The sequence below is a fragment of the Planococcus circulans genome (genome assembly GCF_020023385.1).
Lineage (GTDB): Bacteria > Bacillota > Bacilli > Bacillales_A > Planococcaceae > Planococcus.
This window is the reverse complement of sequence record NZ_JAIQCL010000015.1, coordinates 1-51,273: the sequence shown is the minus strand read 5'-3', so window position 1 is coordinate 51,273 and position 51,273 is coordinate 1. Positions and strand designations below refer to the sequence as shown.

46 protein-coding genes, 1 tRNA gene and 2 rRNA genes are annotated in these 51,273 nt (G+C 46.2%); 44 read left to right on the top strand and 5 right to left on the bottom strand.

From position 1 onward, the window contains the following. Positions 1–103 precede the first annotated feature (103 nt). The 13 genes from rrf (K8U60_RS17985) to rsmI all read left to right on the top strand — a co-directional run bounded on the left by rrf (K8U60_RS17985) (position 104) and on the right by rsmI (position 11,404). A 5S ribosomal RNA gene (gene rrf / locus K8U60_RS17985) occupies positions 104–219 on the top strand. A gap of 60 nt (positions 220–279) precedes the next feature. Next, positions 280–395: ribosomal RNA gene (rrf, locus tag K8U60_RS17980) — 5S ribosomal RNA — on the top strand. Positions 396–556: 161 nt separating this feature from the next. Continuing rightward, a complete protein-coding gene (locus tag K8U60_RS17975; RefSeq protein WP_223643308.1) occupies positions 557–1,984 on the top strand; it encodes an aminotransferase class I/II-fold pyridoxal phosphate-dependent enzyme in 1,428 nt (475 codons plus the stop codon). A gap of 66 nt (positions 1,985–2,050) precedes the next feature. Continuing rightward, positions 2,051–3,577: an exopolyphosphatase gene (ppx, locus tag K8U60_RS17970; RefSeq protein WP_223643306.1), complete on the top strand. Its 1,527-nt coding sequence runs from the start codon at positions 2,051–2,053 to the stop codon at positions 3,575–3,577. Positions 3,578–3,668: 91 nt separating this feature from the next. After that, positions 3,669–5,780: an RNA degradosome polyphosphate kinase gene (locus tag K8U60_RS17965; protein WP_223643304.1), complete on the top strand. Its 2,112-nt coding sequence runs from the start codon at positions 3,669–3,671 to the stop codon at positions 5,778–5,780. A 138-nt stretch (positions 5,781–5,918) separates the two neighbouring features. Further along, positions 5,919–6,569: a dTMP kinase gene (tmk, locus tag K8U60_RS17960; protein WP_223643302.1), complete on the top strand. Its 651-nt coding sequence runs from the start codon at positions 5,919–5,921 to the stop codon at positions 6,567–6,569. A gap of 116 nt (positions 6,570–6,685) precedes the next feature. Beyond that, positions 6,686–7,015: a cyclic-di-AMP receptor gene (locus K8U60_RS17955; protein WP_146559492.1), complete on the top strand. Its 330-nt coding sequence runs from the start codon at positions 6,686–6,688 to the stop codon at positions 7,013–7,015. A gap of 125 nt (positions 7,016–7,140) precedes the next feature. Then, positions 7,141–8,133 (top strand): DNA polymerase III subunit delta', encoded by a 993-nt coding sequence (holB, locus tag K8U60_RS17950; RefSeq protein WP_223643300.1) that lies wholly within the window; start codon positions 7,141–7,143, stop codon positions 8,131–8,133. A 3-nt stretch (positions 8,134–8,136) separates the two neighbouring features. Beyond that, a complete protein-coding gene (locus K8U60_RS17945) occupies positions 8,137–8,949 on the top strand; it encodes a PSP1 domain-containing protein (RefSeq protein WP_223643298.1) in 813 nt (270 codons plus the stop codon). 10 nt (positions 8,950–8,959) lie between these two features. After that, positions 8,960–9,319 (top strand): DNA replication initiation control protein YabA, encoded by a 360-nt coding sequence (gene yabA, locus K8U60_RS17940; RefSeq protein WP_223643296.1) that lies wholly within the window; start codon positions 8,960–8,962, stop codon positions 9,317–9,319. 225 nt (positions 9,320–9,544) lie between these two features. Further along, the gene (locus tag K8U60_RS17935) at positions 9,545–10,282 is read left to right on the top strand and encodes a tRNA1(Val) (adenine(37)-N6)-methyltransferase (RefSeq protein ID WP_223643294.1); all 738 of its coding nucleotides are present in this window, start codon (positions 9,545–9,547) and stop codon (positions 10,280–10,282) included. Further along, positions 10,269–10,538, top strand: a complete 270-nt coding sequence (locus tag K8U60_RS17930; protein WP_223643292.1) for a GIY-YIG nuclease family protein — start codon at positions 10,269–10,271, stop codon at positions 10,536–10,538. Before K8U60_RS17935 ends, K8U60_RS17930 begins: the two co-directional genes overlap by 14 nt. After that, positions 10,535–11,404: a 16S rRNA (cytidine(1402)-2'-O)-methyltransferase gene (gene rsmI, locus K8U60_RS17925; RefSeq protein WP_223643290.1), complete on the top strand. Its 870-nt coding sequence runs from the start codon at positions 10,535–10,537 to the stop codon at positions 11,402–11,404. The genes K8U60_RS17930 and rsmI overlap by 4 nt, the downstream gene beginning before the upstream one ends. Before the next feature lie 330 nt (positions 11,405–11,734). Here rsmI and K8U60_RS17920 read toward each other — a convergent pair whose 3' ends face one another. Then, positions 11,735–12,013 carry an AbrB/MazE/SpoVT family DNA-binding domain-containing protein gene (locus tag K8U60_RS17920; RefSeq protein WP_142830607.1) on the bottom strand — a complete coding sequence of 93 codons (279 nt, stop codon included), beginning with the start codon at positions 12,011–12,013 and terminating at the stop codon, positions 11,735–11,737. A gap of 335 nt (positions 12,014–12,348) precedes the next feature. Here K8U60_RS17920 and metG point away from each other — a divergent pair, with 335 nt between their 5' ends. The 18 genes from metG to K8U60_RS17830 all read left to right on the top strand — a co-directional run bounded on the left by metG (position 12,349) and on the right by K8U60_RS17830 (position 32,517). Continuing rightward, positions 12,349–14,307, top strand: coding sequence for a methionine--tRNA ligase (metG, locus tag K8U60_RS17915; protein ID WP_223643288.1), 1,959 nt, complete (start codon positions 12,349–12,351; stop codon positions 14,305–14,307). Between the two features lie 201 nt (positions 14,308–14,508). Further along, entirely contained in the window at positions 14,509–15,291 is a 783-nt protein-coding gene (locus K8U60_RS17910) for a TatD family hydrolase (RefSeq protein WP_223643286.1), read from the top strand. Positions 15,292–15,362: 71 nt separating this feature from the next. Continuing rightward, entirely contained in the window at positions 15,363–16,697 is a 1,335-nt protein-coding gene (locus K8U60_RS17905; protein ID WP_223643284.1) for a G5 and 3D domain-containing protein, read from the top strand. A gap of 114 nt (positions 16,698–16,811) precedes the next feature. Next, positions 16,812–17,372, top strand: a complete 561-nt coding sequence (gene rnmV / locus K8U60_RS17900) for a ribonuclease M5 (RefSeq protein ID WP_223643282.1) — start codon at positions 16,812–16,814, stop codon at positions 17,370–17,372. Continuing rightward, positions 17,369–18,247 (top strand): 16S rRNA (adenine(1518)-N(6)/adenine(1519)-N(6))-dimethyltransferase RsmA, encoded by an 879-nt coding sequence (rsmA, locus tag K8U60_RS17895; RefSeq protein ID WP_223643279.1) that lies wholly within the window; start codon positions 17,369–17,371, stop codon positions 18,245–18,247. The genes rnmV and rsmA overlap by 4 nt, the downstream gene beginning before the upstream one ends. 163 nt (positions 18,248–18,410) lie before the next feature. Beyond that, positions 18,411–18,674, top strand: a complete 264-nt coding sequence (veg, locus tag K8U60_RS17890) for a biofilm formation stimulator Veg (RefSeq protein ID WP_006830753.1) — start codon at positions 18,411–18,413, stop codon at positions 18,672–18,674. A 147-nt stretch (positions 18,675–18,821) separates the two neighbouring features. Next, positions 18,822–19,685 carry a 4-(cytidine 5'-diphospho)-2-C-methyl-D-erythritol kinase gene (gene ispE, locus K8U60_RS17885; protein WP_223643277.1) on the top strand — a complete coding sequence of 288 codons (864 nt, stop codon included), beginning with the start codon at positions 18,822–18,824 and terminating at the stop codon, positions 19,683–19,685. 57 nt (positions 19,686–19,742) lie between these two features. Next, complete coding sequence (gene purR, locus K8U60_RS17880) at positions 19,743–20,570, top strand: pur operon repressor (protein WP_223643275.1); 828 nt, start codon at positions 19,743–19,745, stop codon at positions 20,568–20,570. Between the two features lies 1 nt (position 20,571). Next, positions 20,572–20,949, top strand: coding sequence for a RidA family protein (locus K8U60_RS17875; RefSeq protein WP_223643273.1), 378 nt, complete (start codon positions 20,572–20,574; stop codon positions 20,947–20,949). A gap of 248 nt (positions 20,950–21,197) precedes the next feature. Next, complete coding sequence (gene spoVG, locus K8U60_RS17870) at positions 21,198–21,482, top strand: septation regulator SpoVG (protein WP_223643271.1); 285 nt, start codon at positions 21,198–21,200, stop codon at positions 21,480–21,482. A 248-nt stretch (positions 21,483–21,730) separates the two neighbouring features. Next, a complete protein-coding gene (gene glmU, locus K8U60_RS17865; protein WP_223643268.1) occupies positions 21,731–23,104 on the top strand; it encodes a bifunctional UDP-N-acetylglucosamine diphosphorylase/glucosamine-1-phosphate N-acetyltransferase GlmU in 1,374 nt (457 codons plus the stop codon). A 15-nt stretch (positions 23,105–23,119) separates the two neighbouring features. After that, a complete protein-coding gene (locus tag K8U60_RS17860) occupies positions 23,120–24,082 on the top strand; it encodes a ribose-phosphate diphosphokinase (protein ID WP_223643266.1) in 963 nt (320 codons plus the stop codon). Positions 24,083–24,197: 115 nt separating this feature from the next. Further along, on the top strand, positions 24,198–24,848 hold the full coding sequence (locus K8U60_RS17855; RefSeq protein ID WP_223643264.1) for a 50S ribosomal protein L25/general stress protein Ctc: 651 nt from the start codon (positions 24,198–24,200) through the stop codon (positions 24,846–24,848). A 105-nt stretch (positions 24,849–24,953) separates the two neighbouring features. Continuing rightward, positions 24,954–25,517: an aminoacyl-tRNA hydrolase gene (gene pth / locus K8U60_RS17850; protein WP_223643262.1), complete on the top strand. Its 564-nt coding sequence runs from the start codon at positions 24,954–24,956 to the stop codon at positions 25,515–25,517. A gap of 69 nt (positions 25,518–25,586) precedes the next feature. Next, positions 25,587–29,120, top strand: coding sequence for a transcription-repair coupling factor (gene mfd, locus K8U60_RS17845; protein ID WP_223643260.1), 3,534 nt, complete (start codon positions 25,587–25,589; stop codon positions 29,118–29,120). A gap of 39 nt (positions 29,121–29,159) precedes the next feature. Next, the gene (locus K8U60_RS17840; RefSeq protein ID WP_223643258.1) at positions 29,160–30,764 is read left to right on the top strand and encodes a putative polysaccharide biosynthesis protein; all 1,605 of its coding nucleotides are present in this window, start codon (positions 29,160–29,162) and stop codon (positions 30,762–30,764) included. Further along, positions 30,761–32,224, top strand: a complete 1,464-nt coding sequence (gene yabN, locus K8U60_RS17835) for a bifunctional methyltransferase/pyrophosphohydrolase YabN (RefSeq protein WP_223643256.1) — start codon at positions 30,761–30,763, stop codon at positions 32,222–32,224. Before K8U60_RS17840 ends, yabN begins: the two co-directional genes overlap by 4 nt. 2 nt (positions 32,225–32,226) lie before the next feature. After that, positions 32,227–32,517, top strand: coding sequence for an RNA-binding S4 domain-containing protein (locus tag K8U60_RS17830; RefSeq protein ID WP_223643254.1), 291 nt, complete (start codon positions 32,227–32,229; stop codon positions 32,515–32,517). 456 nt (positions 32,518–32,973) lie between these two features. On the opposite strand, the gene argF is transcribed toward K8U60_RS17830, so the two are convergent. From argF to K8U60_RS17815, 3 genes are read right to left on the bottom strand one after another with little or no spacing between them, the layout of a single operon-like run. Beyond that, the gene (argF, locus tag K8U60_RS17825) at positions 32,974–33,927 is read right to left on the bottom strand and encodes an ornithine carbamoyltransferase (protein WP_223643252.1); all 954 of its coding nucleotides are present in this window, start codon (positions 33,925–33,927) and stop codon (positions 32,974–32,976) included. Further along, positions 33,924–37,022, bottom strand: a complete 3,099-nt coding sequence (locus tag K8U60_RS17820; RefSeq protein WP_223643250.1) for a carbamoyl phosphate synthase large subunit — start codon at positions 37,020–37,022, stop codon at positions 33,924–33,926. Before K8U60_RS17820 ends, argF begins: the two co-directional genes overlap by 4 nt. Further along, positions 37,015–38,085: a carbamoyl phosphate synthase small subunit gene (locus tag K8U60_RS17815; protein ID WP_223643248.1), complete on the bottom strand. Its 1,071-nt coding sequence runs from the start codon at positions 38,083–38,085 to the stop codon at positions 37,015–37,017. The genes K8U60_RS17820 and K8U60_RS17815 overlap by 8 nt, the downstream gene beginning before the upstream one ends. Positions 38,086–38,365: 280 nt before the next feature. Here K8U60_RS17815 and K8U60_RS17810 point away from each other — a divergent pair, with 280 nt between their 5' ends. Both K8U60_RS17810 and K8U60_RS17805 read left to right on the top strand, forming a co-directional pair. Next, positions 38,366–38,788 carry an FtsB family cell division protein gene (locus K8U60_RS17810; RefSeq protein WP_223643246.1) on the top strand — a complete coding sequence of 141 codons (423 nt, stop codon included), beginning with the start codon at positions 38,366–38,368 and terminating at the stop codon, positions 38,786–38,788. Positions 38,789–38,904: 116 nt separating this feature from the next. Continuing rightward, positions 38,905–39,327 carry a S1 domain-containing RNA-binding protein gene (locus K8U60_RS17805; protein ID WP_223643244.1) on the top strand — a complete coding sequence of 141 codons (423 nt, stop codon included), beginning with the start codon at positions 38,905–38,907 and terminating at the stop codon, positions 39,325–39,327. A 192-nt stretch (positions 39,328–39,519) separates the two neighbouring features. Here K8U60_RS17805 and K8U60_RS17800 read toward each other — a convergent pair. Beyond that, a tRNA-Met gene (locus K8U60_RS17800) sits at positions 39,520–39,593 on the bottom strand. A 127-nt stretch (positions 39,594–39,720) separates the two neighbouring features. Here K8U60_RS17800 and tilS point away from each other — a divergent pair. From tilS to lysS, 11 genes are all read left to right on the top strand, one after another. Further along, entirely contained in the window at positions 39,721–41,112 is a 1,392-nt protein-coding gene (tilS, locus tag K8U60_RS17795; RefSeq protein ID WP_223643242.1) for a tRNA lysidine(34) synthetase TilS, read from the top strand. Between the two features lie 32 nt (positions 41,113–41,144). Beyond that, the gene (gene hpt / locus K8U60_RS17790; protein WP_223643240.1) at positions 41,145–41,696 is read left to right on the top strand and encodes a hypoxanthine phosphoribosyltransferase; all 552 of its coding nucleotides are present in this window, start codon (positions 41,145–41,147) and stop codon (positions 41,694–41,696) included. Between the two features lie 121 nt (positions 41,697–41,817). Next, the gene (gene ftsH, locus K8U60_RS17785) at positions 41,818–43,833 is read left to right on the top strand and encodes an ATP-dependent zinc metalloprotease FtsH (RefSeq protein WP_223643238.1); all 2,016 of its coding nucleotides are present in this window, start codon (positions 41,818–41,820) and stop codon (positions 43,831–43,833) included. A gap of 119 nt (positions 43,834–43,952) precedes the next feature. Beyond that, the gene (locus K8U60_RS17780; protein ID WP_223643236.1) at positions 43,953–44,720 is read left to right on the top strand and encodes a type III pantothenate kinase; all 768 of its coding nucleotides are present in this window, start codon (positions 43,953–43,955) and stop codon (positions 44,718–44,720) included. Between the two features lie 17 nt (positions 44,721–44,737). Further along, on the top strand, positions 44,738–45,619 hold the full coding sequence (gene hslO / locus K8U60_RS17775) for an Hsp33 family molecular chaperone HslO (RefSeq protein ID WP_223643234.1): 882 nt from the start codon (positions 44,738–44,740) through the stop codon (positions 45,617–45,619). Then, complete coding sequence (locus K8U60_RS17770) at positions 45,603–46,544, top strand: peptidyl-prolyl cis-trans isomerase (protein ID WP_223643232.1); 942 nt, start codon at positions 45,603–45,605, stop codon at positions 46,542–46,544. Before hslO ends, K8U60_RS17770 begins: the two co-directional genes overlap by 17 nt. Positions 46,545–46,677: 133 nt before the next feature. Continuing rightward, positions 46,678–47,619, top strand: coding sequence for a cysteine synthase A (gene cysK, locus K8U60_RS17765; protein WP_223643230.1), 942 nt, complete (start codon positions 46,678–46,680; stop codon positions 47,617–47,619). Between the two features lie 138 nt (positions 47,620–47,757). Beyond that, positions 47,758–48,570 carry a dihydropteroate synthase gene (gene folP / locus K8U60_RS17760; RefSeq protein WP_223643228.1) on the top strand — a complete coding sequence of 271 codons (813 nt, stop codon included), beginning with the start codon at positions 47,758–47,760 and terminating at the stop codon, positions 48,568–48,570. Continuing rightward, a complete protein-coding gene (gene folB / locus K8U60_RS17755; protein WP_223643226.1) occupies positions 48,570–48,935 on the top strand; it encodes a dihydroneopterin aldolase in 366 nt (121 codons plus the stop codon). The genes folP and folB overlap by 1 nt, the downstream gene beginning before the upstream one ends. Next, positions 48,932–49,426: a 2-amino-4-hydroxy-6-hydroxymethyldihydropteridine diphosphokinase gene (gene folK / locus K8U60_RS17750; RefSeq protein WP_223643224.1), complete on the top strand. Its 495-nt coding sequence runs from the start codon at positions 48,932–48,934 to the stop codon at positions 49,424–49,426. Before folB ends, folK begins: the two co-directional genes overlap by 4 nt. A gap of 113 nt (positions 49,427–49,539) precedes the next feature. After that, positions 49,540–51,024, top strand: coding sequence for a lysine--tRNA ligase (gene lysS, locus K8U60_RS17745; protein WP_223643222.1), 1,485 nt, complete (start codon positions 49,540–49,542; stop codon positions 51,022–51,024). Positions 51,025–51,273: the final 249 nt, after the last annotated feature.

The window sequence follows — 51,273 nt, the reverse complement described above, 5'->3', positions numbered from 1 at the left end:
GTAGTTGGGGGTCTCCCCCTGTGAGAGTAGGACGTCGCTGGTCTGTTTTTTATTTTTTATATCTTAATAATCTTATTGATTCAACAAGCAATCAACCAAATAGTCCAGTGATGATGGCAAAGAGGCCACACCCGTTCCCATCCCGAACACGGCAGTTAAGCTCTTTTGCGCCGATGGTAGTTGGGGGTCTCCCCCTGTGAGAGTAGGACGTCGCTGGTCTGTTTTTTATTTTTTATATCTTAATAATCTTATTGATTCAACAAGCAATCAACCAAATAGTCCAGTGATGATGGCAAAGAGGCCACACCCGTTCCCATCCCGAACACGGCAGTTAAGCTCTTTTGCGCTGATGGTAGTTGGGGGTTTCCCCCTGTGAGAGTAAGACGTCGCTGGGCAGTTGAAAGAAGTCGTTACCGATTCCGGTAGCGGCTTTTTTGTTTGGGAAAAATCTGCAGCATGGCAACACAGGATTTTTTCAGCTTTCAAGTTCGTTTCCGCCTCGCTCTGCCGAACTTGTTATAATGAAGTTAATCAATCAATGTGAGGATGGAAATTTATGACGCAACGACGTCCGATTGTGGATGCATTAATACAATTTCAAAACAGACAGCCCATCTCTTTTCATGTACCTGGGCATAAGCATGGTATTTTGTCAGGATTGCCGAAAGAAATCCAATCGGCACTCCATTATGATTTGACGGAACTGACAGGTCTGGACGATCTTCATTATCCGGAAGAAGCGATTAAAGATGCACAGCTTTTATTGGCGGAGGCTTACGGTGCGAAAGAAAGTTTTCTATTGGTCAATGGTTCGACTGTAGGGAATCTGGCGATGGTTCATGCCGCTTGCAGAGAAGGGGAGACGGTCATTGTTCAGCGGAATTCCCATAAATCGATTTTCCATGCGCTGGAACTTGCACATGTGCGCCCTGTTTACGTTTCACCGCAATGGGATGAGGAATCCATGACAGCCGCGGCTGTATCTCTCAAGGCAATAGAAGAGGCAATAGAGGCATATCCTGAAGCTAAAGCAGTGATACTGACTTATCCCAATTATTATGGCATGGCTTCCCGGGAACTTGCTGACATCATTTCTTTGTGCCATGACAATGAGATGGCGGTTTTGGTGGATGAAGCGCATGGAGCTCATTTCCAGGTAGGGTCTCCGTTCCCTGTGTCGTCTTTGGCTTTGGGTGCGGATGTCGTGGTGCAGTCAGCGCATAAGACCTTGCCAGCGATGACGATGGGATCGTTTCTCCATATCGGCAGTAGTCGCGTGAACGTGGCAAAAATCCGGAAATACTTGCAGATGTTCCAATCGAGCAGTCCGTCTTATCTGATATTGGCTTCTTTGGATGATGCACGTTCGTATCTTCAAAACTATTCCCAGCCTGATGTCCGGATGTTCATGGAAAAGCGGGAACGTTTTCTCAGCAGCCTGCGGATGATTCCCCGTTTGGCTGTGATGGAATCCGATGATCCGCTGAAAATCATGTTGAGGGTCGACCATCATAGTGGGTATCAGCTTAAGGAGAAGCTAGAGCAAGTAGGGATTGAAGTTGAATTGGCTGATTTTTTTCAAGTGCTGTTGATCTTGCCTCTATTGAAGCAATGGCATGCGTATCCGTTTGCCGAAATCCGCAGCCGCTTGAAAGAAGCGGTAGCGATGCTTGAAGGGGAAACAAGAAAAGACATGAAGCTTCAAATAAAAAAAACATCAGAGGTGACGGTACCCGAATTGTCTTTTGAAGAAATCGATCTGTCGGATCACGAATGGATTTCTCATACCCAGGTTATTGGACGGATCGCGGCTGGGATGGTGATTCCGTATCCGCCCGGCATTCCGCTTGTGGTGGCTGGTGAAAAATGGACATTGGCTAAAGTGGAAGAGTTGATGAATTACATTGCCTCAGATACGCAAATACAAGGGGACCATCAGCTGGAGTCCAAACAGTTGCCGGTACTTCAACAGGTGACAACGTAGAATAAGTAATGCGTAATGAGGGTATACTGTAACATCATTAAATGGAACAGAATGTGGGGGATTTTCATGGATCAGGAAAAATACGCAATCATTGATATCGGTTCGAATACCATCCGGCTGGTCATCTATACACGGGATAAAAGTGGGCGTTTTACTGAAAGTGAAAACGTCAAGGCCGTAGCCCGTCTCCGGAATTACTTGAATGAAGATAATGTGCTGGAGCAGGACGGCATCGATATACTCGTCAAGACGTTGAAGAGTTTCCAGGAAGTCACCCGGCACCATCAATTGAAGGATATTCAATGCGTCGCCACAGCTGCTGTACGCCAAGCAGTAAATCAGGATGATATTATGGCAGCGGTAGAGAAAGAGACGGACTTTACCATCCGGATCCTTACCGAATTTGAAGAAGCGAATTATGGATACTTGGCGGTCGTCAATTCGACTCCATTCGCCAGCGGCATCACAGTCGATATCGGTGGGGGTAGTACAGAGCTTACGTATTTCAACGATCGTCAGCTGATTTTCTTCTATAGTTTCCCGTTCGGTGCTTTATCTTTAAAACAGCAGTTTATCGAGGGAGATATACCGACCAAAGGAGAATTGCGTGAGCTGCGGTCATTTTTGAAAGAGCAGTTCAATCAGCTGGAATGGCTGGCCGATAAACGTCTGCCGTTGATCGGCATCGGGGGAAGTGCGCGGAACATGGCCCAGGTTCATCAGGAGCATATCGAATATCCGTTGTCGGGAATCCATCAATACATGATGAGCAGAAATGATGTAGAAGAAATCAATGATTTGTTGAAATCCCTGGATTTTTCGGAGCTTCAACGGCTTGAAGGCTTGTCGAAGGACCGAGCGGATATCATCATTCCTGCTGTGGAAGTGTTTCACTATTTGATGGAATTGATTGATACGAAGGAATTTGCACTCAGCCGAAAAGGCTTGAGAGATGGCTTTTTTTATGAAGAGACGACCAAGGATTTTGATTTAGCGGTATTTCCTAATGTCGTGGAAGAGAGTTTCCATGAACTGGCCATCGACTATGACATCAATTTGACCCACGCGTTTCATGTCACTAACAGCGCAATGCTGATTTCAAAAAAACTAGAAGAGATCGGATTACTGTCCTTGGAAGAGCTGGATACTAAACGCCTGAAACTGAGCAGCGCCCTATATAACTTAGGGAGCTATATCGATTCGGAATCGAGCCACCAGCATACCTTCTATCTATTAGGCAATCGGACGATTGATGGCCTATTGCATAAAGAGCGGATTATTGTCGCGTTGATGGCTTCATTTAAAAACAAGGAAGTGTTCAAACGGAACGTCAATCTTTATGAAGATTGGTTCACTAAAGATGAGCTGTCAAAATTCAGCCTGCTAGGAGCCGTTATTAAGCTGTCGTATAGTTTAAATGCTACGAAGCGTGACATTGTCGAGAATATCGAATTGGAAGAGAAGGATGATAAACTTGTGTTTTCTGTCCAATGCCGTGAAGACTGGGAGCCGGAACAATACCAGGTGGAAAAGCAGAAGAAGCATTTGGAGAAACAGCTGAAGAAAACGATTGATTTTAAGTTTTACAAATAATTTACATTGCGAAGGCTATCTCCTGCTTTTTAAAAAGATGGAGAATGGTACGATAAAGAGAATGGATTATAAGTAAAAGGTGGAGTCGAAATTGGAGACAGTGAAAAAGAAGAACATAGAACTCAGGGATCCCGCATATTACAATAACCGTGAATTGAGTTGGCTTGCTTTTAATGAACGTGTTCTTCAGGAAGCACTTGATAAACGAAATCCTCTGTTGGAGCGGTTTAAGTTTTTGGCGATTTTTAGCTCCAATTTGGACGAATTTTTTATGGTCCGTGTAGCAGGGTTGCAAGATCAAGTGAAAGTCGGGTTTACCAAACCCGAAAACAAAGCTGGGATGACCCCGAAGCAGCAGTTGAATGAAATTGCCATGAAGACCCATCGATTGGTGGATCTGCAGTATGAGACGCTGCAGAAGAATTTGTTGCCGAAGCTCCAAAAGGAAAATGTGGAGTTTGTAAAGATGGCAGACTTGAGTGCGGATCAATTGGATGTTATGGAGCAGCATTTTGAAGACCATATTTTTCCGGTACTGACGCCGATGGCTATCGATGCGTATCGGCCTTTTCCGATGCTGCTGAATAAAAGCATCAATTTAGCAGTGGTGCTGGAAGACCAAGAGGATCAAGTGGAAGAAGGGCAGAAAATTGCGATTGTCCAGGTTCCGTCTGTGCTTGATCGCTTTGTCCGTCTGGAATCGAAAAAAGGCAGCCACAAGCTGATTTTACTGGAAGACGTCATCAGCTTCTTCATTCGTAAGCTTTTCCATGGCTTCAAGGTGATTTCAACATCGGTTTTCCGGATTACCCGCAATGCCGACATGACGATCCATGAAGAAGGCGCGCGTGATTTGCTGAAGGAAATCGAAGAAGAGCTCCGCAAGCGGAAGTGGGGAGCGGCTGTGCGCCTGGAAATCCAGCAGCCCGGGTTTGATCCGACTATTTTGGATTACTTGACTGAAGAGCTGGAGGTTCACAAGAAAGATGTCTATGCGATCGAAGGGTTTTTGGATCTGACAGTCTTTTTCAACTTTTATAAAAAGATGGCGCCGGTTTGGGAGCATTTGGTCTTTGAAGGGAAAGTATCGCAATTGCCGGTCGGTATGGAGACGGGCAAGCAGATTTTTCAGAAAGTCAGCGAACAGGACGTCTTCCTTCATCATCCCTACGAGTCATTTGAGCCGGTTGTCCAGTTCATTTCAGAAGCAGCGGATGATCCTGATGTGCTTGCCATCAAGCAGACCCTCTATCGGGTCAGTGGCGATTCTCCGGTGATTAAAGCATTGAAAAGAGCCGCTGAAAACGGCAAACAAGTAACGGTGCTGGTTGAACTGAAGGCCCGATTCGATGAAGAAAACAATGTCCAATGGGCAAAAGAGCTGGAGAAGGCTGGATGCCATGTTATTTATGGGATGACCCATCTGAAGACGCACAGCAAAATCACTTTGGTGGTGCGGAAAAAAGAGGATAAGATCGAACGTTTTGTGCATTTGGGAACGGGCAATTACAATGACCAGACAGCTAAAATCTATACGGATATGAGCTTATTCACTTCGAAAAGGCAGTTTGGCATTGATGCGACCAACTTTTTCAATTACTTGAGCGGCTATACTGAAAAGCCGAAGTTCCATTACCTGTCGGTGGCACCTTTTACCATCCGTACTGATATCATTGACCTGATTGATACCGAAATCCGTTTTCAGAAAAAGCATGGCAATGGCCGAATCGTTGCAAAGATGAACTCGTTGACGGATAAAATCATTATCATGAAATTATATGAGGCATCGAATGCAGGAGTGAAAGTGGACTTGATTGTCAGAGGCATCTGTTGTCTGCGGCCAGGAATTTCAGAGGTGAGTGAAAACATCCGGGTACGGAGCATCGTTGGCAGTCTGCTGGAGCATAGCCGGGTTTACTTCTTCAACCATAACGGAAAAGGAAAGACTTTCCTGTCATCAGCGGATATGATGACCCGGAATTTGAATAACCGCATTGAAATCCTATTTCCGATTGTTGACGAAGCTATCAAAGAACAGGTTAAGAGCATATTGGAGCTGGGTCTTGCCGATAATGTGAAAGCCAGAGAGCAGGATGCAGATGGCGTTTACCACTACGTGCCACGGAAAAATGACGAGCTGGCAATAGATAGCCAAATGGAATTGTTTCGGCGGGCTTATCAAGTAGCAGAAGACGAGGAATAAGCAGGAGCCGTTCATTTTCACAGGGGGAGGAACGGTTTTTTTACAGGTCACTGTAAAATATGAGCCATTTCGTGTATAGTATAAAGAGTTTGAAACAGTAGAATATGATTAATTTCATGGAATAAGGTGAGCAGTAAAATGAGTTATTTGATCAATCTGGAAGGCGGAGAAGGATCGGGCAAGTCGACGGTTCTGAAGATGCTGGCAGATGCGTTAGAGGAAAAAGGATTTTCTGTTGTCTGCACGAGAGAGCCAGGCGGTATCGATATCGCGGAACAAATCCGCGGCGTGATCTTGAACCGGGAAAACACAGCAATGGATGCCCGAACAGAAGCGTTGTTGTATGCTGCAGCAAGAAGACAGCATTTGGTTGAAAAGATCATTCCGGCACTCGAAGCTGGAAGCATCGTCTTATGCGATCGTTACATCGACTCCAGCTTGGCTTATCAAGGATACGCGCGCGGGCTGGGGATGGAAGAGATTTTCGCCATCAATAAATTCGCCATCGACGATTATATGCCGGACCTGACCCTTTATTTTGATGTTAATCCGAAAGTGGGATTGGCACGGATTGAAAAGGATGCAGATCGGGAAATCAATCGGTTGGATGTGGAATCAATGAAGTTCCACTATAAAGTAAGAGAAGGGTATCTCTTGCTGTTGAGCCAAAACCCAGAACGAATTCGCCTGATCAATGCAGAGAATGAGCTGGATACTGTTTTCGCAGACGCGTTGGAAACAGCCGCACGATTCATAGAAGAACGGCAAGCAGCAGTTGATCCTTCCTAAGGTCAGCTGTTTTTTTTAGCCGTTTCTTTTTTGGCATTGAGCTGGAAAGATATGCAGCGTATATCTTTCTTCATGTTATACTTATATAGAAGAAAGATAAAAAGGAGTGAGTGCTGATGAAACTCGTAGTAGCAGTTGTACAGGACCAAGACAGTAACCGATTATCCAACGCGTTAACGAAAAATGATTTCCGGGCTACAAAGCTTGCCAGTACAGGAGGGTTTTTGCGCTCAGGGAACACGACCTTTTTAATCGGTGTAGAAGATGAACTTGTACCGAAGTTATTGGACCTGATTCGTGAAAATTGCCGATCTCGTGAACAGATGGTGGCACCTGTATCACCGATGGGTGGCAATGCTGACTCGTATATTCCCTATCCTGTTGAAGTTGAAGTGGGCGGAGCGACTATTTTTGTCCTGCCGATTGAACAGTTCCATCATTTCTAAACAATAGGAGAGCCCAATGGATTTCCCACGATAAATTATACGGCCGCATATCGGCCAGTACCATAAATAATACCCGTGCTCCAATCGGAACACGGGATTTTTTACAAAGTCTGAAGGTGAAACTTATGCAAAAAACGACGGATGAATTTTTGGAAATGCAGCCAGTGGTGATGAAGCGGCTGCAGGGTGCCTATGCGAAAGACCGGTTGGCACATGCTTACCTGTTTGAAGGCCCTGCAGGCTCGGGGAAAAAGGAAATCACTCATTTCTTCGTCAAGCTGCTGCTATGTGAATCACCCCTAGAAAATGTTCCATGTGAAACATGTCGAAGCTGTCAGCTTTATAATTCCGGCAATCATACAAATGTTTTGTTCATCGAACCGGATGGCCAAAACATTAAAATTGATCAAATCCGTGAATTGATTTTCAAGTTGAATAAAACCGGGCTGAATACAGGCCGTAAAATATACGTGATTGAGCAGGCGGACCGCATGAATAATTCTTCTGCCAATGCTTTGCTGAAGTTTTTGGAAGAGCCGGAGTTTAACGTGACAGCCATCCTGTTGACTGAGCGGCTTAATGCACTGATGAGCACAATCCGTTCCCGCTGCCAATTGGTGTCGTTCCGACCTTTATCACGACCGAAGCTGATGGAGAAGTTGACAGCTGATGGAATGACAGAATCGATGGCTGCAACCGTCAGTATGCTGACACAAAGCGAAGAAGAAGCAATTGCTTTGAGTCAGGATGAACAATTTGCCCAAGCCAGAAAAACAGTGCTGAAACTGGTGGAAGTGGCTGACAGCAATGTTCACGAGGCGCTTTTGATGCTCCAGGCGGAATGGCTGCCATTATTTAAAGAAAAAGAAGATGCCGAAAGAGGTCTGGACATGTTATTATTTGCATATCGGGACATTGCTTCGGTAAAAGCAGGTCTTGAAACTGCACGAACATATCCAGACATGGAAGAAACTTGGAAGCAGATGGCTCTCCGGCGTTCCTTTACGGTATTGTCCAAGCAGTTGCAGGCCGTTTTACAGGCCAAACAACAATTGCCGCGCAATATGAACCGGACGCTGTTGATGGAGCAGTTAATGCTGAATCTGCAGGAGGGGTAGCAATTGTATAATGTGATAGGTGTCCGCTTCAAGAAAGCGGGTAAAATATATTATTTTGATCCAGGTGAATTAGGGATTGAAAAAGACGATTATGTCATTGTGGAAACGGCACGAGGCATAGAATACGGAAAAGTGGTCGTACCGACGAAAACCGTTGGAGAAAACGACGTGGTCTTGCCTTTAAAACAGGTGGTAAGAGTAGCTTCTGACCGCGATCGTCACCAGGTGGAAGAAAACCGTCTGGAAGCAAGCCGTGCTTTTGAACTGGGCACCGGCAAAATTGAAGAGCATCGATTGGACATGAAACTGGTTGATGTTGAATACACTTTCGACCGCAATAAAGTCATTTTTTACTTTACAGCGGAAGGCCGTGTGGATTTCCGGAACTTGGTCAAAGACTTGGCTTCCATTTTCCGTACACGCATTGAACTTCGCCAAATAGGTGTTCGTGATGAAGCTAAAATGCTCGGTGGTATCGGTCCTTGTGGCCGGATGCTCTGTTGTTCGACATTTTTGGGTGATTTTGAGCCGGTTTCGATCAAAATGGCAAAAGATCAAAACCTATCGTTGAATCCTTCGAAAATTTCAGGTTTATGCGGCCGGTTGATGTGCTGCTTAAAATATGAGAATGACGAATACGAAACAGCGAAAAAGGAAATGCCGGATATTGGAACACGCGTAACGACGCCGGACGGTGACGGCCGCGTAGTAGGCATGAATATTTTAGAGCGGGTGTTGAAAGTTCGCTTATCTGAGCAGGAACAGACACTTGAATATACATTAGATGAGATAATGGGCCAAGGAACGAGAGCGTGAGGTGGTTTAGGTGAAGGAAAAGAATTTTTTGGACACGGTCATGGAGTTTGAACAGCAACTCCAATCCATGCAGGAACAATTCAGCGAACTAAAAGCTGTAGTGGCCCGGACAATGGAAGAACACCATGCGCTGCAACTGGAGAATCATCATTTGCGTTCGCGCTTGGATGAATTCCATCAAGCAGTGCCGGAAGTGGCAGCTGTGGATCCGGTGAAATTGAAAAAAGCTGTGATGGATATCGGCGAAGGCTACGATAATTTAGCCCGTCTGTATCATGAAGGCTATCATGTGTGCAATGTACATTTCGGCAGTTCCCGAAAAGGTGACGATTGCCTGTTCTGTTTGTCATTCCTGAATAAGCAGAATTGAAAAGCGGAAGCGGCCGCACTGCTCCGACCGGCGTAAGACGATTTGGCGAAGCGGCGTTTTTGCAGCCGCATAGCCAGAGTGGCTTACGACCCGAGGAGCAGGCCGCTGGAGCTGGACAAGAAAAGCGTAAGCGGCGGCAGTGCTGCCCGCTGGTAAAATGATAAAGAGAAAGGCTTCCGACACTCCGTGTGGCGGCAGCCTTTTGTTATGCTGGGAGTTGAACAGATGTTAGTGGATGACGAAAGACTTGATTATTTATTGGCGGAAGACCTGCGGATCATTCAAAGTCCATCGGTGTTTTCCTTTTCATTGGATGCGGTGCTGTTGGCCCGCTTTGCCTATGTTCCGCTGAAGCGGGGAACAATTGTAGACCTATGCACAGGCAACGGAGCGATTCCGCTGTTTTTAAGTGCCCGTACGGAGTCGCAGATCATTGGGGTAGAGTTGCAGGAACGTCTTGCACATATGGCACGGCGCAGCGTGGAATACAACGGCCTTGAGCAGCAGATCGACATCATCGAAGGCGATGTCAAAAACATGCCGGCACAGCTGGGGTTTGAAAAATACGATGTGGTGACCTGCAACCCACCTTATTTTCCGGCGCATGAGATGAGCGACAAAAACATCAGTGAACACATGGCTATCGCGCGGCACGAGCTGCATCTGACATTGGATGAGGCGGTCTTATCGGCTAGCCAACTATTGAAGCAAGGCGGAAAGGCAGCGTTTGTCCATCGTTCCGGCCGCTTGATCGATTTGATTGCAGCGATGCGTGCCAACCGTCTGGAACCGAAACGGATTCGCCTGGTTTATCCGAAAGCTGGAAAAGAAGCGAATACCTTATTGGTTGAGGGCATCAAAGACGGGAAACCGGATTTGAAGATCCTGCCGCCATTGATTGTCTATGGAGAAGATGGGGAATATACCGAAGAAGTGCGGGAGTTATTATATGGCAGCCAGTGACCATTATTTTTATGTCTTGGAATGCGCTGACGAGTCATATTATGCGGGTTATACCAACGATCTTGAAAAGCGGCTGGCTGCACATAACGCCGGAAAAGGCGCAAAATACACACGCGCTAAAGGGCCGTCCAAGCTCATTCATCATGAATGCTATGATACGAAACCGGCAGCGATGAAAGCGGAATATGCCTTCAAGCAATTAACGAAGGCTCAAAAAATCCGTTATATTGCTGAAGGAAAGGAGAACGGCAAATGAAATCCCAAAAAAGTTTCCAGCATAAGCAAGCCACCTTGTACCTGGTGGCCACACCCATCGGCAACCTGGAAGATATGACGATTCGCGCGTTGCGTATTTTAAAAGAAGTGGATATTATTGCCGCAGAAGATACACGCAACACGAAAAACCTCTGCAATTATTTTGATATCCAGACCAAATTGGTCAGTTACCATGAACACAATCAGGAAAGTGGGGGCTTTAAGATTTTGTCCTACCTGGAGGAGGGCAAGTCTGTCGCTCTGGTCAGCGACGCCGGCATGCCATGTATTTCCGATCCCGGTGAAGACATCGTTAAACGGGCAGTTGCGGAAAACTTTCCGGTTGTCCCGATTCCTGGCGCTAATGCGGCACTCAGTGCGCTGATCGCTTCTGGAATTTCACCACAGCCGTTCCTATTTTACGGATTCCTGTCCCGTAATAAAAAAGATCGCCTCGCAGAGCTTGAAATTTTGGGGCAGAAAGAAGAAACGCTTATCTTTTACGAAGCGCCCCACCGGCTGAAAGAAAGCTTGAAGAGCATTCAAAAAGCGGTCGGAGATGAGCGGAGAATTACCTTGGCACGGGAAGTGACAAAGAAATTCGAAGAGTTTCTGAGAGGGACGGTTGAAGAAGCTGTGGTCTGGGCCGAAGAAAATGAAATCCGTGGAGAATTTTGTCTGGTGCTGGAAGGCAATGCCAATCCGGAACCCGTCGGAAATGTAAAGTGGTGGGAACAGCTGTCCATCGAAGAACATGTAGATCAGCTCATGGAAACCAAAAACCTGACATCCAAAGAAGCCATCAAAGAAGCCGCAATCGAACGCCAGTTGTCCAAGAGAGAAGTCTATCAGGCTTATCATACTTAGGAAAAGCGGAAGCAGCCGTTAAGCCTCGACAAGCGCTGGAAGCCTTGCCGGTAATGGCGTACTTTGCCATTGCAGGTAAGGCTGAAGCGACTCGAGAGGCTGGCTGCTGAAGCTGGACAATAAGAAAAGCGGAAGCGCCCATGTAGCTCTGCCGGGCATAAGACAGATCGGCGAAGCGGCATGTTTCAGCCGCACAGCTGAGTCGGCTTAGGACCTAAAGAGCTGGGCGCTGAAGCTAGACAATGAAAAAAAGTGGAGACGTCCCAAACGAAAAACTATATCAGTAGACATTAAAAAACCAGGAAGCCTCGGCATCCTGGTTTTTCTACATTACTTCTTTAAGTTGTTTTGGATTTCTTTTACCAGCATTTCTGCGCCTTCAGAGCTCAAGATCAATTTGCCGCCAACCAATTGCATGTTGTCGTCTGATACTTCGCCTGTAACTGCACATGTCATATTCGGTAAATATTTTTTCAAAATAATTTTATCGTCATCCACGTAAATTTCCAATGCGTCTTTTTCTGCGATTCCCAAAGTCCGTCGCAATTCAATTGGAATTACCACACGTCCTAATTCATCCACTTTCCGAACAATACCTGTCGATTTCATAATGATAGTCCTCCTTTTATTTTATCGGGTGTATTCGCCAAAATTCGACATTTACCACTTCCTGTCATAAATCATACCAACTACTGGCAATTTGGTCAATAAAAAACTATCGAAATCATAATGAAATTTTATAACTAGTGGTAATTTTCTTTGATTTTGAATAAAGAATGCCATTGGATTGACAAATTTTAAATAAAAGTAAAAAAAATCCATTTTAAATATGCTTAAATAATGTCGAATCGTTATTTTAAATGTCATTGTCGAATTGAAAGATTGTACAAAATAGGGGACTTCGTTAAAATAAGAACTATACAAAAAAACTGGAGGAATTTTTCGTGACTGCTAAAAAAGAAACGTTTTATTTAACCACACCGATTTACTATCCAAGCGGAAAATTCCATATTGGAACGGCTTATACAACAGTTGCTTCTGATGCGATGGTCCGCTATAAGCGTTTGCGTGGATTTGATGTCCGGTTTTTGACTGGAATGGATGAACATGGCCAAAAAATTGAAGAAAAAGCGAAAGAAGCTGGAAAAGCACCACAGGAATTTGTGGATGAGATGGCTTTAGCAGCTAAACAAGTATGGTCAACAATGGATATTACTTACGATGACTTCATTCGCACCACAGAAAAGCGTCATAAAGAAGGTGTGGAACGGATTTTCAAAACCTTCCTCGACAATGGCGATATCTATAAAGGCGAATATGAAGGCTGGTATTGCACGCCTTGTGAATCATTCTTTACGGAAAACCAATTGGATGACGGCAATTGCCCGGATTGCGGACGTCCAGTCCATAAAGTGAAAGAAGAATCGTATTTCTTCAATATGAAAAAATACGCAGGCCGCCTGTTGGAGTATTACGAAAATAATGTAGAGTTTATTGAGCCTGAGTCGCGTAAAAACGAAATGATCAATAATTTCATCAAACCCGGATTAGAGGACCTGTCGGTTTCACGGACTTCTTTTGACTGGGGAATTCCGGTTCCTGGAGATCCGAAGCATGTCATCTATGTATGGGTCGATGCTTTGTCGAATTACATTACTTCACTTGGCTACGGTTCAAATGATGACAGCTTGTTCAATAAATACTGGCCGGCGGATGTCCACGTGGTCGGCAAAGACATTGTCCGTTTCCACACGATCTACTGGCCGATTTTCCTGATGGCTTTGGATCTGCCATTGCCGAAGAAAGTTTTTGCCCACGGCTTCATCATGATGAAAGATGGCAAAATGTCGAAATCAAAAGGCAATGTTGTTTATCCGGAAATGCTGGTTGAGCGATACGGATTGGATGCAACCCGTTATTTCCTGTTACGTGAATTGCCATTTGGATCTGACGGCGTCTTTTCACCGGAATCATTTGTCGAACGCACCAATTTTGATTTGGCCAATGATCTCGGAAACTTATTGAATCGTACAGTCTCAATGATCAATAAATACTTCGACGGCGCAGTTCCGCAAATCAATGGATTGCTGACTGCATTCGACGGTCCGCTTCAGCGGGTAGCTGCCCAAACAGTGGAAGTCTATGAGCAGCATATGGAGAGAATGCAATTCAGCATTGTCTTAAGCGAAGTATGGGCATTGATTTCAAGAACCAATAAATATATCGACGAAACACAGCCATGGGTACTGGCGAAAGATGAAGCTGAGAAAGAGCAATTGGCTTCTGTCATGGCCCATTTGGCGGAAAGTCTTCGTATGACTGCGGTTATGCTGCAACCATTCCTGCCGAACGCTCCAAAACAGATTGTTGAACAACTGGGTCTCTCAGAAGACTTTCTTGCTTGGGATACGTTGCAAGGCTTCGGTAAAATTCCGGCAGGCACTCAAGTAGTGTCCAAAGGGACGCCGATCTTCCCGCGCCTCGAAGTAGAACCGGAAGTAGCATATATCCGTGATCAAATGCGTGGCACTGCAGCTCCGGCTGTAGAAGAGCCTACGGTCGTAGAAGTTCCGGATGTGCCGGAAATTGCGATTGAAGACTTTTCGAAAGTGGATTTGCGTGTAGCGACAGTAACAGAATGTGAAGCAGTGCCGAAAACCTCAAAACTGTTGAAACTGCAGTTGGATATGGGCTACGAAAAGCGCCAGGTGGTATCTGGAATTGCGGAACATTACAAACCGGCGGAACTGGTCGGCAAAAAAGTGGTCGTAGTAGCAAACCTGAAACCCGTGAAATTGCGTGGCGAGCTTTCTCAGGGAATGATTCTGGCCGGCGAAAAAGACGGTTACCTAACATTGGCATCAGTCGCCGAAAAGCTTCCAAACGGCTCAAAAATAAAATAAGACTACTGGAAAAGACCTGTTTTGACCCACTTTAATTAGTGGGTCTTTTTTTATTTTGGTAGGTTTTATGGCCCAATATTACAGAGGAATGAATGGTTTTGACGCCGAATCAACATGTTTTGTTACCCAATTGTAATGTTGCTGTGAAGAATGATACAGGTAGAACCATTAGAATAAAGCTTAATGTGAGGAGAATGATTGATGTTTATCGATACCCATGTACATTTAAATGCAGACCAATATGATGAGGACCTGTCACAAGTCATTGAGCGCGCACGAGAAAACCATGTGGAGAAAATGGTAGTCATCGGCTTCGACCGAAAAACGATCGAACGGGCCATCGAATTGGCTGAAACCTATGAATTCATCTTCGCAGTAGTTGGTTGGCATCCCGTTGATGCCATCGATTGTACTGAAGAAGACTTGAAGTGGATTGAAGAGCTCGCAGCTCATCCGAAGGTAGTGGGAATCGGGGAAACCGGATTGGATTACTACTGGGACAAATCACCAAAAGAGGTACAGCAGGAAGTTTTCCGCAAGCAGATCCGATTGGCTAAAAAAGTAAAGCTGCCAATCATCATCCATAACCGGGAAGCTACAGAAGACGTACTGAAAATCCTCAAGGAAGAAAACGCGAAAGAAATAGGCGGTGTCATGCATTGCTTCAGTGGCAGTGTAGAGACAGCCCGTGAAAGTATAGAAATGAACTTCATGATTTCTCTTGGGGGACCGGTAACATTCAAAAATGCCAAAAAGCCGAAAGAAGTTGCTGAGTTGATTTCGCTTGATCACCTGATGATCGAAACGGATGCCCCATACTTAGCCCCACATCCTTATCGTGGGAAACGAAATGAACCATCCTATGTTCCATTGGTTGCGGAAGAGATTGCGCGGCTGAAAGGAATTTCGGTGGAAGAAGTAGCAGAAGCGACCACGCGAAACGCTGAAAAGTTTTACAAGCTTTCTCAAATAAAGGGAAATTAAGAAATTCGTATTGATTGACAGTTCAAACATGAGACCATATAATCACTCAGGTGAAGAAGGAGGAGATATTTTTGTCAAATGAAGCAAATAATACCAAATCATCAAAATTATTCAAAGGTAAATCATTGGCGGTCACAATCGCAACCGTATTGTTGTTCGCGGCGGTTTTAACTTTTGCTATATATGAAGGTACAAAAAACACAGTATCTGTAACAGCTAATGGGGAGCAGGAAGAAGTAAGAACGCATGCAGAAACGGTCGGAGCGTTTTTGGAGGAACAGGAAATCGAAGCAGGGGAGCATGATTTTCTGAGCCATTCGAAAGAAACGGTGATCGATAAAGACCTGGCTCTTGAATGGGATGCAGCAGAACAATATAACGTAACAGTTGACGGAGAAGCAACTTCTGCCTGGACAACTGAAAATACAGTAGCAGAGATTTTAGCTAAAGCGAATATCGAGCTTACAAAATATGATAAAGTATCACCTGCGCTAGAGGAACAAGTGGACGAAGAGACAACGATTTCAGTTGAGAAAGCCTACGAAGTTACGATCCAGGATGGTCTTAAAGAAAAGAAAGTATGGTCTACTTCAACTACGGTCGCTGACTTTTTAAAACAGCACAAAGTTTCTGTGGGCAAACTTGACAGAGTGGAAAGCGAAATGGACGAATTGGTCCTTCCAAATTCAAAAGTTAAAGTGGTCCGCGTTGAAAAGGTCACCGATGTAGTTGAGGATTCTGTGAAATACGCAGTAGAGACAAAAAAAGACAATTCCTTGCTTAAAGGCAATGAAAAAGTCGTTCAAAAAGGTGCAAATGGCGTAGTCAAGAAAACCTACGAAGTCATCAAAGAAAATGGCAAAGAAGTAAAACGAGATCTTAAAAATGAAAAAGTCGTAAAAGAACCAACAAAACAAGTAACGGCAGTCGGCACGAAAACAGTTGTAGCAACTGTTTCACGTGGAGCTCAAGCGAAAGCTGCACCCGTAGCTGCTCAGGAAGAAAAGAAGGCAGCACCGCAAAAGGAAAAAGCGGTAGTCAAAACAGCTTCAGCTGAAACAGCGGCAACACCAGCTAAAGCCAAAGCGGCACCAGCAGAAGCAGAACCGACTGGCGGCAAAGAATTCTATGTGTCAGCAACAGCTTATACAGCAAGCTGCACAGGCTGTTCAGGAATTACTGCGACAGGCATCAATTTGCATGCCAATCCAGGCCTTAAAGTAATTGCGGTAGACCCTAGTGTTATTCCGTTAGGTTCTAAAGTATGGGTTGAAGGATACGGTAATGCGATTGCTGGCGATACTGGCGGAGCAATCAAAGGAAACAAAATTGATTTGTTTATGGCCAATAAATCCGATGCTTTGTCATTCGGACGCAAACAAGTAAAAGTTAGAATCCTTAACTAGTTCTAGCGTAAGTTCTATTGAAGGCTTTCCCGGGATATTTCCTGGGAAAGCTTTTTACATGTGTACCCATAAGCGTGTAGAATAAACAAGAAGCTTGAAAAGAGGAACCAATATATGAAGATAAATGAAATTATCGTGGTTGAAGGAAAAGACGATACAGTAGCGATTAAACGTGCAGTCAACGCGGATACGATAGAAACGAACGGTTCAGCCATTACAGCAGAGACGCTTCAGCGGATCGCTCATGCACAACAGAAGCGGGGCATCATTGTTTTTACGGATCCCGATTATCCTGGGCGGCGTATCCGTGCTATTATTGAAGAACATGTGCCTCAGGCTAAACATGCATTTTTACCCAAAGAAAAAACCATTGCAAAAAACGGCAAAGGGTTAGGCATTGAACATGCCCGTGATGAAGATATCCGTGAAGCCTTGCAGGCGGTCTACACGCCGCTGCAGGAAGAGCGCCTGATAGAGATCACAATGGAAGATTTGATCGACGCAGGGCTCGTTGCCCATCCAAAAGCCAAACAGCGTCGAATACAAATCGGCAACGATCTGCAGATCGGCTATACCAATGGCAAGCAGCTTCAAAAGCGGCTTCATATGTTCGGTATATCCAAAGACCAGTTCATCAAAGCGGTACAAGCGTTAATTCAGGAGGAAAAACAATGACCAAAGATATTGCCACGCCTATTCGGACGCAACAGATTATGGCGAAATACAATTTAAAAGTGAAAAAGAGCCTCGGACAGAACTTTTTGATAGATCCCAATATTTTACGTAAAATTGTCGGCCAAGCAAAATTGACTAAAAAATCTGCGGCCATTGAAATCGGACCAGGAATCGGTGCGTTGACAGAACATCTGGCAAGAGAAGCGGGAAAAGTACTGGCTTTTGAAATCGACCAGCGCCTATTGCCGGTGCTTGATGACACGCTTTCTCCATACGATAATATTTCCATTGTCCATGCTGATATTCTGAAAACCGATGTCCAGGCAGCCATCGACAATGAATTGGCTGATTACGACGATATCGTGGTTGTAGCGAATCTGCCCTATTATGTCACAACGCCCATTATCTTAAAGCTTTTGTTGGAAAAACTGCCGATTCGCGGCATGGTCGTTATGCTGCAAAAAGAGGTAGCTGAACGCATTACAGCTAAACCTGGTACAAAAGCTTATGGATCACTATCTATTGCCATCCAGTACTATACACAGGCTGAAATGGCATTGACTGTTCCTAAATCGGTCTTCCTGCCACAGCCGAATGTCGATTCCGCTGTTATTCTCATGACCAAACGGGAAGTTCCTGAAGTGGAAGTGATTGATGAAGACTTCTTCTTTAGCGTTACGAGAGGGTCGTTTGTTCAGCGGAGAAAAACTATTTTGAACAACCTTCAAGTTGCGATGCCTTTAGGAAAAGAGAAAAAAGAGCTGATTTTGAAAGCTCTGGCAGAAGCTGAAATCGATCCAACGCGGCGTGGAGAGACTTTGTCGATCAAAGAATTTGGTCTGTTGGCTGATAAATTATACGCTTATTTCCAGTAAAACCGGCATTCTGTTACAATTTCGGCACAACTTATTTCGACCTAAAGATATTTCGGATAAATAAATATTGACAGCAGCTAATAGTCGCTGATAAAATTATAAATTTGCTTGACTATTCCATCATATTATGGTAGAATTTTGTCTATAGTGAGGTGTAGACAAAATGCCCAAAACTTTGGCGGATATTAAAAAGTCGTTAGACCTACATTTAGGAAAACGATTGCTTTTGAAGGCAAACGGAGGTCGCAAGAAAACGGTTGAACGTGCCGGAATCCTGCGCGAAACGTATCACTCCGTGTTCGTGATTGAGCTAGATCAAGAAGAGCATGCATTTGAACGCGTGTCTTACAGCTACGCAGACATCTTAACTGAAGCAGTAGAAATTACTGTGTACGAAGGAACTGAAGATGCACTTGTTGTGAAATAATTGAATTATATTTATATGTTACTTCAAAACTTGCTCCTGCTTATTCAAGCGGAAGGCGAGTTTTTTTGTTTCTGCCGGCACATTCCTTTCCATTGTCCCGCGGTATGTTAAAATAGTCTTCATCAGAATATAAAAGGAGGCAGTGGGATGCTCTACGTAAAAGCGCCTGCCAAGATTAATTTAACATTAGATGTTTTACATAAACGTCCAGATAACTACCATGAAATAGAAATGATTATGACAACGGTGGATTTATCGGACCGTATTGGGCTGATGGGGACAGCTAAAGGCATACATATCCAGTCTGCTGACCGCTTCGTGCCGAGTGATTCCCGCAACCTTGCCTATCAGGCGGCGCAATTGATCAAAGACACTTTCAATATCAAGACCGGAGTCATCATCTCGCTTGACAAAAAAATTCCGGTTGCTGCCGGCTTGGCTGGAGGCAGCAGTGATGCAGCGGCGACATTAAAAGGACTGAACAAACTTTGGCAACTAAACCTGTCACTTGATGAACTAGCTGAGCTGGGCGCTAAAATTGGTTCCGATGTTTCTTTTTGCGTTTATGGCGGAACAGCATTAGCGAAAGGACGTGGAGAAATCATCCAGGAATTGCCCACTCCGCCAAATTGCTGGGTCATTCTAGCGAAGCCGACTTTAGGAGTTTCTACAGCTGATGTCTACGGGGCATTCGATGTTCAGACAGCCCAACATCCGAATACGGAAGAAATGATTCAAGCGCTCAACGATGGCGACTATGAAGCCATGTGTGCCAATTTGGGCAACGCTCTCGAAAGCGTGACGCTGAAATTGTATCCGGAAGTGGAACAGATTAAAGAACAGATGAAGAAATTTGGAGCAGATGCTGTGTTGATGAGCGGCAGCGGACCGACAGTTTTTGGATTGGTGCATCAGGAAGCACGTATTCCGCGGATCTATAACGGCTTGCGTGGTTTTTGTTCAGAAGTTTATGCTGTAAGGTTGATCGGCGAACGGGAGCCACTTGCTTAAATACGGACATTTATGGTAAGTTTTCTATAAATCATTCGTGTTTAGGAGAGGGTAGTTTTGAAGTGGAAGCGCAGTGAACGGCTTGTCGATATGACGCATTTTTTATTGGAACATCCGCATAAATTGATTCCGCTGACTTATTTTTCGGATCTGTACCAATCAGCTAAGTCATCCATCAGTGAAGACTTAGGGATTGTCAAAGAAACGTTCGAAGAAAAAGGAATTGGTTTGCTGATGACAGTTCCAGGAGCTGCGGGTGGCGTTAAATACATACCCAAGCTTCAATCTCATGAAATAAAAGCCATCATGGCAGACTTGATGGAAGAGTTAAGCCATTCTGACCGGCTGTTGCCGGGAGGTTATTTGTATATGACCGATGTGCTTGGCAATCCGGAAATGATGAATCGTGTCGGTAAAGTATTTGCTACGGCATTTGCCAAGGAAAAAATTGATGTGATCATGACGGTAGCAACAAAAGGCATCCCGATTGCCCATGCCATCGCCCGTCATTTAAATGTGCCGGTGGTCATCGTTCGCAGAGACAGTAAAGTTACAGAAGGTTCTACAGTCAGCATCAATTATGTATCTGGATCTTCACGCCGCATCCAGACGATGGTATTGTCGAAACGCAGCATGAAGAGCGGACAACGCGTGCTCATCACCGATGACTTCATGAAAGTCGGCGGGACGATGAATGGCATGAAGAACCTGCTGGAAGAATTCGAATGTACATTGGCAGGGGTCGCGGTACTGGTAGAAGCTGAACATTCAGATGAACGGCTTGTCGAGAAATACCTGTCCCTCGTCAAATTGCATGAAGTCAGCGAGAAAGAACGCACGATTGCATTAGAAGAAGGAAACTACTTTGAAAATGGAGGAGTTTAATATGAATTACGTAGCAACAGACAAAGCGGCAGCAGCGATCGGCCCTTATTCACAAGGCGTGGTGTCAGGAGGAATCCTCTACAGTTCAGGTCAAATTCCATTGACAGCTTCGGGAGAATTGGTTGAAGGGACCATTGCCGAACAGACGCATCAAGTATTTTCGAATCTGAAAGCGGTGCTGGCAGAGGCCGGTTCTTCTCTTGGAGAAGTCATCAAGACAACAGTCTTCATTAAAGATATGAACGATTTCGCAGAATTGAACGAGATTTACGCTGCTTATTTCGGCGACCATAAACCGGCGCGTTCGACCGTTGAAGTGGCACGTTTGCCAAAAGACGTAAAAGTGGAAATCGAAGTCATTGCAAAAGTGAACAAGTAAACCTATATAAGGTGAATTAAAGAAGCAGGTAGACTCATTAAATTGAGTTTGCCTGCTTCTTTTTACGGAAGAGAAGAATCCCGGATAGAGAGCAAAGAAGGACATTTTTTTCAAAGTAGATAGTTATTTCAGTTTATTAAGCAAATTTTCAAATTAGTTTTGTAATTTATGAAGGAGATTAGTCCTTTATAGCGAATACCCATAATTAGGGTTTAAAAATAGCAGCTGAGAGAAGGGGGGATGAGAGAATGGAAGTAACAGATGTGAGACTACGACGTGTACAAACCGATGGCCGAATGAGAGCGATCGCTTCCATCACGCTGGATAACGAATTCGTCATCCATGACATTAGAGTAATTGATGGGAACGAAGGATTGTTTGTTGCAATGCCAAGTAAAAGAACACCCGATGGAGAGTTTCGGGACATTGCACATCCAATCAATTCAAGTGCGCGAACAAAGCTTCAAGAAGCTGTCTTAACTGCATATGAGCAAAGTGAAAGCGAATCGGTCTTGGAAAATGCCGGCGTTTAATGGAGCTGAATCGAGGGGCCTTGTATAGTAAATGGGCTCTTTTTTTATTTGACTCTTTTTGTCATGTTATTGTCATGCCTTGAAACCTTGAAAAATCAAGGTTTTTCCGCTATAGTCAATAAGGAAAAGCTAAATTTTCAGTTGATATAGCCAGGATAAAACTGGGTTTATCAACTGATAGAATAAATAAATGAATAGATAGGATCGGTAAAAGGAATCTTATCAGATCAGGAGCGGAGGGGTAAGGAATGGCGAATACATATGCAGTAATTTTAGCAGCCGGTCAGGGCACCCGTATGAAGTCGAAATTGTATAAAGTGCTTCATCCAGTCTGCGGCATGCCGATGGTTGAGCATGTAACAGGCAATGTCGAGCAGCTCGGTGTTGAAAAAATCGTCACTGTCGTCGGCCATGGTGCTGAAAAAGTTCAGCAGCAACTAGGTGACAAAAGTGAATATGCGCTGCAGGCGGAACAACTTGGGACCGCTCATGCAGTTCAACAGACAGCCTCATTGATTGAAGGTCTGGCAGGAACAACTTTAGTCGTTTGTGGAGACACTCCATTGATCCGACCGGAAACGATGCAGGCATTACTCGATCAGCATGCTGAAACACAGGCAAAGGCGACCATCCTGACAGCGATAGCTGATAATCCGACAGGCTACGGACGGATTCTTCGCAACAGCGCTGGCATCGTCGAGAAGATCGTCGAGCAAAAAGACGCTTCCCCAGAAGAGCAGCAAGTGAAAGAAATCAATACAGGCACTTATTGCTTTGACAATGAAGCCTTGTTTGAAGCGTTAAAACTGGTTTCCAACGATAATGTCCAAGGTGAATATTATTTGCCTGACGTCATCGAGATCCTCCAAAAACAAGGTGAAATCGTTGCTGCTTATGCTACAGACAGCTTTGATGAGACATTGGGTGTAAATGACCGTGTTGCATTGAGTCAGGCTGAAGGCATCATGCGCAAACGGATTGCTGAAAAACATATGAGAGCCGGTGTTTCGATCATCGATCCGGCTACTGCCTATATCAGTGCACAAGCTGAAATAGGAGCGGATACGATTATCCATCCGAATGTCACGATTGAAGGCCATACAAAAATCGGAGAAGACTGCGTCATTTCTTCAAACAGTCAAATCGTCAACAGCGTAATCGGCGACCGTACGGCAATCCGCAGCTCGGAAATCCATGACAGCAGCATTGGCACAGATACTGCTGTTGGGCCATTTGCACACATCCGTCCACAAACCGTTTTGGGCAATGATGTGAAAATCGGCAACTTTGTCGAAGTGAAAAAATCAGAAGTCGGAAACGACAGTAAAGTTTCTCATTTAAGCTATATTGGCGATGCCCATGTCGGGACAGGCGTCAATATCGGCTGTGGCACCATTACAGTAAATTACGATGGCAAAAATAAATTCCAGACCATCATTGAAGACGATACGTTTATCGGCTGCAACTCAAATCTGATTGCGCCGGTCACTGTAGGAAAAGGTTCTTATGTGGCTGCTGGTTCTACCATTTCAAAAGATGTACCCGTGGATTCATTGGCGATTGCTCGCGCGCGCCAAGAAAATAAAGAAGGCTATGCAAACAAATTGAACGGTAAAAAATAGGAGGGTTCACACCTAATGGGCTATCAAAATGCAAACTCGAAATTGAAAATCTTTTCATTGAATTCGAACCAGGAGCTGGCTGAAGAAATTTCGAAACACGCAGGCATTCCACTTGGAAAAAGTTCAGTTACACATTTCAGCGATGGGGAAATCCAGATTAATATAGAAGAAAGTATTCGCGGTTATGATGTATTTATCGTGCAATCAACTTCTCAGCCAGTCAACGAGAACTTGATGGAGCTATTGATCATGATTGATGCCGTTAAACGTGCTTCTGCCCGGACCGTCAATGTCGTAATTCCATATTATGGTTATGCACGACAAGACCGTAAAGCACGTTCACGTGAGCCGATTACAGCGAAATTAGTAGCGAACTTACTGGAAACTGCAGGAGCTACACGCGTGATCGTTCTTGATCTGCATGCTCCTCAAATCCAAGGATTCTTTGATATTTTGATTGACCATTTGGTGGCTGTACCATTGCTTTCTGATTACTTCCTGAATGAAAGCGGCGTTGACCTTGAAAATGTCATTATTGTTTCACCGGATCACGGTGGAGTGACACGTGCACGTAAAATGGCAGACCGCTTGAAAGCACCGATTGCAATCATCGATAAACGCCGTCCGCGTCCGAATGTCTCGGAAGTCATGAACATTGTCGGAAATGTAGAAGGCAAAACAGCCATTATCATCGATGACATCATTGACACAGCAGGAACGATCTCGATCGCTGCGAGTGCTTTAATCGAAAGCGGTGCGAAAGAAGTTTATGCCTGCTGTACACACCCGGTGCTATCCGGTCCTGCTGTACAACGCATCAATGATTCGGTTATCAAGGAATTGATCATCACCAATTCGATTGCATTGCCTGAAGAAAAGAAATCTCCTAAGATCAAACAGCTGTCTGTAGCACGTTTATTGGCCGAAACAATTGTTCGTGTTCATGAGCAAAAGTCCGTCAGCACGCTCTTTGATTGATCGGCACTAATAACTTTCCATGCTCTAGGTTTCATTAATATAAGAAATGGGTATATACTAGTCATGTACCTATCGTGAATTATGTACTTTTTAATATAACTGGAGGCTGAAAGTAATGACTGTAAAAATGACCGCACAAAAAAGAGAAAGCAGCAACAAGAATTCTGCGTTGACTGAAATTCGTTCGAAAGGCAATGTACCAGGCGTAGTTTACGGTTTTAAAACTGAAACGACACCGGTAACTGTATCTGAAATTGATTTGATTAAAACTTTGCGTGAATCTGGACGTAACGGCGTAATCAGCCTTGAAATCGATGGCACAACTACAAACGTTGTATTGAGCGATTATCAAATGGACGCTTTAAAAGGCAGCTTCAAGCATGTTGACTTTTTAGCGATCAATATGTCAGATGAGCTAGAAGTGGCAGTAACTGTTCACTTGACAGGCGAATCAGTAGGCGAAAAAGAAGGCGGCTTTATCACACAGCCTAACCGTGAAGTAAATGTTCGCGTTAAACCTTCTGATATTCCGGATGCTTTGGAAGTAGATACTACTGAACTTGCAATCGGTGAAACCATCACAGTCGGCGATATCCGCGGAACTGTATCTTACGAAATCTTGGACGAAGACGACTTTATCCTTGTTTCGGCAACAGCTCCTCGTACACAAGAAGAATTGGACGAGCTTGAAACTGTATCTGACGAAGATGCAGAACCAGAAGTGGTTGGCAGCGACGATTCTGAAGAAGAAAACAAAGAAGCGTAAATACGAACAGGAAATAAGGGGCTGTCGAGAGACAGTCCCTATTTTTTTGTTTCAAGATCACTTATGGTAAAATAGAAGGCAGTGAAAAAGCAAAGGAAGATGGGTATGAAACTGATTATCGGCTTGGGGAATCCAGGTAAAGCATATGAAGACACGCGCCACAATATCGGCTTTAAAGTGGTGGATTATTTGGCGGGCCAATGGAACGCCCCGTTGACGCAGTCCAAATTTAAAGGCATGTATTCCATTAGCCATCGTCCCGAAGGCAAAGTGATGCTGTTAAAGCCGCTGACCTATATGAATTTGTCGGGCGAGAGTGTCAGTGCGCTGATGGACTATTATGGCATCGACCTGAAAGATATCATTGTAATTTACGATGACCTTGATTTGCCGGCGGGCCAATTGCGGTTGCGCCAAAAAGGCAGTGCAGGCGGCCATAACGGCATCAAGTCACTGATTCAGCATCTGGGAACCCAGGAATTCAACCGTTTGCGCATTGGCATCAGCCGTCCACCGGCAGGTATGAAGGTACCGGATTATGTGCTGCAGCGATTCTCGAAAGAAGAGCGTCCGGAAGTGGAAGACGCCATCAAAAAAAGCGCGGCAGCCTGTGAAAGCTGGCTTTCCAAACCGTATCTCGAAGTAATGAATCAATTTAATGGAGCATAACCGCTTTGACGCATACGGCGTTCAGAGCTTTTTTCTGTTTCCTATACGTTTTTGAAAGGAGGAAGTTGGATGAACCATATTTTAAAGACCTTCTCGGAGGACACCCATACACAGAACTTTATCGCCGATTTAAAGAAAGGCCAAGACCATCAGCTGATTTCCGGCTTGTCTGGGAGTGCGCGGCCAATTTTCTACCAGACAATCTGGTCCGAAGCGGATACTCCTCTATTGATCGTCACGCCAAACTTGCTGCATGCCCAGCGTGTCTACGATGATTTGGTGCGTCTGGTCGGCGAAGAACATGTTCACCTTTACCCAGCGGAAGAGTTGATCGCTGCCGAGGTCTCTTTTTCTGGCCCTGAACTGCGCGCTCACCGCATCGATACGCTCGATCATATGAAGAGTGTCGGAAAAGGGATTTACATCACGCCGGTAGCGGGGATGCGGAAGTTATTGCCGACAAAAGAGCAATGGGACTATGCCACCTTGCGTATTGCCGAAGGCGAAGAACTTGATACAGCGGAATGGCTGTTGAAATTGGTGGCGATGGGCTATTCCCGGACACCGATGGTGACCACTCCAGGCGAGTTTGCGCTTCGTGGAGGAATCTTGGATATTTACCCACTGAATTTGGAACATCCGGTACGCATCGAATTGTTTGATACGGAAGTGGACTCTTTGCGTCTGTTTTCAGCGGAAGACCAGCGTTCGCTTGAGAAAGTCAAATCGCTGTGTATCCTTCCTGCGAGTGAGTTGGTGCTGTCGAAAGACCAGCGCGTCGGTCTGGCAGGGAAGTTGGAAGCCAAACTCGCAGCCAGTTTGAAGAAGATAAAAACTGACGATACGAAAGCTTTGATGCTTCAGCATATTCAGCATGACATCGATTTATTGAAACAAGGCGAAACACCGGAACAGCTATCGAAATACGCGTCGCTGGTTGAGACTCAAACAGCGTCTCTAGGCGATTATTTCCCGGGAAATGGATTGGTCTTTTTTGATGAATTGGGGCGGATCCAGGAAATGACGGATACGCTGGAGCGCGAAGAAGGCGACTGGATCGTCTCGCTTCTGGAAGAAGGGAAGTTTCTTCATGATGTTCCGTTAACGTATACTTTCCGTGAAATGATGACGAAACTTCAGCAAAAGGTAACTTTCCTGTCTTTATTCGTCCGGACATTCCCAATGGTTTCGGTCAAAAAGTCCATCGCTTTCTCATGTAAGCCGATGCAATCCTTTCACGGGCAAATGCATCTGTTGAAAGCGGAGATGGAACGCTGGACCCTAGGGAAGTTCCAGATCTTCATCGTGGCACAAGGCGATGACCGTATGGAAAAAGTGCGGGCTGTTCTTGCGGATTATGACATGGAAGCGGAAATCGCCTCACCTTCGACAGAAATCCAAGGCGGCAAAATCTATTTGGTCGATGGCGAGCTGTCGACAGGATTTGAAATGCCGCTTCAGCGTTTGACCGTCATTACGGATTCGGAATTGTTCAAGCAGCAGCCGAAGAAGAAGACGCGTGCCCAAAAACTGACGAATGCAGAGCGCATCAAAAGCTACTCCGAAATCAAACCGGGCGATTATATCGTGCACATCCATCACGGCATCGGCCGTTTTGTAGGGATTGAAACCCTGGAAAGCGGAGGGGTCCATAAAGACTATCTCCATATTGTCTATAAAGCAGATGATAAATTATTCGTGCCGGTCGATAAAATCGACTTGATCCAAAAATACATTGCATCTGAAGAAAAAGAACCGAAACTGCACAAGATGGGCGGCGCGGAATGGAAGAAAACCCGCACGAAAGTCTCTGCAGCCGTACAGGATATTGCAGATGACCTGATCAAACTCTATGCAGAACGGGAAGCGTTGAGAGGCTTTGCTTTCTCTGAAGAGCAGGACATGCAGCGCCAATTCGAGGCGGAGTTCCCGTATGAAGAAACCGTCGACCAGCTGCGCTCAATCAATGAAGTGAAGAGGGACATGGAAAACGAACGGCCGATGGACCGCCTGATCTGTGGCGATGTCGGATACGGAAAAACAGAAGTGGCGATCCGTGCTGCGTTCAAAGCGGTATTGGACGGCAAGCAAGTGGCGTTCCTCGTACCGACGACGATATTGGCCCAGCAGCATTTTGAAACGATGAGCGAACGCTTCAAGGATTACCCGATTACGGTCGGCTTGATGAGCCGTTTCCGCTCCAAGAAGCAGCAGACCGAAACCGTCAAAGGCCTGAAGAATGGGTCGGTTGATGTAGTTGTCGGCACGCATCGGATTTTATCGAAAGATATGCAGTATAAAGATCTTGGGTTATTGATCATTGATGAAGAACAGCGTTTTGGTGTGACCCATAAGGAAAAGATCAAACAAATGAAGACCAACGTGGATGTGTTGACGCTAACGGCGACGCCGATTCCGCGGACGCTTCATATGTCGATGATCGGTGTGCGTGATCTGTCCGTCATCGAAACGCCGCCGGCCAACCGTTTCCCGGTGCAAAGTTATGTGATGGAACATAACGGCGCGCTCGTGCGTGAAGCCATCGAACGCGAAATGGCGCGCGGCGGACAAGTGTTTTATTTGTATAACCGCGTAGATGATATGACGCGGAAAGTAGAGGAAATCCAACAATTAGTACCGGAAGCACGTGTTGGCTATGCCCATGGACAAATGAGTGAAACTGAACTGGAATCGGTCATTTTAGGTTTCCTTGACGGCGATTACGATGTCTTGGTGACAACGACCATCATCGAAACCGGTATTGATATTCCAAACGTTAACACCTTAATCGTTTACAATGCCGATCGCATGGGCTTGTCGCAGCTCTATCAATTGCGCGGACGCGTCGGGCGTTCGAGCCGAGTGGCTTACGCGTATTTCATGTATCAGCGCGACAAAGTGCTGACGGACGTTGCAGAAAAACGCCTGATGGCCATCAAAGAATTCACCGAGCTCGGATCCGGCTTCAAAATCGCCATGCGCGATTTGACGATCCGCGGCGCAGGCAATCTGCTTGGTTCGCAGCAGCATGGCTTCATTGATTCTGTCGGCTTTGATCTGTATTCACAGATGCTGCAAGAAGCAATCGACGAACGCCAATCCGGAGTCAAAAAAGAAGTGGTGCCGGAAATCGAGATTTCACTCGATCTAGACGCCTATATTCCGGATTCCTATATCGGCGACGGCTATCAGAAAATCCAAATGTACAAACGCGTCAAAGGCATCGACACGGAAGAGGAAATGATTGAGCTGCAGGATGAATTGATCGATCGCTTCGGCGATATGCCGAATGAAACCGACCGCTTGCTGCGCATTGCGCGAATGAAAGTATGGGCACGCCAGGTAGGTGTGGAAGCGATCAAGCAACACGGCAAAGTCGTCACCGTCAAATTGAGCGAAAAAGGCACAGCCGGCATCAATGGCGGAAAAGTAGTGGAGGACTCTGCTGCATACGGCCGCGCAGTCGGATTCAGCATGTCCGGCCAGCAGCTGGTCATGTCCATCGATGAGAATAAAACCAAGAAACTACATCCGTTCGATGTGTTGGAAGGCATGATGAAACTCTTGCCGGAATCGCTTCGTGAAGCAAAACCGGTGAGTTAGGTTGGATTAGTTACTATAAGTAAGAGATGAGTGGGTCCGGTGAACAATGAAGGCACAATGAAATCATTTATGAAAGGCGCAGTGCTGCTGACGATCGCTGGATTCATCGTTAAGCTATTGAGTGCAGTCTACCGGGTGCCTTTCCAGAACCTTGTCGGAGACCAGGGCTTCTATATATACCAGCAGGTTTATCCGTTTGTCGCGATTTTCGGCATTTGGACTTCCTATGGGTTTGCGGTAGCGGTCTCCAAATTGCTGGCGGATACGGGCAGACAAGCGCATGGAGCGATTCTTCGCATCGCGTTCATCTACGTGGCGGCTATTTCCATTGCGGTATTCGTGCTGTTATTTTTTGGTGCAGAGCTGCTGGCCGGCTGGATGGGCGATCAGCAATTGGATCGATTGCTGCAAGTCGGCGCTTTTTCGGTCCTGCTGATGGCACCGCTCGCTGTGCTGAAAGGCTATTTCCAGTCGCGCAATAACATGGCGCCGGTTGCCTATGCCCAAGTGATGGAGCAGGGGCTGCGCGTATCGGTCATTTTGGTCGGGACATGGATCGTCGTCTCGAGCGGTTTTTCATTGTACGCCGCTGGACAGATGGCGATGTTTGGTGCAGTTGCCGGTGGAGTGGGTGCGGTGTTTCTGCTGCTGACCCATTTCCGCAAGCATTCAGACTTCCATAAACAGCCTTCACCACTGCAGACCTGGCCTATCATCAAAGAAATGACTGCTGTCAGTTTGAGTGTCAGCATGAGTTCGTTGATCCTGCTGCTGTTCCAGCTGGTGGATTCGTTTACGGTATTCCGTCTGCTGGAAGAAAGCGGGCTCTCGCGTATTGCAGCCATGGAACAGAAAGGCATCTACGACCGGGGCCAGCCATTAGTGCAATTCGGAATTTTGATCGCCACTTCACTGACTTTGGCAATCGTTCCGTTGGTGGCGCGGACTTCGAAAAACCACAGCGGCAGGCCACCTGAGATGTATGCCAAGTTGGCTTTCCGTGTATCGTTCCTGTTTGCCTTCGCTGCTGCAGTTGGTCTGACCTTCGTCATGCCCTATGTTAACGAAACCTTGTTCCAAACGCGCGAACAATCCGGCGCTTTGATCATCTTCAGCTGGCAGATCGTTTGGATGTCGCTGCTGTTGATCATGACCGCGATGCTGCATGGTCTCGGTAAAGTGAGGGTTCCGGCTTTATTGCTGGCATTGGGCTTGGTGGTAAAAGTCGTCAGCAATTGGTTGTTGCTGCCCGAATGGGGGGTGACTGGAGCGGCGCTGGCCGGAAATATCGGCCTCGCGGTGATTGTCATCGGGTTGGTGTTCTATTTCAAAAAAGTCTGGCCGCTGCAGTTTGCACCGCTTTCCTATTACATCTGGCTGTTCGGCGCAGCTTTGGCTATGTCGGCAGTTGTACTGAGCTGGTCAATTGTGGCTGATGGCTACCTGTTTGACGGTCTATCCAGCCGTTTGGGTGCTGCCTTGACAACGGCTACGGCGATTCCGCTTGGTGCGCTGGTATTCATGGCGCTTATCGGAAAGAGCCGCATCATCACGGAAAAGGAATGGTATATCATTCCGTTCGGCCGCAAGCTGGCAGGACTGCAATTGGCAATAAATTCAAAGAAAAAAGGTGAAAAGCGATGAACACCATTCACATAATCGGCCTTGGTGCCGGAGATTTAGATCAGTTGCCGCTGGGTGTCTATAAAAAGCTCAAGGCTGCAGATAATTTATATGTACGGACCGAAGATCATCCGGTACTGACGGAGCTGGTGCAGGAAGGCGTAACGTTTAAAAGCTTTGATTCGGTTTATGAAAAGCACGATGCCTTCAGCCCGGTCTATGAGGAAATTGCGGAAACCCTGATCGATTTATCGAAGCAGGCATCCGTGATTTATGCTGTTCCGGGGCATCCTTTGGTGGCCGAGCAGACCGTGCAAAACTTGATCGCTGCTGAAAAGCAGGGGCTTTGCCGATTAGCCATTGAAGGTGGACATAGCTTTCTCGATTCACTGTTCGGTGCGCTTCGCATCGATCCGATTGAAGGCTTTCAATTGATGGACGGCACGGAAATGACCAGCGATCAAGTGAATATGACGCAGCATCTGCTGATTACACAAGTTTATGACAGCTTCAGTGCCTCTGAAGTCAAATTGACGCTGATGGAAAAATATCCGGACGATTACCCGGTGACCATTGTGACGGCTGCCGGGTCTGCAGACGAAGTGCTGCGCACCGTGCCGCTCCATGAGTTGGACCGCTCGGCAGAAGTCAATAACCTGACGACTGTCTATGTGCCGCCGGCAGCGGAACAAACGCAGCGTTTAAAAGAATGGCAGACATTCCGCAGCATCATCGCGAAGCTGAGAAGTCCTGAAGGCTGCCCGTGGGACCGCGAGCAGACACATGAGTCGCTGAGCCCATATCTGATCGAGGAAGCGCATGAGTTGCTTCAGGCGATTCATGAAGGCGCCGACGAGGCGATTGCGGACGAATTGGGCGATGTATTGTTGCAGGTGTTCCTGCATGCCCAAATCGGACAGGATAACGGCTACTTCCAGTTAGAGGATGTGCTGGAATCCATCAGCGCCAAAATGATCCGCCGCCATCCGCATGTATTCGGAGATGTATCAGCGGAGGATTCCGATCAGGTCGTCGCCAACTGGCAGGAAATCAAAGCGCAGGAGAAGCCTGCTGCTGCGTCTTTATTGGAAGGCCAAGACCGTTTCAGCTCTTCGCTTACCACATCGTTCAATTACCAGAAGAAGGCGGCGAAAGTCGGATTCAGCTGGCCGGATGCTGCAGGTGCGTGGGATAAATTCCATGAAGAATTGCAGGAGTTCCAGCAGGAAGTGGCGAAAGGTTCCAAAGCCCGCCAGTTGGATGAACTCGGAGATCTATTGTTTACCCTGGTGAATCTTGCGCGGTTCTTCGAGCTATCTCCGGAAGAAGCGATGATGCAGGCAAACCGCAAATTCCAAAGACGTTTCAGCTACGTGGAACAGCAGGTGAAAGAAGGAACCGGAAACTTCAGTGATTACACGCTGGAGCAGCTGGATGACTTCTGGAACCAAGCCAAACGATTGGCAAGAAAGGAAGACTGACTATGCGACTCGATAAATTTCTGAAAGTATCCCGCCTGATCAAGCGCCGTACATTGGCGAAGCAAGTGGCTGACCAAGGCCGCATCACCGTAAACGGCAATAAAGCGAAAGCGAGCTCAGTCATTAAAGAAAACGATGAGCTGCAAATCCGTTTCGGGCAAAAAGTCGTTACCGTCCGTATCGATGGGCTGAAGGAAGTCGCGAAAAAAGAAGAAGCGGCCAATATGTACACCATCCTGAAAGAAGAAAAATTGGACAAGGTCGAACCTGAATTCATTGACGACGAAGCCTGATTGGCCAAACAAGTAAAAAACAAAAACGCCTTCGGAATCCATAGATTCCGAAGGCGTTTTTCAGGCTGTCGAGAAACTTATAACAAGCCATGGTTTTCCGAAGCTTACCGCTCGCTTTCCGCGGGCTCGCGTTCAAGCCTCCTCGTGCGCTTTGCTCTCTGCGGAGTCTCGGCCGTCTCGCTTTCCCGCAGGTGTCGAGCGGAAGCTTCTACAAACCCCTTCATGTACTCTTTCTTCTTTGAATTTATCGGATGGCGGGGAAGGGCAATGATGTGATACTGCATCGCTTCGCTAGCTTCGTCGCAAACGAGCCAGGCAAAGCCCGACTCGCTTCCTACGGGAGCAGCACGAGCTGGAGCCACTGGACTGAGCAGCGCGAGGGAAGCGGCAGAAGCCGTGCCCGTGGAACGCGTCCGCCTAGAGCGAAATGTAGTATGAAGACTTTTTCATTGTTGTCTATTTGTCGCCCATCAGTGCGACGAGTACTGCTTTTTGTGCGTGCAGACGATTTTCAGCTTCCTGGAAAATCACCGAATTCGGGCCTTCCAAAATAGCAGTCGTCACTTCCTCTTCACGATGGGCAGGCAGGCAGTGCATGAAGATATAATCTTCATTGGCGTGCTTGACGAGCTCTTCGTTCACTTGGAAGCCTTGGAAATGCTGCAGGCGTTCAATGGTTTCCTGTTCTTGCCCCATGCTTGCCCAGACATCCGTATAGATGACGTCACTTCCGGCAACTGCTTGTTCCGGGCTTTCGGTGATCTCGATGTTCGATCCGGTATATTGTGCGATGTCTTTTGCAAGTGCCACCATTTCCGCGGTAGGTGCATAAGCGGCAGGAGAGGCGACACTGATGTTCATGCCGACTTTAGCGGCACCGATCATCAAGGAGTTGGCCATATTGTTGCCGTCTCCGATATACGCCATTTTCTTGCCTTTCAATGTCCCGAAATGCTCGAGGATGGTCATCAGATCTGCCAGCACCTGGCAAGGGTGATAATCATCGGTCAATCCGTTGATGACCGGAATGGAACTGAAGTCTGCCAGTTCCTGAACGACGGATTGATGGAATGTGCGGATCATCAGGCCGTCCAAGTAACCTGACAACACGCGCGCGGTATCGGGAATGGTTTCTCCTCGACCGATTTGTGTATCCTGGGAGCTCAAGAACATGGCGTTGCCGCCAAGCTGAAGCATTCCCGCTTCGAATGAAACACGTGTGCGGGTAGATGACTTTTCGAAAATCATGCCCAATACTTTACCTTTTAAAAGCGGCAGGTATTTATTTTCAGGCTTTTTCAGTTCTATTGCCAAATTCAGCAAATCCATAATTTCATCTGTGCTGTAATCTTTCAGGGACAGAAAGTCCTCTTGGATAATCGATGGGGCAAACGGGATCGCCATTGTCATTTTGCAAGCACTCCTTTCGATAATGCGGTAATGGTTGAATAAGTTCCGTTGAAAGCAGCTGCTGTTTCAGGGCGTGTCCAGACATGGAGACGGTGAATGGCAGCTTGCTTCGCGTTGGTGCTTTCCGGGTCAGGAGCAAAGTCGATATAGGCTTTTTTATCATCTGTTTTCAGCCATTCCTCGAATGGAATAATGGACTCGGTGACAATGTTGAAACCGCATGCGTCCCATGAAGCGCTGTCCACTTGGCCGATTGAACTTTCCGCGACAAACAAGGTGCCGCCGGTAGCCAGGTCAGCCAATTGGACAGAAGCGCCGCTGAGAGCTTTCGCCAATGCGGCAGCAAGATCAGGACTAGAGCCGATCACTTCGCCTGTCGACATCATTTCAGGAGACAGGACAGGGGACAGTCCAGGCAACTTAATATGGGAGAAAACCGGTGCTTTAACTGTATATTCCGGCTGTCCATTATAAGTTTCTTCAATGTTAAGTTCTTCAAAAGGCACTCCCAGCAATAAAGCCGTGGCGTGCTGCACAAGCGGCACATCGGTCACTTTCGAGCTGATTGGTGCTGTTCGCGATGCCCGCGGATTGATTTCCATGACGAATAATTGATCGCCTTCATACACGAATTGAATATTGAACAAGCCAGTATAATCCATGTTTCTGGCGATGTGTTTCGCAGTTTTTGAAAGTTCCTGCAAAGCCTGTTCCGATAATGAAACGGGCGGCGTAATGGAGATGCTGTCGCCGGAGTGGACGCCGGTTCCTTCAACATGCTCGAAAATGGCGGAGACCCAGACATGTTCGCCGTCGGTCAGAATATCGGCCTCTACTTCTTTGCCGGTGACAAAATGGTCGACCAGTACAGGGAACGCCATTGTCGTCTGCTGCAGCCAGTCGCTGAGCTCCGCTTCGTTATGCAGCACAATCATGCCGCGTCCGCCGATAACATAAGATGGCCGCAAGAGCACCGGGAAGCCGAGTGAACGGGCTGCCGGAATAACAGCGGATGGTTCACTCGCTGTTTTTCCGGGAATGGTCGGCAAGCCGATCGATTCCAGGAAAGCATAAAAGCGGTCGCGGTCTTCCATTTGATCCAACAGATCCACTGTCGACCCAAGAACCGTGATGCCCGCTTCTTGAAGCGCAGCTGCAACATTCAGCGAAGTTTGTCCGCCGAACTGGAGAATGACTTGGTTGATGCCTTCAAAATCCAGGACATTCAGAATGTCTTCCGGTGTCATTGGCTCGAAATACAGCGCATCTGCAACTTCGTAATCGGTGCTGACAGTCTCAGGGTTGTTGTTGATCATGATGGCTTCATAACCGAGTTTCTGTGCGGCCATGACACTGTGTACACAGCAATAATCGAACTCGATGCCCTGGCCGATCCGGATTGGACCGGATCCCACAACCGCCACTTTTTTCTTATGGTGAGAACGGCTGACATCGGAAGAACCTTGCCACGTAGAATAAAAATAATTGGTATCCGAGCGGAATTCAGCCGCGCATGTATCGATCATGCGATAAGCAGGCGTTACTTGCCAGATGCGGCGCTGTCCCCAAATTTCAGGGCAGGTGACATTCCAAAGATCAGCCAATTGCTGATCGCTGAAGCCAAGCGTCTTGGCCTGCAGCAGGCGGGAGCGGGTCATATTGTTCCAGTCCAGTTGCTGCAGTTCTTTCCATTCGGCAACGATGTTGGCCATTGCTGATAAGAAATAAGGAGTGATGCCCGTAATATTGTGAAGAAATTCAATTGACTTGCCGCGTACCAGCAGTTCAAACAGAACAAACAACCGGCGGTCATCGGCTTCAATCGCCAATTGGCATAAATCTTCTGTAGAAAAACCAGCAAGTGCCTTGAGACGGAAACCGTCAATCGGCAGTTCAAGTGAGCGGATCGCTTTTTGCAGCGCGGCTTCCATGCGGCGTTCAATCGCCATGACTTCACCGGTCGCTTTCATCTGTGTGCCGAGTTTGCGCTCTGCCTGTGGGAATTGATCGAATGGCCAGCGCGGAATTTTAACAGCCACATAATCCAACGCCGGTTCAAAGCTGGCAAACGTAGTGCCGGTGACGGGATTTTTCAATTCAGCCAATTTATAGCCGATCGCTAACTTAGCGGCAATCTTGGCAATTGGGTAACCTGTCGCTTTTGAAGCAAGCGCCGAAGAACGGCTGACGCGCGGATTGACTTCAATCAAATAATAAGCCGAAGTTTCCGGATGCAAGGCGAACTGCACATTGCAGGCGCCGATAATGCCAAGTGCTTCGATGATATGGATCGAAGAGCTGCGCAGCATATGGAAATCTTTATCATTTAAAGTTTGGCTTGGCGCGACGACAATCGAGTCGCCGGTATGTACGCCGACAGGGTCTAAGTTTTCCATATTGCAGATGGTGATGCAGGTTCCATCTGCATCGCGCATAACTTCGTACTCAATTTCCTTGTAGCCGGCAATGCTGATTTCAACAAGGCATTGCTTGATGGGGCTGGCGCTCAATCCTTGCTTCACCAGCTTAATGTAGGTTTTTTCATCTTCGGCAATCCCGCCGCCAAAGCCGCCAAGCGTATAGGCAGGGCGCACGATGAGGGGATAACCCGCTGAAGCGGCAAACTCCAAAGCTCCTTCGATCGAGTAAATGATGTCGCTGTCCGGGACCGGTTCGCTCAACTCATTCATCAGGGCGCGGAACTGCTCGCGGTCTTCCGCTTGTTTGATGGCTTTCATATCCGTGCCGAGCAATGTGACACCGTATTTCGTCAAAATGCCGGCATCGGATAAAGCCATGGCCAGGTTCAGTCCGGTTTGTCCGCCGACTGTCGCCAACAAGCCATCTGGGCGTTCTTTTTCGATGATGGCCGTAGCGCTTTCCAAGGTTAGGGGTTCAAAATACACTTGATCGGAAACGGATTTATCGGTCATGATGGTCGCTGGATTATTGTTGATCAGAATGACATGGATGCCTTCTTCTTTTAAAGCCAAGCATGCCTGTGTTCCCGAATAATCGAATTCTGCTGCCTGGCCGATGACAATGGCTCCTGACCCGATGACCAGTACTTTTTTTATTTGCTCTTGCTTAGGCATGTATTTTCACTCTCTCTTTTTGCTGTGTCATGGCCAGAAACTGTTGGAACAGTTCAAGGTGGTCAGCCGGACCTGGTGCTGCTTCCGGATGGAACTGGACTGTGGTCAGTGGCAGGGTATCGTGGACCAAGCCTTCAATACTGCCATCATTGACGTTTTCGTAGAGCACGGAAAACGGTGTATCCTTCAGGCTGGCGCTCTCGACCACATAACTATGGTTCTGGGAGCTCATGCTGACCCGTTTTGTCTGCAGGTTCATCACGGGATGGTTAGCTCCGCGGTGGCCATATGCAAGCTTGGTCGTTTTTGCGCCAAATGCCGAAGCCAATACCTGGTGGCCGAGACAGATGCCGAAGCTCGGATAGCGTTCAGCCCAATCCCGGTATGTAGGAAACAAATGTTGTAGAGCTGCCGGATCTCCGGGGCCGTTTGAAAAAAGAAGGCCATCCAATCCCAGTGAATCCAGTTTTTCTGTCGGTGTTGCATAAGGGACGATGCTGACTTTGCAATCCAATTCGAGCAATTCTTTTAAAATGGAGGATTTATGATGGAAATCGATCAAGCCGATATGAGTAGAGCCAGATCCAAGAGTCTGAATTTCTTCAGCACTGGTTGTGGCTGGAAAGAAATAGGTCTGTACGGGTTCCCAGGCTAATTCCGGGAGAGAGGTGTGGACCAGCTGCGATTGCATTGTTCCGGATTCGCGGACGTTCTGAATGATTGAACGTGTATCTGCGCCACTTAAGATGGGGATGCTGTGTTTGTCTGCAAACTCCGCAAGTGAAATGGCATCTTTGCCGAGCGGCCCTTCATACAATCCCGCCACAATGATGCCGGCAGTCTGGATCTGATCGGATTGTGCATAAAGGGACTGGATTCCGTATTGGCCGATAAGCGGGTAAGAGAATACGATAATCTGCCCTTTATAAGAGGGGTCCGTCAAAACTTCTTCATAGCCGGTCATGCCCGTGAAAAAGACGATTTCTCCTTGAATGGCGGAAGCTTTACCGTGCCACTGGCCTTTGAATGCTTTTCCATTTGATAAAGTCAATAAACCTGTCATTTTCTTCACTCCAATTTTATTCATTAATTTTGTATATATATAAGCTCTTTCTTGCAATTAATTCTAAAAAACGACGGTAACATTCGATAAAAGATAATGATTAGTATTATAAGACTGTATAAAAATTAAGTCAACAGTATTTTTATTAATAAAAGGTAAAGTGTTCTACTCCCTGTTTAAAGGAATGGAGTGAAAATAGGGAAAATTATTCAAAAAGCTTATAATATCAAGGGTTTTCATGTATAATAATGACAAAGTTAGTATGGAAGGGGAGCGGGTCATGAGTTTGAAGAGAGATCCAAAGGCGGAAACGCGAGAAGTCACCTCGATTCGCAATGACTATGTCCGTTCGGTCGAAATGGAAGGGGCGCGCAAAAAAGCGCATCGCATCCGGTTATTCAGAAGGCTGACAGTATTCGGGGTGCTGGTTCTGATGGCCACCATTTGGGTAGGTTCGACCATTTATGCACAAACACAGACAATTTCTGAAAAAGAAGAGCTCCGTGAAGAGGCGTTGCTAAAGCTTGAAGAAGTTGAAAAGCAGCAAAGCCAGCTGGAAGAGCAGATCCTGTTATTGAACGATGAAGAATACTTAGCTAAATTAGCGCGCAAAGATTACTTTCTTTCAGACGAAGGAGAAATTATTTTTACGACACCACATGATGAAAAAAAAGATGAAGAAAAACCATCAGAAGAAGAGTAGTCGGTTGACACTCTTTTTTTGATGGTTATAATAAAAAGTGGGACAAGTCCCGCAAAATGACAGCATGGCCCTGAATTTTGGAGTCATCTTAATTTTTAAGGAGGAGCATTTTTTTTATGTCGATTGAAGTAGGCAGCAAGTTAGAAGGTAAAGTCACAGGTATTACAAACTTTGGAGCATTTGTTCAGCTTCCAACTGGTGCAACAGGCCTCGTGCATATAAGTGAAGTCGCCGACAACTACGTTAAAGATATCAATGATCATCTTAAAGTTGGCGAAATGGTAGAAGTTAAAGTTATGAATGTAGAAGCAGACGGTAAAATCGGCCTTTCCATTCGTAAAGCGAAACCACAACCACCCGGCGGCACAGAACGACCACAACGACCACGCCCAAGCAGCAATCGTTCATTTGATCGCGCTCCAAAAGAGAACTTTGAAACGAAAATGGCGAAGTTCTTAAAAGACAGCGAAGAAAACATGACGACCTTAAAACGCGCTACTGAATCGAAGCGCGGCGGCAGAGGAGCAAAAAGAGGCTAACTTGCTAGCTGTTTTAATAGTATAGGGAAATGCTTCAACACAGCTGGAAATCTATATTGAAACGCTTCTCACATGGGAAGCGTTTTTTTTATCACATTTGGCCGGTTTGGCCAAGCATGTCCATTCAGACAAAAAAAGCAGCGCCCAATGAAGGACGCTGCTTTTAAGTCGAGCTTTTCAGTTGAAGAATAATGGCGGCAGAGGGGATCGAACCCCCGACCTCACGGGTATGAACCGTACGCTCTAGCCAGCTGAGCTACGCCGCCTTGTTTAAACGAACATTTAATAGCATACTATTGAAAGGTACGTCTGTCAATTGCTAATTGAAAATAATTTTTATCCTGTCCTTCTAAGTGTATTAAGAAAGAAGGCATAGGCAAGTGGGGTGGAAAAATGAAGAGCTTTCAGGAGCTGATGATGAGGCATATCCGGAAGCAGGAATTGCTCCAGGCAGGAGACCGGGTATTGGTTGGCTGTTCGGGAGGCATCGATTCCATGGTATTGCTCCATTTCTTGAATTCGTTAAAAGATGAACTGGGCATTTCAGTTGCGGCAGTCCATGTAGATCACATGCTGCGTGGCGAAGAGTCGCGGCAGGATCGACTGTTTATGGAAATGACAGCTGGTGAGTGGGGAGTGGAATGTTTTAGCCGGGCGATTCCGATTCCTGAAATCTGGCAGGAAAAGGGAGGCAACAAGCAGCAGCTTTGCCGCACGGAACGGTATGCTTATTTTCTCGAAATAATGGAAAAGACAGGCGCAGCTAAATTTGCCACAGCCCATCACGCGGATGATCAACTTGAGACTATCCTTATGTCAGGGTTGAGAGGCAGTCTTCAAGACGGTTCATTCGGCATATCCGCTCGCCGGCCATTTGGTACCGGATTACTGATACGGCCCCAATTGGCAGTGGATAAGGAGCAGATTACAGCATATGCAGAGGTGCATGAGATTCCTCACCGGGAAGATTCCAGTAATGCAGAGCCCGCCTACACACGAAATCGGATCCGCCAACGCGTTCTGCCGCTTCTTAAAGAAGAGAGCAGCAATGTCTCCCAAAACTTCGTTGAACTGGCGGAAGATATGCAACAGGATCAACAGTTTCTGCAGGAGCTTGCCGAGAAAAAATTACAGCAGTTGATCCAAACGACAGAAGAGGGAATTGTTTTGTCTGCCAAAAGTTTCAGACTTGAGGCGCATGCTTTACAAAAAAGAATGGTTCTACTACTATTAAACTATCTATATGATCCCAAGCAAATTCCCGTAACAAGGCAGCTGGTCGAACAAATGCAAGAAATGATGCAAAGTTCATCGGGTACTGTTTTTTTACATTTGCCGCAAAATTATGTAGCGACCCGCCAATATGACACGGTTTTTCTCAATCGCCAACCACTGGAACAACAGACTGCGCCAGAGGCTATCAGCGTTACTGCTGACTGGACGCCGGTTTATCGGGGTTGCCGTTACAGGGCGGTGCCTTTTGAAAAAGTGGGGGAAAATGACAATTCTACAGTTTGGCATTTCCATGCCCCGGAAGATTCCCAGCTCTTTTTAAGGAGCAGAAAACCGGGTGACCGGATTCAGCTTGCCGGAATGGATCGCCCGAAGAAATTGGCGCGCTTGATGATTGATGAAAAGATTCCTGTGCCTATGAGAGAAAGTTGGCCTGTCATCACCACTGACAAAAACGAACTTTTATTAGTGCCAGGCTTACGCCCATCCGCCAAGGTCAGCAGACAAAAACGCGACGGAGACAATTGGGTACTAATTGAACAATATGTATAGCGTGTAAAAGAAGGATTACTAGGAGGTCCACCATGTTACAGAACGATATTAAAGAAGTGTTGATCAGTGAAGAACAATTGCAAGAAAAAGCTCGCGAATTAGGAGCAGTATTGACAGAGGATTACAAAGGCAAATACCCTCTGGCTATCGGTGTATTAAAAGGCGCGATGCCTTTTATGGGGGATTTGATGAAACGCATTGACGGCTTTGTCGAAATGGATTTCATGGATGTCTCAAGCTACGGCAATGCCACCGTTTCTTCTGGCGAAGTGAAGATCGTCAAAGATTTGAACGCCAGTGTTGAAGGGCGCGATCTCCTGATCATCGAAGACATTATTGACAGTGGAATGACGCTTAGCTATCTAGTGGACCTTTTCAAATACCGGAAAGCAAAATCGATCAAGATTGTTACGTTGCTGGACAAGCCGACGGGACGGAAAGTCGACTTGAAAGCTGATTATGTTGGTTTTATCGTGCCGGATGCATTTGTAGTAGGCTACGGTTTGGATTACGCAGAAAAATACCGGAATTTGCCGTATATCGGCATTCTGAAGCCTTCGGTTTACAGTGGAGAAGAAGAATAGTCAAGGTTCGTTCACAGTCTTTGGATTTAACAGCGGGAATAAGGTCTTTTCGTTGTATGCTTAAATGTTCCTATGGTAGTATTTAGTATAGTTTTAGGGAAACTTTATGAGGAGGCGCGGGATGAATCGGATATTTCGATACACCATATTTTATTTACTGATTTTCCTAGTTATTATCGGGATTCTGGGAACCTTCAACAATAGCAACCAGCCGACTGAAAATATAGGATATAACGAGTTTTTGGCAGCGTTGGAAAATGGACAGATTGAAGAAGTCACCATCCAGCCAGAGGCAATGGTTTATGAAGTTACAGGCATCATGGAAGGCTATGAAGAAGGCCAGTCTTTTGTAACGAACATTCCGCTTGAAAATGAAGCATTGACGACTCAAATCGATGAAGTCGCCAGCTCACAGGATGTACAGGTTGAATTCTTGAAAGCTCCACAAACAAGTGGCTGGGTTTCATTTTTCACTGGCATCATTCCATTCATCATCATCTTCATCCTTTTCTTCTTCTTACTTAACCAATCACAAGGCGGCGGAGGCGGCCGTGTGATGAACTTCGGTAAAAGTAAAGCGAAGCTGTATGATGACCAGAAACAAAAAGTCCGCTTTGGCGATGTAGCTGGAGCAGATGAAGAGAAGCAGGAACTTGTAGAAGTTGTTGATTTCCTGAAAGATCCGCGCAGATTCGCAGATATCGGCGCCCGCATTCCAAAAGGGATTTTGCTTGTCGGACCTCCGGGTACCGGTAAAACCCTCTTGGCTCGTGCTGTTGCCGGAGAAGCTGGCGTTCCTTTCTTCTCGATCAGTGGTTCTGATTTTGTTGAGATGTTCGTTGGTGTCGGGGCTTCCCGAGTTCGTGATTTGTTCGAAAACGCTAAGAAAAATGCACCTTGTATCATTTTCATCGATGAAATTGACGCAGTCGGCCGCCAGCGTGGCGCCGGCCTCGGCGGTGGACACGATGAGCGTGAACAGACATTGAACCAACTATTGGTAGAGATGGATGGTTTCGGTGCAAACGAAGGCGTCATCATTATTGCAGCAACGAACCGTCCGGATATTCTGGATCCGGCTTTGCTTCGTCCAGGACGTTTTGACCGTCAGATTACTGTAGGTCGTCCGGATGTTAAAGGCCGTGAAGAAGTCCTTAAAGTTCACGCCCGCAATAAACCGCTTGATGAAAATGTCGACTTGAAAGCGATCGCTCAGCGTACACCTGGATTCTCAGGCGCCGATTTAGAGAACTTATTGAACGAAGCGGCACTTGTTGCAGCCCGTCGTAGTAAACTCAAAATCGACATGTCCGATCTGGACGAAGCATCAGACCGCGTTATCGCTGGTCCCGCTAAGAAAAATCGCGTCATTTCGAAAAAAGAACGCAATATCGTGGCATTCCACGAATCAGGACATACCGTCATCGGCTTGATATTGGACGATGCAGATATTGTCCATAAAGTAACCATCGTTCCTCGCGGCCAAGCTGGCGGATATGCCGTCATGCTTCCGAGAGAAGATCGCTACTTTATGACGAAACCGGAATTGCTTGATAAGATTGCCGGATTACTCGGTGGTCGTGTAGCTGAAGATCTTTCATTCGGTGAAGTATCGACCGGCGCCCATAACGATTTCCAACGTGCAACGGCTATTGCCCGCAGCATGGTAACGGAATACGGGATGAGTGACAAGATTGGACCTGTCCAATTCGGTACGGCACAAGGTGGAAATGTTTTCCTAGGCCGCGACTTTAACTCAGAACAAAACTATTCCGATGCAATTGCCTTTGAAATCGATCAGGAAGTTCAACGCATCATCAAAGAGCAGTATATTCGCACGAAAGAGATTCTGACTGAAAACCAGAACCTTCTAAAATTGATTGCAAATACGTTGCTTGAAGTTGAAACGTTGGATGCTGCCCAGATTCTTCACTTGAAAGAACATGGAACGCTGCCTGAACGTTCATATGAATCATTGAACGGTGATTTCGGAGATGAAGACGCAGTGGATTTGAAAAAAGACAGTGATGTTCCGGATGCAGTAGGAGCAGCAACGGATCCTTCAACGGGAGACCTGCCATCAGAAGAAGGCGAAGCGACTCCAGTTGGAGAGCCGATTGAAGAAAAGCGCAAATAAGCACAATGAATAATGAGCTGGTTGCCCATTCCCTTTGAAAGGGATGGGCAACCAGCTTTTTGCTTTTCCGGAATTATGGTATGATGTGTTGGAAATTCGTCAATAAGTGAGGGCAAATCATGATCTTAGTATTGGATGCTGGAAATACGAATATTGTTCTGGGCGTCTATAGCCAGGAACAGTTAATACATCATTGGCGCATGGAGACTTTGCGCCACAAAACAGAAGATGAGTACGGGATGCAGATTAAAGCATTTCTGAACGATGCGGACCTAAGCTTCTCGTCGATTGACGGCATCATCATGTCTTCGGTGGTACCGCCGATCATGTCTGCACTGGAACGGATGTGCCAGAAGTATTTTCAATTAAAGCCGATGATTGTCGGACCTGGCGTCAAAACCGGGCTCAACATCAAATATGATAATCCCCGAGAAGTGGGTGCCGACCGGATTGTCAATGCGGTCGCAGCGATTCACGAATACGGTGCTCCTTTGATCATTGTGGACTTTGGCACTGCCAATACTTTCTGTTATATTAATGAAAAGCAGCAATACATGGGGGGAGCTATTGCTCCAGGGATCAATATTTCAACAGAAGCACTCTATGCCCGTGCCTCCAAATTGCCGCGGATTGAAATCACTACACCGGATCAAGTGGTCGGGAGAAATACCATTTCCGCCATGCAGGCTGGAATTGTCTATGGGTATGTCGGCCAGGCGGAAGGCATCGTAGCCCGCATGAAAAAGCAGAGCAAGGAAAAGCCGACAGTCATTGCGACCGGTGGCATGGCTTCTTTGATTGCCGGTGAATCGACAGCCATCGATTATGTAGATCCTTTTTTAACATTAAAAGGACTGTATTTAATTTACAAACGCAACCAAGCGTAAAGAAAGGAACGATACATGTGTCAGATTATTTAGTACGCGGCCTTGGATTTAATGGAAGTGTCCGTGCATTTGCAGTAGACAGCACGAAAACAGTAGGAGAAGCGCAGCGCCGTCATATGATGTGGCCAACCGCTTCGGCAGCATTAGGACGTGCCATGACAGGCGGAGTTATGCTTGGGGCTATGCTGAAAGGCGACGATAAAGTAACGATTAAATTTGAAGGCGGCGGACCCATCGGTGCTTTACTGGTGGACAGCAACGCAAAAGGCGGCGTCCGTGGCTATGTTTCCAATCCGCAAACCCATTTTGATCTGAATGAAAAAGGAAAATTGGATGTCAGCCGCGCAGTCGGCACGAATGGCATGATGTCGGTTGTCAAAGACCTTGGCATGCGCGACAATTTTACGGGCCAGACACCGATTGTTTCAGGTGAAATCGCTGAAGATTTCACTTATTATTTTGCGGTATCCGAACAGGTGCCTTCTTCAGTCGGATTGGGTGTGTTGGTAGATACCGACAATTCAATTTTGGCGGCGGGCGGCTTTATTGTTCAATTGATGCCGAATACAGATGATGAGACGATCACGGAAATTGAAGAGCATCTTTCTACTATCGAACCTGTCTCTAAAATGATTCAGCGCGGACTGTCGCCTGAAGAAATCCTTGAAGTGGTACTTGGAGAAGGGAACGTCCAGATTCTTGATAAAATGCCGGTACATTTCGACTGCAACTGTTCCAAAGACCGTTTTGCGACAGCTATTTTAGGGCTTGGAGAAAAAGAAATTCAGGACATGATCGATGAAGATGGGATGGCAGAAGCACAATGTCATTTTTGTCTAGAAACGTATCAGTATTCTAAAGAGGAACTCGAGTCGTTTATCAATGAGCTCCAGTCATAATAATCGGCGCCCTGTGCCACCGGCAGGTACAGGCAAGCCGAAAAGACATTTGAAGACCAAACCGGTGCTGCTGGTCATCGGCATTTTACTGCTGGCGAACTTCCTCTGGTTTATTGCCTGGCTGATTCCAAATGACGTAGGCAACACGGAAAAAGTCGCTTCTGTCAGCGGAGATGACATCACGCGGGAAGAGTGGTTGGCTGCCATGGAAGAACAGCATGGCCGCGAAGCGCTGCTCGAATTGGTCAATGAAAAAGTAATGGCGACAGCAGCGAAGGATTATGGAATCGAAGTAAGCGATAAAGAGATTGATTTGGAGTTGGCGATGCTGCGTTCTTCTCAAGACAGTACAGAGGCTGCATTATACACAGCGGATGAAACACGCCAACGCGAAAAGATAAAAGCCCAGTTGATTCTGGAAAAAGTGCTGACGAAAGATATTGTCATCGAAGAAAGTGAAATTAAAGAGTTCTACGATGACAATCAATCATTATATGATGTGAAAGATTCGTACCGGACACGCATGATTGTCTTGAACTCGGCAGCAGAAGCGGAAGAAACAATTTCAGAGCTGGAAAAAGGCTCTTCATTCGAAGCGACTGCACGTGAACGTTCCATCGACAGTGCGACAGGCAACCTGGGTGGGGACATCGGTTATATTTCCAATGGCGAACCGGGTGTTGACCCCGCTATCGCTAAAACGGTCGCAAAAGTGGAAGTCGGTGAATGGTCATCTCCATTGGCACTGGAAAACGGCAGGACCGCCATTATTTCTGTCACAGAAAAAGTGGGTGGCCAGACATTTTCTTTTGAAGATGTAGCGGGCCACATCAACCGTGAGCTGGCGCTTGAACAATTGCCGCAATCGGTCACTCCAGAAGCTTTCTGGCAGGAATTCGATGCGGAATGGTTTTACGGGGAATAGATTCTTACTGGACGTTTCATCATGAAACGTCTATTTTTTATGAATTCATACAATTTGACAAACTGTCTGTTTTATTGATACCATTAGCTTTATTAAAGTCGACAAATTTACTAGGGATTAGGAGTGTTGAAGAATGGCGCGTGTAGGAAATTCGATTACTGAATTGATTGGACAAACACCAATTGTGAAATTAAACCGGTTAACAGGACCAGAGGATGCAGAAGTCTATTTGAAATTGGAATACTTCAACCCTGGCAGCAGTGTCAAAGATCGTATTGCACTGGCCATGATCGAGGCGGCTGAAAAGTCCGGAGATTTAAAAGAAGGCGATACCATCATCGAACCGACAAGCGGGAATACCGGAATCGGACTGGCGATGATCGCAGCAGCCAAAGGCTATAAGTCTGTTTTGGTTATGCCGGAAACGATGAGTATGGAACGCCGCAACTTATTGCGTGCTTACGGAGCGGAATTGATTTTGACTCCAGGGGCAGACGGAATGAACGGCCCGAACGGCGCCATCAAGACCGCAGAGAAAAAAGCGGCTGAAAACGGCTGGTTTATGCCGCAGCAGTTCAATAACGAAGCAAACCCTGAAGTGCATCGGTTGACAACAGGTCCAGAGATCGTTGAAACAATGGGCGACCAATTGGATGCCTTTATTTCGGGGATCGGCACAGGCGGAACGATTACAGGTGCTGGCCAAGTATTGAAAGAGAAGTATCCTGATATTCAAATCATTGCAGTGGAACCTACTGATTCAGCGGTTCTATCAGGCGGTAAGCCGGGACCCCATAAAATCCAGGGAATTGGAGCAGGATTTGTGCCTGCTGTGCTGAACACGGAGATTTATAACGAGATTATTCAAGTCACAAATGACCAATCGTATGAAACAGCACGCCAGGCAGCACGCGAAGAAGGGATTCTTGGCGGCGTATCTTCAGGAGCCGCGATCTACGCTGCTCTGCAGGTTGCTAAACGTTTAGGTAAAGGCAAAAAAGTCTTGGCGATTATCCCATCCAACGGTGAACGCTACCTAAGTACACCGCTTTATCAATTTGATGAGTCCAACTAAACAGCAACAGCAAAAAGGAGCGTGCCCTCTGGCCGCTCTTTTCTTGTGGAAAAAAACAGCTCAAGTAAGGTAAGATGAAAGCGCGCTTTCATTTCCCAGGAAATAGATAGCTAGTTAAAGTTTGGACGGTGACGCTGAATGAAAATCAATTTTAATGAGAAGACGCTCGTCATGGGCATATTGAATGTCACGCCGGATTCTTTTTCGGATGGAGGCAAATACAGCAGCTTGGAGCAGGCACTTACCCATGCTCAGCAGATGATTGCGGATGGTGTGGATATTATCGACGTGGGAGGTGAGTCTACACGTCCGGGCTATGTACAGATCACAGACGATGAAGAAATAGAGAGAATCGTTCCTGTCATCAAAGCGCTGAAGCAACAGTTTGATGTTTTAATTTCCGTTGATACTTACAAGTCACGGGTAGCTGATGCAGCTATAGCTGCTGGTGCCCACATCATCAATGATATTTGGGGAGCTAAATACGATCCGGTGATTGCGGAAGTAGCCGCTAAGTGGAATGTGCCGATTATCCTCATGCATAACCGTCACGATACGTCATATTCAGATTTCCAGGAAGACGTCATGCGGGATCTGGGAGAAAGCATTCAAATTGCATTAGATGCCGGTGTGCAAAAAGAAAATATCTGGCTCGACCCAGGTGTGGGATTCGTTAAATCCGTATCGCAAAATCTCGAAGCGATACAAATGATCGGGCAGTTGGTGGAATTAGGTTATCCAGTTCTTCTGGGTACCTCAAGAAAATCGTTCATTGGAAAAATTTTAGATGTTTCTGTCGACGAACGGCTGGAAGGTTCGTTGGCAACCGTTTGCTATGGCATCAATCAGGGATGCCACGTTGTGCGTGTCCATGATGTAACGGAAACAGTGCGTGCGGTCCGGATGATGGATGCACTAACTGGCAAGCATCCATACAAGGAGGAGAAATAATGGATTTTATTCACGTGAATGATATGGAGTTCTATGGCTACCACGGGGTATTCCCTGAAGAGACGAAACTTGGCCAACGATTTCGCCTGACGGTTTCACTGGCTGTAGATTTACAGAAGGCGGGAGAGACTGATGCCTTGGAGCATACTGTGCATTATGGAGAAGTCTATGAAGCCTGCCGGTCGATCGTCGAAGGTGAGCCGAAAAAATTGGTGGAGGCTGTAGCAGAAAACGTGGCTGCCCGTATTCTTTCTGATTTTTCATTGGTTCAAGGCATCCGTGTTCAGCTAATCAAACCGGATCCGCCGATTCCCGGCCATTATAAATCAGTGGCGATCGAACTGACCCGAGGTAACTTCGCATGAACCAAAGTTATTTGTCGCTTGGTTCCAATATGGGAAATCGCTTTGAAATGCTGAAGCAGGCCGTATCGCTATTAGCGAATCACGCGGCCGTCAAGGTAATCCACATCTCTTCGCTTTATGAAACAGATCCAGTGGGGTATACGGATCAGGAGCCTTTCCTGAATATGGTCGTTGAGCTTGAAACGGAATTAGAAGCATTGGCATTACTGGATATCTGCCAAGAAATCGAAGAGAGTTTACAGCGCAAGCGGCTTGTCAGGTGGGGGCCGAGGACGATAGATCTCGATATTTTATTGTATAACCAAGATAAGTTTGAAACAGAAAGGCTTACTGTTCCGCATCCGAGAATGCATGAGCGAGCGTTTGTCCTTATTCCGTTGCTGGAAGTGAATCCGGGGTTTGAAGTTGCAGATACTTTTGAAGCTGAGGGCGTTCGTTTATGGAAATCCTATAACAGTATAGAAGAGTTTCTACAAGATACACATTGTTAAGTACAGGTTGCCGCAAATTTGTGGCAGCTTTTTTATGTGGTATGGTAAGAAATTGTGTACAATAGAGAAATACATGAATGAGATTGGTTTATATAGATAAAGGAGTGTAGGACATGTCAGAAGAATTAAACGATCAACTATTGGTGAGACGCCAAAAAATGCAGAATTTCCGTGATCATGGAATGGATCCATTTGGCGGCCGCTTTGAACGTACTCATCTATCGCAGGAAATCATCGAGCAGTACGGAGAGCTTTCTAAAGAAGAGCTTGAAGAAACCCCGCACGAAGTAATCATCGCTGGACGGGTGATGACCAAACGTGGAAAAGGGAAAGCGGGCTTTGCCCACATTCAAGATCTTAAAGGCCAGATTCAAATCTACGTCCGCAAAGATGCAATCGGTGAAGAAGCTTATGAATTTTACAATACGGTCGACTTAGGAGATATTCTGGGTATTAAAGGGACTGTCTTTAAAACAAACGTAGGTGAACTATCGATTAAAGCGAAAGAAGTGGAGTTTCTTACGAAAGCACTGCGTCCGCTGCCTGAAAAGTTCCACGGTTTAAAAGATATAGAACAGCGTTACCGCCAGCGGTACTTAGATCTGCTGACAAGTGATGATAGCAAAGAGACTTTCATACTGAGAAGCCGCATCATTCAATCGATGCGTCGATATTTGGATAACGCTGGATTTTTAGAAGTCGAAACGCCAATGCTTCATTCTATTGCAGGGGGAGCGGCTGCAAAACCGTTTGTTACCCACCATAACGCTTTGGATATGGAATTGTATATCCGTATCGCAATTGAACTTCACTTGAAGCGTCTAATTGTAGGTGGACTCGAGAAGGTTTATGAAATCGGCCGTGTTTTCCGCAACGAAGGAATATCTACACGTCACAATCCTGAATTCACTATGCTTGAACTGTATGAAGCTTATGCAGATTACAACGATATCATGGCACTTACTGAAAACCTGGTGGCACATGTTGCGCAAGAAGTCCTTGGAACAACGACTGTTCAGTATGAAGAAGATAAAATTGATCTAGCTGTAGGTTGGAAACGACTACATATGGTTGACGCCGTAAAGGAATATACAGGTGTTGATTTCTGGAAGCGCATGACAAAAGAAGAAGCCCAGGATTTGGCGAAAGAACACAATATTGATGTAAAACCTACTATGGAAGTAGGGCATATTTTAAATGAGTTCTTTGAGCAGAGAGTGGAAGAGCAATTAGTTCAACCAACGTTCATTTATGGACACCCAGTTGAAATTTCTCCTTTAGCAAAGAAAAACCCTGAAGATGAGCGGTTCACAGATCGATTTGAGTTGTTCATTGTTCGCCGTGAGCATGCTAATGCGTTTACAGAGTTAAACGACCCAATTGATCAGCGTCAGCGTTTTGAAGCCCAGTTGGTTGAAAAGGCTGAAGGAAATGACGAAGCCCATGAAATGGATGAAGACTTTATAGAAGCGTTAGAATACGGATTACCGCCAACAGGTGGATTAGGAATCGGTATTGACCGTTTAATTATGTTGTTAACGAATTCTTCCTCTATTCGAGATGTTTTATTGTTCCCGCAAATGCGGCCAAAAGAATAAGAATGCTTGAGAAAACGCCGGTTTAAAGGTCAAGAACCTCTAAACCGGCATTTTTTAAAAAAGTACTTGTATCTATTTTGATATGGTGCTATACTATTTCTTGTCGCGTTTTTCATAATAAAAGATGCGGAGAATAATAAGGTGAAAAAAGTTATTGACTTCGGTGATAGAAGCTGGTAATATTGAAAAGTCGCCAATGAGTGCGACGAACAACTTGAACCTTGAAAACTGAACAGCAAAACGTCAACA

Bases quoted from the DNA above. Each gene is read 5' to 3' on its own strand.
- K8U60_RS17975 (WP_223643308.1), top strand. From the start codon at position 557: ATGACGCAACGACGTCCGATTGTGGATGCATTAATACAATTTCAAAAC.
- ppx (WP_223643306.1), top strand. From the start codon at position 2,051: ATGGATCAGGAAAAATACGCAATCATTGATATCGGTTCGAATACCATC.
- tmk (WP_223643302.1), top strand. From the start codon at position 5,919: ATGAGTTATTTGATCAATCTGGAAGGCGGAGAAGGATCGGGCAAGTCG.
- K8U60_RS17955 (WP_146559492.1), top strand. From the start codon at position 6,686: ATGAAACTCGTAGTAGCAGTTGTACAGGACCAAGACAGTAACCGATTA.
- holB (WP_223643300.1), top strand. From the start codon at position 7,141: ATGCAAAAAACGACGGATGAATTTTTGGAAATGCAGCCAGTGGTGATG.
- K8U60_RS17935 (WP_223643294.1), top strand. From the start codon at position 9,545: ATGTTAGTGGATGACGAAAGACTTGATTATTTATTGGCGGAAGACCTG.
- K8U60_RS17930 (WP_223643292.1), top strand. From the start codon at position 10,269: ATGGCAGCCAGTGACCATTATTTTTATGTCTTGGAATGCGCTGACGAG.
- rsmI (WP_223643290.1), top strand. From the start codon at position 10,535: ATGAAATCCCAAAAAAGTTTCCAGCATAAGCAAGCCACCTTGTACCTG.
- K8U60_RS17920 (WP_142830607.1), bottom strand. From the start codon at position 12,013: ATGAAATCGACAGGTATTGTTCGGAAAGTGGATGAATTAGGACGTGTG.
- K8U60_RS17910 (WP_223643286.1), top strand. From the start codon at position 14,509: ATGTTTATCGATACCCATGTACATTTAAATGCAGACCAATATGATGAG.
- rnmV (WP_223643282.1), top strand. From the start codon at position 16,812: ATGAAGATAAATGAAATTATCGTGGTTGAAGGAAAAGACGATACAGTA.
- rsmA (WP_223643279.1), top strand. From the start codon at position 17,369: ATGACCAAAGATATTGCCACGCCTATTCGGACGCAACAGATTATGGCG.
- veg (WP_006830753.1), top strand. From the start codon at position 18,411: ATGCCCAAAACTTTGGCGGATATTAAAAAGTCGTTAGACCTACATTTA.
- ispE (WP_223643277.1), top strand. From the start codon at position 18,822: ATGCTCTACGTAAAAGCGCCTGCCAAGATTAATTTAACATTAGATGTT.
- K8U60_RS17875 (WP_223643273.1), top strand. From the start codon at position 20,572: ATGAATTACGTAGCAACAGACAAAGCGGCAGCAGCGATCGGCCCTTAT.
- spoVG (WP_223643271.1), top strand. From the start codon at position 21,198: ATGGAAGTAACAGATGTGAGACTACGACGTGTACAAACCGATGGCCGA.
- glmU (WP_223643268.1), top strand. From the start codon at position 21,731: ATGGCGAATACATATGCAGTAATTTTAGCAGCCGGTCAGGGCACCCGT.
- K8U60_RS17860 (WP_223643266.1), top strand. From the start codon at position 23,120: ATGGGCTATCAAAATGCAAACTCGAAATTGAAAATCTTTTCATTGAAT.
- K8U60_RS17855 (WP_223643264.1), top strand. From the start codon at position 24,198: ATGACTGTAAAAATGACCGCACAAAAAAGAGAAAGCAGCAACAAGAAT.
- pth (WP_223643262.1), top strand. From the start codon at position 24,954: ATGAAACTGATTATCGGCTTGGGGAATCCAGGTAAAGCATATGAAGAC.
- mfd (WP_223643260.1), top strand. From the start codon at position 25,587: ATGAACCATATTTTAAAGACCTTCTCGGAGGACACCCATACACAGAAC.
- yabN (WP_223643256.1), top strand. From the start codon at position 30,761: ATGAACACCATTCACATAATCGGCCTTGGTGCCGGAGATTTAGATCAG.
- K8U60_RS17830 (WP_223643254.1), top strand. From the start codon at position 32,227: ATGCGACTCGATAAATTTCTGAAAGTATCCCGCCTGATCAAGCGCCGT.
- argF (WP_223643252.1), bottom strand. From the start codon at position 33,927: ATGACAATGGCGATCCCGTTTGCCCCATCGATTATCCAAGAGGACTTT.
- K8U60_RS17820 (WP_223643250.1), bottom strand. From the start codon at position 37,022: ATGCCTAAGCAAGAGCAAATAAAAAAAGTACTGGTCATCGGGTCAGGA.
- K8U60_RS17815 (WP_223643248.1), bottom strand. From the start codon at position 38,085: ATGACAGGTTTATTGACTTTATCAAATGGAAAAGCATTCAAAGGCCAG.
- K8U60_RS17810 (WP_223643246.1), top strand. From the start codon at position 38,366: ATGAGTTTGAAGAGAGATCCAAAGGCGGAAACGCGAGAAGTCACCTCG.
- K8U60_RS17805 (WP_223643244.1), top strand. From the start codon at position 38,905: ATGTCGATTGAAGTAGGCAGCAAGTTAGAAGGTAAAGTCACAGGTATT.
- tilS (WP_223643242.1), top strand. From the start codon at position 39,721: ATGAAGAGCTTTCAGGAGCTGATGATGAGGCATATCCGGAAGCAGGAA.
- hpt (WP_223643240.1), top strand. From the start codon at position 41,145: ATGTTACAGAACGATATTAAAGAAGTGTTGATCAGTGAAGAACAATTG.
- ftsH (WP_223643238.1), top strand. From the start codon at position 41,818: ATGAATCGGATATTTCGATACACCATATTTTATTTACTGATTTTCCTA.
- K8U60_RS17780 (WP_223643236.1), top strand. From the start codon at position 43,953: ATGATCTTAGTATTGGATGCTGGAAATACGAATATTGTTCTGGGCGTC.
- K8U60_RS17770 (WP_223643232.1), top strand. From the start codon at position 45,603: ATGAGCTCCAGTCATAATAATCGGCGCCCTGTGCCACCGGCAGGTACA.
- cysK (WP_223643230.1), top strand. From the start codon at position 46,678: ATGGCGCGTGTAGGAAATTCGATTACTGAATTGATTGGACAAACACCA.
- folP (WP_223643228.1), top strand. From the start codon at position 47,758: ATGAAAATCAATTTTAATGAGAAGACGCTCGTCATGGGCATATTGAAT.
- folB (WP_223643226.1), top strand. From the start codon at position 48,570: ATGGATTTTATTCACGTGAATGATATGGAGTTCTATGGCTACCACGGG.
- folK (WP_223643224.1), top strand. From the start codon at position 48,932: ATGAACCAAAGTTATTTGTCGCTTGGTTCCAATATGGGAAATCGCTTT.
- lysS (WP_223643222.1), top strand. From the start codon at position 49,540: ATGTCAGAAGAATTAAACGATCAACTATTGGTGAGACGCCAAAAAATG.